Raw genomic sequence first — 55,340 nt, 5'->3', positions numbered from 1 at the left:
GGAGTCCACCGGCAACCCGAACGCGGTCAACGGCTGGGACATCAACGCCCAGAACGGCACCCCGTCCTGCGGCCTGCTGCAGGTCATCCAGCCGACGTTCAACGCGTACCACGTTCCCGGCACGTCGACGAACATCTACGACCCGGTCGCCAACATCACGGCCGCGGCCAACTACGCCGCCGACCGTTACGGCTCGATCGACAACGTCAACAGCGCGTACTGATCGACTCCGGGCGTCCTCGGACGACATACGCATACGCCGAAGGGCGGCACCCCGCGCGGGGTGCCGCCCTTCGGCGTTCCGTGCCGCTGCCCGCGCCTACTTGCGCATGACCTCCGGCTCGTGGCGGCGCAGCAGTCGCGCGACCGCGATGCCGCAGATGATGCCGAGGAGCAGCAGTACCGAGATGTTCATCCCCCACTGACCGGCCGTGTGCTCCCACAACGGGTCCAGGTCGGTCGGGTTCTTCGGGTCCCACGGCGCCATGAGGTGCGAGAGGTCGAGCGTCGCGCCCGCGCCGGCGATGGCCCAGCGGGACGGCATCAGCCAGGCGAACTGCTCCAGGCCGGGCGATCCGTACACCTGGAAGAGGATGCCGGTGAAGACGACCTGGACGATGGCGAACATGACCAGCAACGGCATGGTCTTCTCGGCGGTCTTCACCAGTGAGGAGATCACCAGGCCGAACATCATCGAGGTGAAGCCGAGCACGATGATCGTCAGGCAGAGCTCGACGGCCGGCGGCATGATCAGGCCCTCTGCGGGCAGCTCGCGAGTGGCGAAGCCGATGCCGCAGATGATGACGCCCTGGATGGCCGTGATCACGCCGAGGACGATCACCTTGGACATCAAATAGGCGGAGCGGGACAGACCGGTGGCCCGTTCCCGTTCGTAGATGACACGTTCCTTGATCAGTTCTCGTACGGAGTTGGCCGCACCGGAGAAGCACATGCCGACCGCGAGGATCAGCATGATCGTTCCAGCGGCGCTGTTGAACCGGGACGGCGGGTCCGGCGGGGCCAGGCCGAACTTGGCCGGGATGACCACGCTGACGATGCCGAGCACGGCGGGCAGGATCACCATCAGGCCCATGAAGCCCTTGTCGGACGCGATCACCGAGATGTAGCGGCGCATAAGCGTCCACAGCTGAGCCGTCCAGCCCTGCGGCTTCGGCGGACGCATCTGCTGCGGGGGCGGCATGTGTACGGACTGCGCGGCGACGGCGTCGATGTCCGCGGCGTACATCTGGTAGTGCTGCGAACCGCGCCAGCGGCCCGCCCAGTCGTAGTCGCGGTAGTTCTCGAACGCGGAGAAGACGTCGGCCCAGGTGGTGTAGCCGAAGAAGTTGAGCGCTTCCTCCGGCGGACCGAAGTAGGCGACGGAACCGCCCGGCGCCATGACGAGCAGCTTGTCGCAGATCGCCAGCTCGGCGACGGAGTGCGTGACGACGAGGACCGTACGGCCGTCGTCGGCCAGGCCGCGCAGCAGCTGCATGACATCGCGGTCCATGCCCGGGTCGAGGCCGGAGGTCGGCTCGTCCAGGAAGATCAGCGACGGCTTGGTGAGCAGTTCCAGGGCCACGGAGACACGCTTGCGCTGGCCACCGGAGAGCGAGGTGACCTTCTTGTCCTTGTGGATGTCGAGCTTGAGCTCGGCAAGGACTTCGAGGATCCGGGCCTGGCGCTCGGCCTCGGTGGTGTCCGCGGGGAAGCGCAGCTTGGCCGCGTATTTGAGGGCCTTGGTGACCGTGAGTTCCTTGTGCAGAATGTCGTCCTGCGGAACCAGACCTATACGCTGGCGCAGCTCGGCGAACTGCTTGTACAGGTTCCGGTTGTCGTAGAGGACATCGCCCTGGTTGGCGGGCCGGTAGCCGGTGAGCGCCTTGAGCAGGGTGGACTTGCCGGATCCTGACGGGCCGATGACCGCGACGAGCGACTTCTCCGGGACGCCGAAGGAGACGTCCTTGAGGATCTGCTTCCCGCCGTCGACCGTCACCGTGAGGTGGCGGGCGGAGAAGGAGACCTCACCGGTGTCGACGAACTCCTCGAGCCGGTCGCCGACCAGGCGGAAGGTCGAGTGACCGACGCCGACGATGTCGTTCGGTCCGATGAGCGCGGAGCCGGACTTGGAGAGCGGCTGGCCATTGACGTAGGTGCCGTTGTGGGATCCGAGGTCACGGATCTCGAAGCGGCCGTCGGGCGTCGCGTGGAACTCGGCGTGGTGGCGCGAGACCTGGAGGTCGGAGACGACCAGTTCGTTCTCGAGCGCACGACCGATGCGCATGACACGGCCGAGGGCCAGCTGGTGGAACGTGGTCGGGCTGCGGTCGCCGTACACCGGCGGCGCCCCCGCGACACCGCCGGGGCCGCCCGCGCCGGGCGTCCTCGCCATGCCCTGCTGATGCGGGACCTGGGGCTGTTGGGGCTGCGCGGGCTGCTGCTGCGGCTGGACCTGAGGGGCCTGCTGCCAGCCCTGCTGCGGCTGTTGCTGCTGCGGCGGAACGGGGGCCTGCCGGCCGGCGCCACCCTGCTGGGGCTGCTGGACAGGGGTCTGCTGCGCGCCCGCGCCCTGCCCGCTGTACACATCGGCGCCCGCTGCGGCGCCGATGCTCAGCCGCGGTCCGTCAGTGGCATTGCCCAGGTGCACGGCGGAGCCGGGACCGATTTCCAGTTGATGGATCCGTCGGCCCTGCACATAGGTGCCGTTGGTGCTGCCGTGGTCCTCGATGAACCAACTGTGGCCCCCCCAGCTGATCGTGGCATGCCGCCACGACACCCTGGCGTCGTCGATCGTCAGGTCGCCCTGCGGATCGCGCCCGAGGGTGTACGACCTGGACGGATCGAGCGTCCAGGTCCTGCCATTCAATTCCAGTACGAGTTCCGGCACTCCGCGCCCCACTAGTTGTCCCCCGAGTTACCCCCATCACAGGGAGTCTAGGGATGCTGAACATCGTGGGGAACTATTCCAGGAGCAGTCCCCGATACGAAAGTCGGGCAGGGTGAAGACCCTGCCGAGACCTGCGTCGTTGTGCCGTCGAACCGGGAGGAACGGGCCCGGGGAGTGGCAAGTCCCATGAGTGCGTACGAGTGCGTGCGGACCGTGAGCGAAGAGGCCGGCCCGATCCGCCCCGGCCCGCTCGGATCCGCCCTCGGTCGCCGGGCGTGCCCGAGCGCGTGCCGTCCGTCGCCGCGCCTGTGCTCCGGGCGGGGGTACGGGGACGACGCGCTGTCCGGTCCTCGGGACGGGCCTCCGGTGCGATGAGGCGGACCGATACGGTGGGAGCACCATGAGCGCATCTCAGCCACCTCAGTCTTCCCCGTCTCCTGAGCCCCCTGAGTCCCGTCAGGGCACGGACACACCCACCCTTCTCGTGAAGATCTTCGGGAAGGACCGCCCCGGGATCACCGCCGGGCTCTTCGACACCCTCGCCGCCTACTCGGTCGATGTCGTCGACATCGAGCAGGTCGTCACCCGTGGCCGCATCGTCCTGTGCGCGCTGGTCACCGCCCCGACCGCGGGCGGTACCACCGAGGGCGACCTGCGGGCGACCGTGCACAGCTGGGCCGATTCGCTGAAGCTGCAGGCCGAGATCATCTCCGGTACGGGTGACAACCGGCCGCGTGGCTACGGGCGTTCCCATGTGACGGTGCTCGGGCACCCGTTGACCGCGGAGTCGACCGCCGCCATAGCGGCCACGATCACCTCGACCGGCGGGAACATCGACCGGATCTTCCGGCTCGCCAAGTATCCGGTCACGGCAGTCGAGTTCGCGGTGTCCGGGACCGGGACCGAGGAGCTGCGGACGGCACTGGCGACGGAGTCCGCCGGGATCGGTGTCGATGTGGCGGTGGTGTCGGCCGGGCTGAGCCGCCGGGCGCAGCGGCTGGTCGTCATGGACGTCGACTCGACGCTCATCCAGGACGAGGTCATCGAGCTCTTCGCCGCCCATGCCGGCTGCGAGGACAAGGTCGCCGAGGTCACCGAGCAGGCGATGCGCGGCGAGCTCGATTTCGAGCAGTCGCTGCACGCACGGGTGGCGCTGCTGGCCGGGCTCGATGTGTCGGTGGTGGACAAGGTGCGCGCCGAGGTGCGGCTGACGCCGGGCGCCCGCACCCTGATCCGTACGCTGAAGCGGCTCGGCTACCAAGTGGGCGTGGTTTCGGGCGGTTTCACCCAGGTGACCGACGATCTGAAGGAACGGCTCGGGCTCGACTTCGCCTCCGCCAACACCTTGGAAGTGGTCGACGGAAAACTCACCGGACGGGTCGTCGGCGACATCGTCGACCGGGCCGGCAAGGCCCGGCTGCTGCGCAGTTTCGCCGCGCAGGCCGGGGTGCCGCTGGCACAGACCGTCGCGATCGGTGACGGTGCGAACGACCTCGACATGCTGAACACCGCCGGGCTCGGGGTGGCCTTCAACGCCAAGCCGGTGGTCCGCGAGGCCGCGCACACCGCGGTGAACGTACCGTTCCTGGACACGGTGCTGTACCTGCTCGGCATCACCCGCGAGGAGGTCGAGGCCGCCGACGGTCTCGTCGACTGACGCGTAGCCGCCTACGAGCAGGGCCCCGGTCGTTTCCGCACCGGGGCCCTGCTCGTACGACAGCGGAAATCCGTACGACGGCGGGGGCCGTACGGCAGCGGGATCAATCGTTGGGCGTCCAGTACTCGACCAGCTTGCCCACTCCGTGCTCCACGCCCTTCCAGGAGCCGGAGAACTCGACGACGGCGAAGGCGGCGGTCGGGAAGCCGCCGCGGTTCATCCGGGCCAGGGCGTCACCCTCGGCCGATTCCGAGAGGGCGTCGGCGACAGCGTGCATACCGGGGTTGTGGCCGATCACCAGAAGGTCGTGCACATCGTCGGGGGTCTCGTTGATCAGGGCGATCAGTTGGCCGGGAGACGCCTCGTACAGTCGCTCCTCGTACACGGTCCTGGGACGGTGCGGCATCTCGTGCACCGCCAGCTTCCACGTCTCGCGCGTCCTGACAGCGGTCGAGCAGAGGGCCAGATCGAGAACGATCCCGGAGTCGACGAGTTTGCGGCCTGCTACGGGGGCATCCTTGCGGCCGCGCTCCGCGAGCGGCCTCTCATGGTCGGAATCCTGCGACCATTCCGCCTTTGCATGCCTGAGAAGGACGATCCTGCGAGGTGTATCGACGCTCATACACCTCAGCTTCGCACGAAATGTGCCGCCCGGCGCAGGGTGTTGAAGGGCTCCTGCGGTGGGCGCGTGAGCCCTCAGCGGGTCATCAGGGTCATGATTCGCTCAAGCAACCGGCCGACCACGGGGTCGGTCGTCGCCGCGTGTGCCTCGCCGGATCCCACGATCAACAGCAGGAGCGCGGCGAACCCGATCGCGGGCAGCGCTACGGCCCACCACGGCAGCCGGACCTCGACGCTGCCCGTGGCCGGGTGGGTGTACGGGGTGTGCGTACGGGCCGACATGTCCGCCTCCGTGGGTCATCGGTTCTGATACTCAGAACCTACGGATGCGGGGGCGCCGGTCCCATCCGGTGACCCACCCACTCGACCCTGACCCTGGCCCCCTAGGGGATGGTGGTGCCAGCACCACCATCGGCCGTCGGGGGCCGCGCGGCTCAGGGGGATGCGACCGAGGCGATCACCGCGATGATCACGGTGACCAGCAGCATCGCCCCGAGCACGAGGAGAAGCTTCTTCTGACCGTTCTGGGGATTCGGGTCGAGCACAGGAGACATGGACTCAGTCTCGCATCTCAGCATTCGTCCTCGATCGTCCGGTCCCGCCCGGCCAGGATTCCGGCCACCATCTGCGGCACCATGAGGCCCGCCATCAGTGCGATCGGCAGCCCCCAGCCACCGCTGTGCTGGTGGAGCACGCCGACGAGCAGCGGGCCGGGGATCGAGATCAGATAGCCGGTGGACTGTGCGAACGCGGACAGCCGGACCACTCCGGCGCCGCTGCGCGACCGCATGCCGATCATGGTCAGGGCGAGCGGGAAGGCGCAGTTCGAGATGCCGAGGAGCAGCGCCCAGGCCCAGGCCCCGCCCGCCGGTGCGAGGTAGAGGCCCGCGTATCCGATGAGTCCGCAGCTGCCGAGGAGGACGACTATCGGGCCCTGGGTCCTCATCCGGGTGGCGACTCGAGGGATGACGAAGGCGAGCGGCACGCCCATCGCCATGGTCACGGCGAGCAGAACGCCCGCCGTACCGGCCGAGACCCCCGCGTCGCGGAAGATCTGCGGCATCCATCCCATGGTGATGTACGCGGCGGTGGCCTGCAGGCCGAAGAAGCAGGCGAGGCCCCACGCGGTACGGCTGCGGGTGATCCTGAGCGCCGGGACGTCCCTGTGGTGGGCGGCGGGCTGCCCGGGGGCGCCGCGCCGGTCCCGTACCAGCGGGATCCAGGGCAGGATCGCGGCGGCGGCGAGCACGGCCCAGATGCCGAGGCCCGCCTTCCAGCTGCCGCCAAGGGCATTGGTCATGGGCACGGTCACTGCGGCGGCGAGCGAGGTGCCGAGGGCCAGAGCCATCGAGTAGAGCCCGGTCATGGAGCCGACGCGGTCCGGGAACCAGCGCTTGACGATCACCGGCATCAGGACGTTGCTGACGGCGATGCCCATGAGGGCCAGCGCGCTCGCGGCGAGGAAGCCGGCCGTGCCGCCGACGAGGGGCCGGATCACCAGACCGGTCGTGATGGCGATCATGCCGGCGCAGACGACCGCGCCCGGGCCGAAGCGGCGGGCGAGGCGGGGCGCCATGACGCCGAAGATCGCGAAGCAGAGCGGCGGTACCGAGGTGAGGACACCGGCGGCGCCGGCGCTCATGTGCAGCCCGTCCTGCACCTCTTCGAGGAGGGCGCCGAGGCTGGTGATGGCGGGGCGGAGGTTGAGCGCGGTGAGGACGAGCCCGATGGTGACCAGCCGGAGCAGCCATGGGGAAGGCCCGGCGGCGGCCTGTGCCGTCTGCGGGGCCTGTGCGGCTTGCGGGGCCGGGGTTTTCGTGGGGACGTCCGCCGTGATGGCGGGGCTCAGGGTCCGGGTCCGGTGCTGGGTCTCGTCGGGCATGAGGCCCATCATAGAATCATGGGATGATTGATTGTCCAATCCTCCGGTAGCTCCTCTGAGACCATTCGCTGCAAGCAGAGCAACCCCCATCACCCCCCATCACCCCTCATCACCCCTCATCACCCCTCATCACCCCAGCAACCCGAGCAAGGAGCACCATGGCGCTGACGTCTCCGCGGCGTTCGGCACTCGCCGACCAGGTGATTGCCCAGCTGAGGAACCAGATCACCTCGGGCGAGTGGCCCGTGGGTTCACGGATTCCCACCGAGCCCGAGCTGGTGGAGCAGCTGGGGGTGGCCCGTAACACCGTCCGCGAGGCCGTGCGCGCGCTCGCACACAACGGCCTGCTCGACATCCGGCAGGGCTCGGGCACCTATGTCGTCGCCATCAGCGAACTGGCCGGAGTGATGCACCGCCGCTTCGCCTCCGCCGATCCGCGCCATGTCGCCGAGCTGCGCTCCACCCTGGAGTCGTCGGCGGCGCGGCTGGCCGCCGGCCGGCGCACCGAGCGGGATCTGAAGCAGCTGGACGCACTCATGGCGCGCCGGGAGGAGACCTGGGCCGCGGGCGACGCCGAGGCGTTCGTCGCGGCGGACGCGACACTGCATCTGGCCGTGGTCGCGGCCTCGCACAACGACGTGCTGACCGGCCTCTACGCCGACCTGGGCGATCTGCTGCGCGACTATCTCAGGGTCGATATCGGTCATGAGCTGCGGCCGGAGAACCACATGGACCACGGCCGGCTGGTCGAGGCGATCCGGGCCGGGGACGCGGAGACGGCGGCGGCCGAGGCCGCGAGTCATGCACTGAGCTGTCTGGTGGACCGGGTCTAGGCCGGACGGCGCTGGAGCGCGTCCTGCACCCGGTGCGTGATCCAGACGGAGCCGACTTCCTTCCAGCACCGGTCGTCGAGCCGCACGGTCTGTCCCGGTCCCACGTCGACCGGGGTGGCGTCCGTGTCTATGTCCCACCAGCGGCGGCATTCCGTGTGCAGCTGCACGCGGTCGGTGGCGGGGTACGGGTTGTGGCAGTAGGCGACGACCCGGGAGCCCCGGACCGACGTACGGCATTCGGATCCGGCGGGGTCGGGGGTCGGAGCGGCGGGCGCGGACGCCCCGGCTCCTGCCCGCCCCGCCATGGATATGCATACGGGGGCGAGAAGTGCGGCGACGGCTATGGAGGCCGCCAGCAGCGTCCAGGTTCGGCGACGTGTGGAGCGCACAGCGACCTCCTCCCCGCAGCCTGACCAAAAGTCCGGTTCCACCACATTCTGCGGTGGATCGACCATCTTTTCGACTCGAACGGGTCGGGGTCGGGCGCGGACGCACGACGGCCGCGTACCGCCTGATCGGAGGCGGTACGCGGCCGTGCCACAGTCTGTTGTGCGGGATCCTGCTTGTGCGGATCAGGCGCCCATCATGTGCACGCCACCGTCGACGTGGATGATCTCGCCCGTGGTCTTCGGGAAGAAGTCCGAGAGCAGGGCGACGACACCGCGGCCGGCCGGCTCCGGGTCCGACATGTTCCAGGCCAGCGGGGAGCGGCTGTTCCACACGTCCGCGAGCTCGGAGAAGCCCGGGATGGACTTCGCGGCCATGGAGCCGATCGGTCCGGCCGAGATCAGGTTGCAGCGGATGTCGTCCTTGCCCAGATCGCGGGCGAGGTAGCGGGAGGTGGCCTCCAGCGCGGCCTTGGCCGGGCCCATCCAGTCGTACTGCGGCCAGGCGTACTGCGCGTCGAAGGTGAGACCGACGATCGAGCCGCCCTCGCTCATCAGCGGCTTGCAGGCCATGGCGAGCGACTTCAGCGAGAACGCCGAGACGTGCATCGCGGTGGAGACGGACTCGAACGGGGTGTTCAGGAAGTTGCCGCCGAGCGCGTCCTGCGGCGCGAAGCCGATGGAGTGCACGACACCGTCGAGCGAACCGAGCTCGTCACGGACCAGACCGGCGAGACGGTCCAGGTGCTCGGCGTTGGTCACATCCAGCTCGATGACCTTGGCCGGCTTCGGCAGCTTCTTGGCGATGCGCTCCGTCAGCGTGGGCCGGGGGAAGGCGGTCAGGATGACTTCGGCACCCTGCTCCTGGGCCACCTTGGCGGTGTGGAAGGCGATGGACGACTCCATCAGCACACCGGTGATGAGGATGCGCTTGCCGTCGAGAATTCCGCTCATGGTGATCAGTGACCCATGCCCAATCCGCCGTCAACGGGAATGACGGCTCCAGTGATGTACGACGCGTCGTCGGAGGCGAGGAAGCGCACTGCGGCGGCGATCTCCTCGGGCTGCGCGTAGCGGCCGAGCGGCACCTGGGACACGATGCCCTTGCGCTGCTCCTCGGTGAGCACCTGGGTCATGTCGGTGTCGACGAAGCCGGGTGCGACGACGTTGAAGGTGATGTTCCGCGAGCCGAGTTCACGGGCCAGCGACCGGGCGAAGCCGACCAGACCCGCCTTGGAGGCGGCGTAGTTCGCCTGCCCTGCCGAGCCGAGGAGCCCGACGACGGAGGAGATGAGGACGACACGGCCCTTCTTGGCGCGCAGCATGCCGCGGTTGGCACGCTTGACGACCCGGAAGGTGCCGGTGAGGTTGGTGTCGAGTACGGACGTGAAGTCCTCCTCGGACATCCGCATCAGCAACTGGTCCTTGGTGATACCGGCGTTGGCGACCAGTACCTCGACGGGACCGTGCTTGTCCTCGATCTCCTTGTAGGCCTGCTCCACCTGTTCGGCGTCCGTGATGTCGCACCGAACGGCCAGAACGCCCGCCTCGGTGAGGATCTGGGGGGGCTCGCCCGAGCGGTACGTGATCGCGACCTTGTCGCCGTTTTCGGCGAAAGCGCGGGCGATGGCGAGGCCGATGCCCCGGTTTCCTCCGGTGACGAGAACCGAGCGGCTCAACGGATCACCCTTTCGATAGCGGTCTGGTACCTCGAAAACCTATCGGTACCACTCACCCCACGGGGAATCGGCCCCTGACAGCGCCTTCCGCCGGGCACTGTGGGGTTCCTACAGTTGGCACCCGGCCCGGCCTCATTCCGCCATTCCGGGCGCATGCGCGGAGAGGCCCTCTTCCCTCGCTGAGTCGAGCATGCGCTTGTCGTACGTGATCAGGGAGTCAAGAGCTCCGTCGATGACGAGCGCGCTCGCGACGTGAATGGCATCAAGGGATCTCAGGGCCCCCGAGACCCTGGTGGCCAGATCCCGGACCTCTTCCGTCAGCAGGATCTCGGTGACCATCCCGTCCAGATCCGACAGTGCGTTGGGGAATGATCCGGCCTTGTCGAGCTGCCGGACGGTCTCGACGATGCCGATGGTGCTGGTGGCCAAGGGCAGTCCGGGCCGGTCGGACAGGAATGTCCTGAGCTCGGCGGCACCCGGCCTGCCTGTGAGCAGAGTGATGAGCGCCGAGGAATCCATGTAGATCAACGGTCGTCCTCCTCGCGTTCGGCCAGGAGAAGCTCCAGCGGATCGGGGGCGCCTGGGGGGAGGTCGTAGCGCGGGAAGTGGTCGAGGTCCGAGGTGGTCGCGGCCTTGAGCCGGATCTTCCCCTGAGCCACCAGGTCCGCGTACCGGGATGTCGCCCCGGAGCCGGGCAGCAGTATGGCGATCACCTTGCCGTGCCGGGTGACCTGGACCGCCTCCCCCTTCTCCACGCGGGCGAAGACGGCGCTCGGGTTGTACGAGAACTCTCGGACGGAGATTGCGCTCATCGGGGCTCCCTTCGGCCACCACCGCAGAATGTACCTATATTTTTGAATCGTACCTACAACGGGGCGCATCGACACAGGTCCGGGCAACCACTGCAAGGCGATGCCCCTTGACTCAGCCCCCACCACTCCCGCCCCGCGAGGCTCATCCCACCGGGCATGGCACGCAACATCGGATCTGCTTGCCGATCGACGACCGGACCACGTGTCAGCCCGGCGCGAGCAGATCCAGCAACGCGAGGCCGCGACCGGCCTCGGCCTCCGCGTCATCCAGCGCGATACCGCGACGGCGCGGAACGGTGCGGGGTCCGGGTCATGGACATTGACCGCGACCCCGAAGGCCGCGGCGTACACCTCCACCACCACGGGCACGTGATCCCCGCAGGCCCGGACGGCGTTCCCGACGAGCTCCGACACGACGAGCTGCGCGGTGTCGGCCACGTCGCCCTGCACGCCGAGTTCGGCCAGGGCCTTGGCGGTGAGCTCACGTACAGAGACTTACCTTGAGGGCGAAGGAGCGTCGCCCTTCGCGAAGGCGTTCGAGCGGATTCGTGCCACGGCGCTGTCCACGGAGGATTCGGCCGCACGCATAGCTGAGATGGAAGAAGGCCACAGAAGGTGAACGCGCCCGAGGCGGAGCTGTTCGGACATGACCTTTCGATCGTGTCCTGGCGCAGGTCCTCCGCCAGTGGAGCCGAGAACAACTGCGTAGAGGTCGCCAACCTCCCCGGAGGAGCAACGGCGGTACGCGACTCGAAAGACCCTGCACGCACCCCCCTGCGGTTCACGGCCTCGGGGTGGGCCGCGTTCAGGGCGGGCGTGATCGACGGCGACCTGTGATCGGTTGCGGCACGCGGACGGCCGTCCGCCCGAGGATGCCGTCCGGGCGGGCGGCCGTTGCTGTGCGCGAGTATGTGTCTCATCCTCGCCCCGAGGAAGTCGAGCTGTACGTCGGCCGAGGCGGCTTGCCCGAGGGGCCATCCCGTAGGAGATAAAGCTCTGTCCGAGGAACCGTGATCGGATCCAGGACTCGGGTGGCCCACGCCGAACCGGTTGACGAGCCCGGCACGATCGTCCGGGAAACCTATAGCCGGTCGCCGTCGACGCACGGCATGGTTCACTGCGGAAACATGCCGAAAAAACGGAGTGCTACATGCCTCATGAGGTAGATCAGTCGTTCCTGGCCCTGCCCCTGCGGGCCCTCGCCGACGCGGCGCTGGCCCGTGCCCGTGCGCTGGGGGCCGCGCATGCCGACTTCCGGTTCGAGCGGGTGCGCAGCGCGTCCTGGCGGCTGCGGGACGCCCGGCCCGCCGGGACCTCGGACACCACCGATCTCGGGTACGCGGTGCGCGTCGTGCACGGTGGGGCGTGGGGGTTCGCGTCCGGCGTGGATCTGACGATGGACGCCGCGGCGAAGGTGGCCTCGCAGGCCGTCGCCATGGCGAAGCTGTCGGCGAAGGTGATCGCGGCGGCCGGCTCCGACGAGCGGGTCGAGCTGGCGGACGAGCCGGTGCACGGTGAGCGGACCTGGGTCTCGGCGTACGACATCAACCCCTTCGACGTACCGGACGAGGAGAAGGCGGGGCTGCTCGCCGAATGGAGCAGCCGGCTCCTGGGCGCCGAGGGCGTCGCGCATGTGGACGCCTCGCTGATGACCGTCCACGAGAACAAGTTCTACGCGGACACGGCGGGCACCGTCACCACCCAGCAGCGGGTGCGGCTGCATCCGCAGTTCACCGCGGTCGCCGTGGACGGGACCACCGGTGAGTTCGACTCCATGCGGACGATCGCCCCGCCGGTGGGCCGCGGCTGGGAGTACCTCACCGGGACCGGCTGGGACTGGGACGCCGAGCTGGAGCAGATCCCGGGGCTGCTCGCCGAGAAGATGCGGGCGCCGAGCGTCGAGGCGGGGACGTACGACCTGGTCGTCGACCCGTCCAATCTCTGGCTGACCATCCATGAGTCGATCGGCCACGCCACCGAGCTGGACCGGGCACTGGGGTACGAGGCGGCGTATGCCGGGACCTCGTTCGCCACCTTCGACCAGCTGGGAAAGCTGGCGTACGGCTCCCCCGTGATGAATGTGACGGGCGACCGCACCGCCGAGCACGGGCTCGCGACCATCGGGTACGACGACGAGGGTGTCGAGGCGCAGTCCTGGGACCTGATCAAGGACGGGACACTGGTCGGGTACCAGCTGGACCGGCGGATCGCGAAGCTGACGGGTCTGGGCCGTTCCAACGGCTGCGCGTACGCGGACTCGCCGGGCCATGTCCCCGTGCAGCGGATGGCGAACGTGTCGCTGCGGCCGGATCCGGGCGGGCTGTCCACGGAGGATCTGATCGGCGGGGTGGAGCGCGGGATCTATGTGGTCGGCGACCGGTCCTGGTCGATCGACATGCAGAGGTACAACTTTCAATTTACCGGGCAGCGGTTCTTCCGGATCGAGAACGGCAGGCTGGCCGGGCAGCTGCGCGATGTCGCGTACCAGGCCACGACGACGGACTTCTGGGGCTCGATGGAGAAGGTCGGCGGCCCGCAGACGTATGTCCTGGGCGGCGCCTTCAACTGCGGCAAGGCCCAGCCGGGCCAGGTCGCGGCCGTCTCGCACGGCTGCCCGTCCGCCCTCTTCCGGGGCGTGAACATCCTCAATACGACGCAGGAGGCCGGACGATGAGCGGTCACCACGGAACCGGCTGGGGGTCCGGCCCGCGGCGCAGCCGCAATCGGATGCAGTGTCCCCCGGGACAGCACAGTCTCAATACGACGCAGGAGGCCGGACGATGAGCCGCGTCAGCAAGCCGCACGAGATCGTCGAGCGAGCGCTCGAACTGTCCACCGCCGACGGCTGTGTCGTCATCGCCGACGAGGGGTCGTCCGCGAATCTGCGCTGGGCCGGCAATGCGCTCACCACGAACGGGGTGACGCGGGGGCGGACCCTGACCGTCATCGCGACGGTCGACGGTGCGCAGGGCACCGCGTCCGGGGTGGTGTCGCGGTCCGCCGTCACCGCCGACGACCTGGAACCGCTGGTGCGGGCCGCCGAGGCCGCCGCGCGCGGGGCCGGTCCGGCGGAGGACGCGCAGCCGCTGGTCGACGGGGCGCCCTCGTCGCCCGATTTCACGGACGCGCCGGCCGAGACGGGTTCCGACGTCTTCGCGGAGTTCGCCCCGGCGCTCGGCGACGCCTTCGCCCGTGCCCGCTCCGGTGGCCGTGAGCTGTACGGCTTCGCCCACCACCAGCTGACCTCGACGTACCTCGGTACGTCTACGGGGCTGCGGCTGCGCCACGACCAGCCCAACGGGACACTGGAGCTCAACGCCAAGTCCCCCGACCGGACCCGTTCGACCTGGGCGGGCCGCTCCACGCGCGACTTCAAGGATGTCGATCCGGCCGAGCTCGACGCGGAGCTGGCGCAGCGGCTGCGCTGGGCGGAGCGCCGTATCGAGCTGCCCGCCGGGCGGTACGAGACGCTGCTGCCGCCGACCGCCGTGGCCGATCTGCTGATCTACCAGCTGTGGTCGTCGACGGCACGGGACGCCGCGGAGGGCCGGACGGTGTTCTCCAAGCCGGGCGGCGGGACGAGGATCGGCGAGACCCTGTCCGAGCTGCCGCTGTCGCTGCGCAGCGACCCGCACGCGCCGGGCCTGGAGTCGGCGCCGTTCGTGATCGCCCATGCCTCCGGGGACGGCGCTTCCGTCTTCGACAACGGTCTGCCGCTGACGTCGACCGACTGGATCCGGGAGGGCAGGCTGGAGCATCTGACGACCACGCGGCACACGGCCGGGCTGACCGGGCTGCCGGTCGCGCCGGCGATCGACAACCTGGTGCTGGAGGGCGGCGGTGAGCAGTCCCTGGAGGAGATGGTGGCCGCGACGACCGGCCGCGGGCTGCTGCTGACCTGCATGTGGTACATCCGGGAGGTCGATCCGGCGACACTCCTGCTCACCGGGCTGACCCGCGACGGGGTGTATCTCGTCGAGGGCGGCGAGGTCGTCGGCGAGGTGAACAACTTCCGGTTCAACGAGTCGCCGGTGGATCTGCTGTCGCGGGCCACGGAAGCGGGCCGTACGGAGAAGACGCTGCCGCGCGAGTGGGGAGACTGGTTCACCCGGGCCGCCATGCCCGCGCTGCGGATCCCGGACTTCAACATGAGCTCGGTGAGCCCGGGCGTGTGACCCGCCTAGACTGACTGTTGCCTTTCGATACACGTAGCTGAGGAGACACGGAACCGTGACGGACATCGTCGACGAGCTGAAGTGGCGTGGGCTGTTCGCCCAGTCCACTGATGAGGACGCACTGCGCAAGGCTCTCGCGGACGGTCCCGTCACGTTCTATTGCGGCTACGACCCCACCGCGGCGAGTCTGCACGTCGGCCATCTGGTGCAGGTGCTCACCATGCGCCGGCTCCAGCAGGCCGGTCTGCGGCCGCTCGCCCTGGTGGGCGGGGCCACCGGTCAGATCGGTGACCCGCGGCCGACCGCCGAGCGCACGCTGAACGACCCGGAGACGGTCGCCAACTGGGTGTCGCGGCTGCGGTCCCAGATCGAGCCGTTCCTGTCCTTCGAGGGCGAGAACGCGGCGGTCATGGTCAACAACCTGGACTGGACCGCGGGCATGTCCGCGATCGAGTTCCTCCGGGACATCGGCAAGCACTTCCGCGTCAACAAGATGCTGACCAAGGACTCCATCGCCCGGCGGCTGGAGTCCGACGAGGGCATCAGCTACACCGAGTTCAGCTACCAGCTGCTCCAGAGCATGGACTACCTGGAGCTGTACCGGCGCTACGGCTGCACCCTCCAGCAGGGCGGCAGCGACCAGTGGGGCAATCTCACCGCGGGCCTCGACCTGATCCACCGCCTGGAGCCGGGCGCCGAGGTGCACGCGCTGGCGACCCCGCTGATGACGAAGGCGGACGGGACCAAGTTCGGCAAGTCCGAGAGCGGGGCCGTCTGGCTCGACCCGGCGATGACGACGCCGTACGCGTTCTACCAGTTCTGGCTGAACGTGGACGACCGGGACATCTCCCGGTACATGCGCATCCTCAGCTTCCAGAGCCCCGCGGAACTGGCGGAGCTGGAGAAGGTCACCGAGGAGCGTCCGCAGGCCCGGACGGCGCAGCGCGCGCTGGCCGAGGAGCTGACGACGCTGGTGCACGGCGCCGACCAGTGCGCTGCGGTCATCGCGGCGTCGAAGGCGCTCTTCGGCCAGGGTGAGCTCGGCGAGCTGGACGAGGCGACGCTGAGCACCGCACTGTCCGAGGTGCCGCACGCGCAGGTCACCGAGCTCGGCCCGCTGGTGGACCTCCTGGTGGAGGTCGGCCTGGCGCCGAGCAAGTCGGGCGCCCGCCGCACGGTGAAGGAGGGCGGTGCGTACGTGAACAATGTCAAGGTCACGGACGGCGAGAGCGCACCGGCCCGCGAGGAGCTGCTGCACGGGCGCTGGCTGGTGCTGCGCCGGGGCAAGAAGAACCTCGCCGCCGTCGAGGTCACCGGCTGAGCCCTGAACGTCGGCGCTGCGGCCGGACACGCGTGACGCGTGTCCGGCCGCAGTGCGTGTGGCCCGGTGGCCCGGGCCGTCTGCCGGCTCAGGCCTCGTCTTGGCGGGAGGCCGTCTGCCGGCTCAGGCCTTCTGTCTGGTGCCGCGGAGCGAGGCCCACAGCATGTCGCCGACACCTACGATGACCACGGCACCGATCAGCTGGAACAGATGGCGCGTCCAGTCGATGCCCTTGGTCTCGTTGACACCGATCCAGGTGGCGACGGCATTGCCGAGGACGCTGCCGATGATGCCGAAGATCGTCGTCAGCCAGAGTGGGATGTTCTGTTTTCCGGGCAGGATCGCCTTCGCGATCAGACCGAGCACCAGACCCACGATGATTGCCCACAACCAGCCCATGTCGCCTCCTCGTGCGACGCGATGTCGCGCATGTGCGCCCAGTCTCGGCCCGTGGGCCGTACGCCGCATGTCGGACGCGTCCGTATGCACGGCACGGCTGCCGATAGGCACGAATGCGGCGCGCCCCGGTCTCGAAGCCGTCGCACACCGGGCGTACGGTGGATGCGGTCCGGTCCGGGGAGCGTCCGGCGCGGGAATGAGGTCTCCCCGGCCGGCGAGGCGCTGGGGGAAGGGTGGTGGAGACGTGATGCGGAAGCAGAGCGGTGCCGAGGTCTTCCGGATCACGGGGGCCCGTCAGGGGCTCGCGGACGATGTGCGCGGCAGGCAGCGGCGCTATGTGATCTCGATGTCCGTGCGGACGGTTTCGGTGATCCTGGCCGCCGTGCTGTGGAACGTCGAGCGGTATGTCGCGATCGTGGCGCTGGCACTCGGCGCCCTGCTCCCGTACGTGGCGGTGGTCATCGCCAACGCGGGCCGGGAGAACACCCCTTCGCTTCCTTCGACCTTCGTCCCGGCGCCGATGCGTCCGGCGCTCGACGCGGCTCCCGTGGCCGAATCCGAGCAGTCCGGTCCGGAGGCCGACGGGGACCGGCGCGGCGGGGAATCGGCATGACCGAATCGGCATAAGCACAGTTGGGGCCGGACCGCACTCAAGGCTCAAGAAAACCTCAGATCAATCATGAAGTTACGGTGCACCGCACCCCGGTCTGCGTGACATACTTCGTAGGCGCTCCGCATCCCCCGTCGGAGCGACAGACCGACGCCGGGCAGCTCCCCCCGTGGCTGCTCGGCGTCGCTTTTTCGCCGGTTTTCTCCGGCAGGGGATGCGTCGGGCGGCCGGCCCGTGGGGCCGGCACAGGCGCTGACCTAGGGTTGAGTGCGTGAACTCCCCTGAATCCGCGGCCGAGAGCGCTGTCGCCGCACCCATCTGTTCCGCCAAGGGCTGCCGGGCCGACGCCGTATGGGTGCTCGCCTGGAACAACCCGAAGCTGCACACCCCGGAGCGCCGTAAGACCTGGCTGGCCTGCGAGGAACACCGGGAGCACCTCTCCTCGTTCCTGGGCGTCCGGGGCTTCCTCAAGGATGTCGTGACGCTGGCGGAGTGGGAGTCCGGCCGATCGGGGACGGAAGGAAGCCAGGGCCCGGGGCCGGACGGCCCCCCCGGGACCGAACGGCCTTAGGACCTGTCCGGCGGATCTTCGCGGGCCCGCGAAGATCCCCGGGCACCCTCCTAGCCGCCGATCGCCGACATCGGCCGCTCGGGCTGCAGGAAGGACGGGTCGTCCAGACCGGATCCGGCCTTCTTTCCCCACATCGCGAGCGTCCAGATCCTGGCGATCTCCTCGTCCGGCGCGTCCGAGCGCAGGGCGCCGCGCAGATCGGTCTCCTCGCGGGCGAACAGGCAGGTGCGCACCTGGCCGTCGGCGGTGAGCCTGGTTCGGTCGCAGGCCCGGCAGAAGGGGCGGGTGACGGAGGCGATGACACCGACACGGTGGGGTCCGCCGTCGACGAGCCAGCGCTCGGCGGGGGCGGAGCCGCGCTCGCCGTCGCCTTCATCGGTGAGGGTGAAGCGGGTGCGCAGCGACTGGAGTATGTCGCCTGCCGTGATCATGCCGTCGCGCTTCCAGCCGTGCTGCGCGTCGAGCGGCATCTGCTCGATGAAGCGGAGCTCGTAGTCGTGCTCGACGGCCCAGGCGAGCAGGTCGGGGGCCTCGTCGTCGTTGAGTCCCGGCATCAGGACGCTGTTGACCTTGACCGGGGTGAGACCGGCGTCGCGGGCGGCTTCCAGGCCGGCCAGCACGTCGTGGTGGCGGTCACGGCGGGTGAGTGTCCTGAAGACGTCGGGGCGCAGGGTGTCCAGCGAGACATTGACCCGGTCCAGACCGGCGGCCTTGAGCGCGGCCGCTGTGCGCTTCAGCCCGATGCCGTTGGTGGTGAGCGACATCTCGGGGCGCGGGCTCAGGGCCGCGCACCGCTCGACGATGGAGACGAGCCCGGGGCGCAGCAGCGGCTCACCGCCGGTGAAGCGGACCTCGGTGATGCCGAGCCGGGTGACGGCGATGCCGACCAGCCGGACGATCTCGTCGTCACTGAGCAGGTCGGGCTTGGCCAGCCATTGCAGGCCCTCTTCCGGCATGCAGTAGGTGCACCTCAGATTGCACCGGTCGGTCAGCGAGACACGCAGGTCGGTGGCGACCCGATCGTAGGTGTCGATGAGCATGTGGGCCCCCTCCCCCGATAACTTCCCGGCTGCGGCTCCGGCTCTTCCGGCTGACTCCTTTGAGACTACGCGAGACCTGTGACATCGAAGGGGGCCCGTTTGCCACGAGGAGCGGCGTGGCCGCGTCGTAGGACTCTACGACGCGGCCACGGAACCGGAGTGACGCGTGGAGCGGACTCCTCGGAGAACATTTCCTCTCTCAGTGCGCCCCGACGCCCGTGAGGGACTTGACCTCCAGCTCGGCGTACTTGCCCCTGTCCGGCTCCTCCTTCGAGAGGAGGGAGCCGATCCAGCCGAGCAGGAAGCCCAGCGGGATGGAGATCAGGCCCGGGTTCTCCAGCGGGAACCAGGCGAAGTCGACGCCCTTGAACATCGACGTCTTCGGGTTGCCCGAGACGACCGGCGAGAACAGCACCAGGAACACCGAGCTCGCCAGACCTCCGTAGATCGACCACAGCGCGCCCTGGGTGGTGAACCGCTTCCAGAAGAGGCTGTAGAGGATCGTCGGCAGATTGGCGGAGGCGGCGACGGCGAAGGCGAGCGCCACCAGCCCGGCGACGTTCATGTCGCGGGCGAAGGCGCCCAGGGCGATCGCGACCGCACCGATGAGGACGGTGGCCCATCGGGCGGCCCGCATCTCCTCCTTCTCGGTGGCCTTCCCCTTGCGGATGACGTTGGCGTAGATGTCGTGCGCGAAGGAGGACGAGGAGGCAAGGGTGAGCCCCGCGACGACGGCGAGGATGGTGGCGAAGGCGACGGCCGAGATCACGGCGAGCAGCACGGCGCCACCGGTGGAGCCGACCCCGCCGAGGTACTCGGCGAGCTGCGGGGCGGCCGCGTTGCCGGCCGGGTTCTTCGCCTTGATCTCGTCCGGGCCGATCAGGGCCGCGGCGCCGAAACCGAGCGCGATCGTCATCAGGTAGAAGGCGCCGATGATGCCGATGGCCCAGTTGACCGACTTACGGGCGGCCTTGGCGGTCGGCACCGTGTAGAAGCGGATCAGGATGTGCGGCAGGCCGGCGGTGCCGAGGACGAGGGCGATGCCCAGGGAGAGGAAGTCCAGCTTCGAGGTGCCGGTGGCGCCGTACTTGAGGCCGGGCTCCAGGAACGCTGCTCCGTGGCCGCTCTTCGAGGCGGCCGTGCCCAGCAGGTCGGAGATGTTGAAGTTGAACTTCAGCAGCACCAGGAAGGTCATCAGGAGGGCACCGGCGATCAGCAGCACGGCCTTGACCATCTGGACCCAGGTGGTGCCCTTCATGCCGCCGATGGTGACGTACACGATCATCAGCACGCCGACCAGCGCGACGATGAGGATCTTGCCCGCGTCGCTGGTGATGCCGAGGAGCAGGGAGACCAGGACGCCCGCGCCCGCCATCTGTGCCAGCAGGTAGAAGATCGAGACGATGATGGTGGAGACGCCGGAGGCGGTACGGACCGGGCGCTGCCGCATCCGGTAGGCGAGGACGTCGCCCATCGTGTAGCGGCCCGAGTTGCGCAGCGGTTCGGCGACCAGCAGCAGGGCCACCAGCCAGGCGACGAGGAAGCCGATGGAGTACAGGAAGCCGTCGTAGCCGAAGAGGGCGATGGCCCCGGCGATCCCGAGGAACGAGGCCGCCGACATGTAGTCGCCGGAGACGGCGAGTCCGTTCTGGAAGGCGGTGAACTGGCGGCCACCGGCGTAGAAGTCGGAGGCGCTCTTGGTCTGCCGTCCGGCCCAGACGGTGATGCCCAGGGTCGCGGCGACGAACACCGCGAAGAGCGTGATGATCAGCGGCCGGTGCTCGGTGGTCGAGGAGGCGGCCAGCTGGAGGGCGGGGTGCGACTGGTACGCGGCGCTCATGCGTCTGCCTCCATACGGGACTTGATGGCCTCGGCCTTCGGGTCGAGCTTCGCGGCTGCGTGGCGCGAGTAGAGCCAGGCGATGAGGAACGTGGTGACGAACTGGGCGAGGCCGAACACGAAGGCCACGTTGATGTTGCTGTACACCTTGGTGCCCATGAAGCCGCCCGCGTAGTTGGACAGCAGCACGTACAGCAGGTACCAGAGAACGAAGGCGATGGTCAGCGGGAAGGCGAACGAGCGGTACGCGTGGCGCAGTTCGCCGAACTCCGCGCTCTCCTGCGTCGCGATGAACGCCTCGGTCGTGGGCTCGGCAGGGCGGGTTTCCGTAATGCCCTCGGGCGTCGGTGCATCGGTAGCCACGGAATCTCCTCGCGACGCGGGTGCGGTGGTGGTGGGAACGGTGGATTTCACTGGGGATCCTCGTTGTCGGGGGGTGATGGTGCGCCTCCCCCTGACAACGGCACGGAGAGCGCGGCGAAGCGGTTCACCGCGGGTCCGCACTTCTCGAACTCGGCTCGTCACTTCTCGAACTCGGCTCTTCGCGGCCGTCCGGCCGAACAAGGTGCCCCAAACTCATTGATCAGCAGGGATGATCAGCGATAGCTTCACTCGTCATGTACGCGACTTGGCACACCCTGTGTCCGGTCGACCGGTACGGATGATGTGGAGACCCCATGGCTCATCTGGGATCCAGACGGACGCGCGCACTGACGCTGCCCGTCGGATTGGCACTCACGGCCTCGCTCGGCTTCCTGCCGACGGGTGCCGCCTCTGCCGCACCGGCGGACGCGCAGCCCACGGCGGCGGTGTCGACTGACGGCCCGAAGCTCTCTTACGTGGTCAACACGCGGGGCGGTCGCGGGACCGTCAAGCAGGTGAAGAAGGCGATAGCCGAGGCCGGCGGCACGGTGGTGGTCGCCTATGAGCAGATCGGTGTCATCGTCGCCCACTCGCAGAACCCGGACTTCGCGCAGTCGATCCGCCGGGTCAGAGGTGTCGATTCGGCAGGGGCCACCCGCACCAACCCCATCGTTCCGCAGGCCACCACGGACATCGGGGTCGAGCAGCCGCTCAGCGCCGAGCAGGCCCGTGACGCGGCGGCGGAGGCGACGGCGGAGCAGGATCCGATGGAGCCCCTGCAGTGGGATCTGCCCGCCATCAAGGCGGACCAGGCGCACCAGAAGACGCTGGGCAGCAGCAAGGTCACCGTCGCGGTCATCGACACGGGTGTCGACGACACCCACCCGGACCTGGCGCCGAACTTCAACCGCGGGGCCTCGGCGAGCTGCGTGTCCGGGGCGCCGGACACGACGGACGGCGCCTGGCGTCCGAAGACCGGTGAGAGCGACCACGGCACGCATGTGGCGGGCACCATCGCCGCCGCGAAGAACGGCGTCGGGGTGACGGGTGTCGCGCCGGGCGTGAAGGTCGCCGGCATCAAGGTCGCGAACCCGGACGGCTTCTTCTACACCGAGTCGATCGTCTGCGGCTTCGTCTGGGCCGCCGAGCACGGCGTCGATGTCACCAACAACAGCTACTACACCGACCCGTGGATGTTCAACTGCAAGAACGACCTGGACCAGGGCGCCCTGGTCGAGGCCGTCGCCCGCGCCACCCGGTACGCGGAGCACAAGGGCACGGTGAACGTCGCCTCGGCCGGCAACAGCAAGTTCGACCTGGCCTCCGGCGCGATCGATGACACGACCAGCCCGAACGACACCACGGCGGCCACCCGGACCATCGACCCGCGCGAGTGCCTCGACATCCCGGCGATGCTGCCGGGCGTCGTGACGGTCTCCGCGACCGGCGCCAAGGGGCTGAAGTCCTCGTACTCGAACTACGGGAACGGTGTCATCGACGTGGCGGCCCCGGGCGGCGACTCGACGGTGTACCAGACGCCCGCACCGCCCGCGACGAGCGGTCTGATCCTGTCCACGCTGCCGGGCGGCAAGTACGGCTACAAGGCCGGTACGTCGATGGCCTCCCCGCACGTCGCGGGTGTCGCGGCCCTGATCAAGTCGACGCACCCGCACGCCTCGGCGGCTGCCGTGAAGGCGCTCCTGACGGCCGAGGCCGACGCCACCGCGTGCGGCGCGCCGTACGACTTCAACGGTGACGGCAAGATCGACGCCGTCTGCGAGGGCGGCAAGAACCGCAACGGCTTCTACGGCGCCGGTGTGGTGAACGCGCTGAACGCGGTCCGCTGGTAGGTGACGTGACGGAGCGGGAGGGGCCCGGAGCCATCGGCCGGCCCCTCCCGCTGACTCTTTCCAGGTCGCTTCCCGACTGGTGGCACTCAGTGCCATAGTGCGGGAATGACTCATGTGCGAAAGTCCGGTACGGAGCAGGCCTGGGCGGCGCTCGGCGGTGATCCCGCGCTTCTTGCGCACATCGGGACGAGCGGTCCCGACGGGCTGCTGCCCGCCCGGCTGCCCGCCATGGAACTGGCCCGTTCCGCCGTCGCGGTCTGCTCACTGGCCGCCGCCGAACTGGCCGCCCGCCGCACTGCGCGCCCCGTGCCACAGGTCCTGGTCGACACCGGTGCGGTGGCCACGGCGTTCACGAGCGAGCGCCATCTGCGGATCGACGGGCGGGCACCGACCAACTTCGCCCCGCTGTCCCGGTTCTGGCGCACGGCGGACGGCTGGGTCCGTACGCATGCCAACTACCCGCACCACCGGGCCCGATTGCTCGCCACGCTGGGGCTGCCCGCGGACACCTCTGACGACACCGCCGTGGACGCCGTCGCCGCCTCGTTCGCCGGGCGCCGGGGACCGGAGATCGAGCAGACGGTGTACGCCGCGGGCGGCCTGGCCGTGGTCGCCCGTACACCCGAGGAGTGGGCGGCCGACCAGCGGGGTGCCACGGTCGCGGGCACGCCGCTGGTGGCCAGGGACCGTATCGACAGCGCGCCGGTCCGACGGACGGCGGCGCTCGCCGGTGAACCGCTGCTGCCCGCCGCCGGGTTGCGTGTGCTGGACCTCACCCGGGTCATCGCGGGGCCCGTCGCCACCCGTACGCTCGCGCTGCTCGGCGCGGACGTCCTGCGGATCGACGCCCCGCAGCTCCCGGAGAGCCAGGACGCGCACAGCGACACCGGTTTCGGGAAGCGGTCGGTCGATCTGGATCTCGGCAGCCGCTCCGGTACGGCCGCGTTCGACGAACTGCTGGCCGGCGCGGATGTGGTCGTCATCGGCTACCGGCCCGGTGCGGTCGAGCGGCTCGGCCTGACGCCGGAGTCCCTGGCCGCGCGCAGGCCCGGGCTGGTGATCGGGCGCCTGTCCGCCTGGGGGCACGGTCCATGGGCGCAGCGGCGCGGCTTCGACAGCCTGGTGCAGGTGGCCACCGGCATCGCCTCGGTCGAGGCCGCGGCAGGGCCCGAGAACCCGCCCGGTGCGATGCCCGCCCAGGCCCTCGACCACGGCACGGGCTATCTGCTGGCCGCCGCCGTGCTGCGCGCACTGACCGAGCAGCACGACGACGGCGGCTCCCGGCTGGTCACGCTCTCGCTCGCCCGTACCGCCGCCTGGCTGCTCGATGAACTGCCCGCCCGGCAGGAGCCCGAGACCGGGGCCGGGGGTTCGTACGACCCGGAGAAGTGGCTCACGGAGACGGACAGCCCGCTGGGCCGGCTGCGTCACGCCCTGCCGCCGGTCGCCTTCCACGGTTCCCCCGCCGACTGGTCGCGCCCGCCCGGCCCGCTGGGATCGGACGCGACCGGCTGGCTCACGGCTTGATGAGCACCTTCAGCGCCGTCCGGTCGTCCATCGCCTTGTAACCGGCGGGGACGTCGTCGAGGCCGATGGTCAGGTCGAAGACGGGCGACGGGTCGATCGTGCCGGACAGCACGTCGGGGAGCAGCTCCGGAATGTACGTGCGCACGGGGGCGACGCCGCCGCGCAGGGCGATGTTCCGGTCGAACATGACGCCGAGGTCCAGGCCGGTGCCGCTGCCGTGCGGCACGCCGACGTAGCCGATGGAGCCGCCGTCGCGGGTGATCCCGACGGCGGTGCGCATCGACTGCTCGGTGCCGACGGCCTCGATCACGGCGTGCGCGCCCTCGCCGCCGAGCAGTTCCCGTACGGCTTCGACGGCCGCTTCGCCGCGCTCGGCGACGACGTCCGTGGCGCCGAAGGTACGGGCGATGTCCGTACGCGCCTGGTGGCGGCCGAGCGCGATGATCCGCTCGGCGCCGAGCCGCTTGGCGGCCATGACGCCGCACAGTCCGACCGCTCCGTCACCGACGACCGCGACCGTGGTGCCGGGCTTCACGCCTGCGCCGACGGCGGCGTGGTGTCCGGTGCCGAGCACGTCGGACAGGGCCAGCAGCGCGGTGAGCAGGTGGTCGTCAAAGGCCGCGGCGGCGGGGAGCTTGACCAGAGTGCCGTCGGCGAACGGGACGCGCACGGCCTCGCCCTGCCCGCCGTCGGAGCCGACCGATCCCCAGAAGCCGCCCTGCGGGCAGGAGGTGGCCAGGCCCTCCGCACAGTACGCGCAGGTGCCGTCGGACCAGACGAAGGGCGCGACGACGAGGTCACCGACGGCGAAGCCGGCCACCTCGGAACCCGCCTCCTCGACGATCCCGAGGAACTCGTGCCCGATGCGCTGGCCGGGCTGCCGGGCGGACTCGCCGCGGTACGCCCACAGGTCGCTGCCGCAGATACAGGCCCGCAGGACCCGCAGCACCACATCGGTGGGCTGCTGGATCGACGGGTCCGGCACCTCCTGCACACGTATGTCGTGGGGGGCGTGGATGACGGTGGCGCGCATGCGTGGGGGGGTCCTTGCTGATCTCAGATACTGATACTCCGCTCACGGTACGCCCCAGGGGCGGCCCATTTCGCACCGGGTGCGAGCGCTCCGACGGTCAGCAGGAACTGCGCCGCGATGTAGGTGAGCATGACCCAGAAGTCGGGGGCGGGCAGCTGCGGCCAGTCGGCGATGCCGGTGGCGATGAGCGCGTCGGAGAGCAGGAACAGCGCCCCGCCGGCAGCCGCGTACCGGCCGAGGGTGCCGGCGCGGTACGCCATCGCCGTGAGCAGCAGGCTGTAGCCGGTCATCGGAATCCGCATGTCCGCCGGCAGCCCGCTCCAGAGCAGCGCGACGAAGGTGACCAGGACGGCGGCGTAGACGAACCCGACGGGCAGCGAGCTGCGGGCACGTCCGAAGAGCCACAGGTAGCAGACGTGACCTGCGGCGAAGGAGCCCATCCCGATGAGGAAGGCGGCATCGGCATCGAACAGCAGCAGCGTGTCGCCGCCCCAGCCGAACAGGAGCGCCGCGATGAGCAGCCCGGGGCCGCGCCGGGCCGCGGCGTACCCGGCCAGCAGCGGCATCAGCAGGGGCTTGGCGACGAGGTGGGCGACCGGGACATCCGCGAGCAGGCCGAACAGGTCGACGGCCGAGGCCACCAGGAAGGCGATGAGCAACGGGCGCACGAGACGTTCCCGCCGGTCCGTGACGGCAGCGGCGCTCATCCGGTGCGCTCCTGGGCGGGGAGGGCCGTACGGGCGGCCGTTGCGGTGGGCTGCCAGCCGGGCCCGCGGAAGATCCGCCCGGCCCGCTCGCTCCAGCTGCCCGCCACCCGCACATCGCGGGCGATGGCGGCGTACTCATGGGTGGCGACACGGAGCGGATTGAATGTGTCGATGTTCTTGGTGAGACCGAACACGGGCCGCTCCGTCTCGGCGGTGAAGGACCCGAAGAGCCGGTCCCACACGATCAGGATGCCGCCGAAGTTCCGGTCCAGGTAGCCGCCCTGCGAGGCGTGGTGCACCCGGTGGTGGGAGGGCGTGTTCAGTACGTACTCCAAGGGTCTGGGGAGCTTGTCGATGCGCTCCGTGTGCACCCAGAACTGGTAGACGAGGTTCGCCGACGAGCAGAAGGCGAGCGCGGCCGGATGGACTCCGCACGCGATCATCGGCAGGTAGAACGGCCAGACGGTCAGCGAGGTCCAGGGCTGGCGCAGCGCGGTGGAGAGGTTGAACTTCCGGCTGGAGTGGTGGACCACATGGCAGGCCCAGAGGATCCGGATGACGTGGTGGCCCCGGTGCGACCAGTAGTAGAAGAAGTCCTGCGCGAGCAGCATCAGCAGGACGGTCCACCACAGCACGGGGACGCGGAGCGGGGTCAGCTCGTAGACCGCGGTGTAGATCGCGACGATGGGCACTTTCCACAGCAGGTCGAAGACAAGGCTGCCGAGCCCCATGGTGATGCTGGTGACGGCGTCCTTCGCCTCGTACCCGGCGGCTTCGTCATCGGGATGGAAGTGGTGGAGGGCCATTTCGAGGACAGTGAGCAGGACGAAGGCCGGTATGGACCAGAGCACGACATCGGGCAGGTTCGGCGGCATGCAAGCACCGTAGAGCCGCAGGTCGGCCGGGCACCAGACGTTGTTACCAACAAGTATGCGAGACGCGGTGTCAGCAGTCTTTGGTGACTTCTGCCAATACGGGCGTCGTACGATCCCTGCACTGGAGCTTCCATGGGGGAGGAACTGCCGTGCAGGGTCTGGAAGTTGCGATGCTTCGGCTGGCCACTACGGTGATCGGCACGGTCACCAGGTCGCTGGTGGCGCCGAAGCCCGGCGCGGGTCTCGTCCCGGACCCGGTGCGCCCGCTCCCCCGCCCGGCGAAGCCGGACCGGCTGGCGCGGGTGCTCGGCGGCCGGCTGGCGGAGTCGTTCGCCGGGCTGCCGGAGCACGAGCGGCTGGCAGCCGTGGACGCGGTGCGGGACACCTTCGCGGCAGCGGGCGAGCTGACGGCGGACCGGCTGTTCGCCGTGGGCCTGGAGCCCCAGCGACTGCGCGCCGAGCTGTCGGCGCCCGCCGCGGGCCTCTCGGAACGTGCGGTCGAGCTGTACGAGGAGCTGCTCGGCCGGTGCTGCGCGCATGTCGTGGAGCAGCTGACCGCCCAGCCGTCGTTCGCGGCGCGGGCGGCGGTGGCGCAGGTCCGCGCGGCGGAGCGGACGCGGGAGCTGGTGGAGGACGTCCGGGCCCGGGTGGGCCCGCGCCCGGACGCGGCGGCGCTGGACTTCGAGCGGCGGTACGCGGAGTTCGTGGCCGCGGCGAACAGCCGGATGGGGTTGTTCGGACTGACGCTGGGACGGTCGGCGAGTGAGTGGCCGCTGGAGACGGCGTACATCAGTCTGGCGGTGAGTTCCCATGACACCGGTCCGCAATGGTGGGAGCTGTCCACGCCGGACCGGGTGACGGTCAAGGCCGAACAGGCTCTCCTGGAGACCAACCGGCTGCTTCTGCGCGGCCCGGCGGGTTCGGGCAAGAGCACCCTGGTGCAGTGGCTGGCGCTGAATGCCGCACGCCGCACGTTCGACAGCGAGCTGATGGACTGGAACCGCTGCGTACCGTTCGTCCTTCGGCTGCGCGCCTTCACGTCGTACGAGACCTTGCCCGCCCCGGACGACTTCCTGCGCACGACCGGGGTTCCGCTGCACGGCTCGGCGCCAGCGGGGTGGGCGGACCGGCTGCTGACCGAGGGGCGGGCGCTCGTCCTGGTCGACGGGGTGGACGAGGTCCCGATGCGGCTGCGCAACCGGACCGAGCGCTGGCTCAAGGACCTGATCGCGGCGTACCCCCAGGCCCGCTACGTGGTCACGACCCGCCCGTCCGCCGTCCCGGACGGGTGGCTGGGGCAGCAGGGCTTCGTCGCGCACTCGCTGCTGCCGATGGAACGGGACGACATCCGCGCGTTCATCGGGCACTGGCACGACGCGGCGAGGGCGGAGTGCCTGTCCGACGACGACCGGGCGCAGCTCGACTCGTACGAGCACTCGCTGCGGCGGGCGGTCGGAATGCGCCGGGATCTGGGCCGGCTGGCGACCAATCCGCTGATGTGCGCGCTGCTGTGCGCACTGAACCGGGACCGGCGGATGCAGCTGCCGCGCGCCCGCAAGGAGCTGTACGACGCGGCCCTGGACATGCTTCTCGTACGCCGGGACACCGAGCGCGAGATCGTGGGCGTCGAGGGCGTCGACCTGACCCGGGAGGAGCAGACGGCGCTGCTCCAGCGGTTGGCGTACTGGCTGATCCGTAACGGGCAGGTGGAGGCGGATCGCGAAGAGGCCGTCGCGATGGTGGCGGAGTGGCTGCGGGCGATGCCACAGGTGCGGGGCACGGCGGAGCAGGTGTTCGCGCATCTGCTGATCAGGAGCGGGCTGCTGCGCGAACCGGCGCCGGGCGCCGTGGACTTCGTGCACCGGACGTTCCTGGACTACCTGGGCGCGAAGGCGGCGGTGGAGGCGCGGGACTTCGGGGTGCTGGTGCGCAATGCGCACGATGACGGGTGGGACGACGTGGTGCAGATGGCGGTGGGGCATGCGCGGGTGGACGAACGGGCTGTGCTGCTGAGTAAGTTGCTGCATCGTTCCGAGGAGGAGCCGGAACACCGCCATCGTCTGGTGCTGCTGGCGGCGGCGAGCCTGGACCATGCGCCGGAGCTGCATCCCGGTGTGCGGTCCGAGGTCCAGGCGCGGACGGAGGAGCTGCTGCCGCCGCTGGATCTCGAGGACGCCGACGAGCTCGCCAAGGCGGGTGAGCTGGTGCTGGACCTGCTACCGAAGCCCGGCAATCTGAGCGAGGGGACTGCGGCCGCGATCGTACGGACGGCGGCACTGATCGGGGGAGATGCCGCGTTCGAGGTGATGGTCGGGTTCAGGGAGGACGAGCGACCGGAGGTCTCCCGTCAACTGGCCGAGGGCTGGGGCACGTTCGTGGCCGAGGAATACGCCCGGGAGGTGCTGTCCGCCAGTTCCTGGACCAGGTCATATCTGTACGTTCACAGGCCCGATCAGCTCAGCGCGCTGCCCCACACGCGTGGGGCCCGGCGGATTCACCTGAGCGGCGACCATTGCGATCTTGACCCCCTGCTCCTGCTGGATGCCCCGGAAGCACTCTTCCTGTACGACAACCATGCACTGACGGACCTCTCCGTCCTGGCCTCTGTGCCCTCGCTGACCGACGTGGGGCTCAGCCGCTGTTCACGGGTGCAGGACCTGAGCCCTCTGGCCGGCCCCGCACTGAGGAGCCTCCTGCTGTACGAGATCAACCCCGAGGTCTCCATCGAGCCGCTGCGCGACATGACGGGGCTCAAGGACTTCACGGCTCAGCAGCCTCTACTCATCGAGAGCGTGGGCGAACTGCCCATCGGCCCTCAGCTCGTCAACCTCGGGCTCTCCCGTCAGACCCGGTATCTGAGTCTCGACGGCATCGAGCGCTGGCCGCACCTGGACTCGCTCACGGTCGGGGGCCCGACCCAGCTCCTCCAGCTGGAACGGCACCCCACCCTCTGCATGCTCACGGGACTGGGAGTGCACGAGGTCGATCACTTCGACCCTCGGCTGATTCCCGCCCTCACCGGGCTGCAGCGGCTCTTCCTGTTCCGCTGCGGAACCGTCGGCGATCTGACTCCCCTGCGCGACCTGCCCGGCCTCACCTCGCTCCGGCTGAGCCACTGCGCCCAGGACGCTCCCCCGATCGATCTGAGCCCGCTTGCCGGAATCAAGCGCCTCACTGTCACGCTGCTGGACGGCACCCGGGCCACCGGCACCGAACTCTTCCCGCCCGAGCGCATCGTCCGCCGCCCCTAAACCCCCACCGCCCCCAGCAACTCCCCCGCCGCGTAGGTGACCGCCATCGCCACCGCTCCCCCGCCCATGTTCCGCAGCACCGCGGGCCCCGGCGCCGCGTCCCCCAGCCGTGCGCTCCACCAGCCCGTCAGCGCCAGCGCCGCCAGTACCGACAGCACGGTCACGAGGAGCCGCAGCGACGACGGGGGCAGCACGATCGCCAGCAGGGGCAGCAGGGCGCCCGCCGTGAACGCCAGGAAGCTCGCGCCCGCCGCATGCCACGGGTTCGTCAGCTCGTCCGGGTCGATGCCCAGCTCGACCTCCGCGTGGGCGCGCAGCGCATCGCGTTCGGTGAGCTGGAGGGCGGCCTCGCGGGCGACTTCCCGGCTCAGGCCCTTTCCCTCCAACAGGCCAGTGAGTTCCACGAGTTCGGCCTCCGGGGTCTCCGCCAGCTCGCGTTTCTCCGTGGCCAGCGCAGCCCGCTCCGAATCGCGCTGGGTGGAGACCGATACGTACTCGCCCGCCGCCATCGACATGGACCCGGCAAGCAGTCCGGCCAGGCCTGCCGTGAGCAGAGTGCCGCGGTCGCCGGTGGCGCCGGCCACGCCGACGACCAGGCCCGCGGTGGAGACCACACCGTCGTTGGCACCGAGGACCGCGGCACGCAGCCAGTTCAGCCGCGTGCCGAGCCCGTTGCCGTGCGCTTCGTCATGCGCCTGGGTATCCGTCACCCGGGGATGGTCTCACCCTGTCCGGTCACCAGACGCGTACCGACCCGCCCGGCGCGAAGGCTGGGCTGGTCGCGTCCGGCGGAACCTCTTCCAGCGGCTCGGCGATCTCCCCGACCGTCGGGCCGACCCCCGCCGCGACCCGGTCGAGCGCCGCCAGGTCGAACCCGTAGACGCGCGCGGCGTTGCCTCCGACCATGGCCGCGATCTCTTCGGGCGGCAGTCCCGCGTACGCGATCCGCAGGCCCTCCCGCGAGTACGGGGCAGTTCCCTCGTCGTGCGGGTAGTCGCTGCCCCACATGATCTTGTCGAGGCCGATCCGGTCGCGCAGCGGCACCTCGTGCGGCCGCATGAAGCTGGCGCCCACGTAGCAGTTGTCGCGCCAGACCTCACTGGGGCTGTTCCCCATCGAAGCAGCCAGTCCCGCACCGAATCTGGACTCGGCGGTGGATGCCCTGGCCGCCGCCGCGACCAGCCGTCCGTGGTAGTAGTCCAGCATCTCCACGACACCCGGGATCCAGCCGGAGCCCTGTTCGGTGAGGACCAGTTTCAGCCCGGGGTGGCGGCGGAACGCTCCGCCGAAGACCAGGTGCCACAGCGCCCGGTGCGAGAACCAGGTGGTCTCGACCATGAAGACGGCGCGGGCGGCCGGTTCGTCGCCGAGCGGCGGGGACGCCGAGCCGCCGTGGTGGTTCACCGGTACGTCCAGTTCCTCGCAGACCGCCCACAGCGGGTCGTACACCTGCGAGTACAGCTCAGGAATGCCGGAGCCGGGCGGTGCGCCGGGCAGCAGGATGCCGCCGGTGAGGCCCGCCTCCTTGGTTCGGCGGACCTCGCGGACCGCTTCGGCCGGGTCGTTGAGGAGGATCTGTGCCACGCCCGCGCGCCGGCCCGGCACCTGCGCGCAGAAGTCGGCGAGCCAGCGGTTGTGGGCGCGCAGGCCGGCCCAGCGCTGTTCGTACTCCGCCTGCGACGGCGCGGGCGCCATCAGGGAGGCGGAGGGGAAGAACGGCGGGATGGTGTTGGGGAAGACGACCTCCGCGACGATGCCGTCCGCCTCCAGCTCCGCGACGCGGCGTGCGGAGTTCCAGTTGCGGTCGGCGGTGTCGGCGAGGAGGTCCTCGTACGGATTGACGTATGTCGCCGCCCACGCGTCGAAGTCGTCGTGGTATTTCGCTTCCAGGTAGGGCCTGTAGTCGAGGAGATCGGCTCCGGCATGGCAGTCGGCGGAAATGACCGTGTAGCGGTCCATCACTGAACCCCAAGGACCGGGAAGTCGTGGTCGGTCAGCCAGTGCCGGCCGACCTCGCGCGAGCGCGCCCAGGACGCCTCGACCGCCATCTGGTCGGCGCTCTGGCCCAGATCCCCGGGTGTGGGGCCGATGCGCTCGGCGATCGGGGCGAGCTTCGCCGTGTCGAAGCCGAAGACCTCGGCCGCGGCAAGGCCCAGCATGCGGCGGGTCTCGGCCACCGGGATGTCGTGGAAGGTGTTGCGCAGCCAGTTCGCGGTGTTCGGCCAGGTGCCTTCGGGGTGCGGGAAGTCGCTGCCCCACAGGATGTTGTCGACGCCGATCTCGTACCGCTGGGCGAGCTCGCGGCGTTTGGTGTTGGTGGCGCAGATGAAGACCTGGCGGTCGAGGTACTCGTGCGGGGGGCGCTTCAGTTCGGCGAACGGGGAGAGCTTCTTTCCGCCGTGGGCGCCGAGATAGAGCCGGTCCATGAACCAGAGGAGGTTCGGCAGCCACCAGCAGCCGGACTCGGCAACGCCGAACCTCAGCCCGGGATGGCGTTCGAAGGCGCCCGACCAGAGGAGAAACCAGAGCGGGCGGGACGGCCACCAGGTGACCTCGGAGACGTAGATCCCCAGATGGTCGCCGTACTCGTGGCGCGGCGCCGCCCCGGAGTGCGTGACCACGGGCATGGCCGTCTCGGCGGCGGCCGCCCACACGGGGTCGTAACGACGGTCGTGGTAGGGGGCCTTGTCGACCCACATGGACGGGATCATCAGCGCCCCGAGACCCGACTCCTTGGCCCGGTGGATCTCGGCGACGACCCGTTCGACCTCGCCGGTGACGGGCAACAGGGCTACCCCGCAGTGGCGTTCGGGGTTCTGCGAGACGAAGTCGGCGAGCCACCGGTTGTGGGCCTGCGCGCCCGCCATGCCGAGATCCGGGTCCTGGTCGCCGGAGAGGCCGAGGCCGACGCCGAACGGGGCGGCGGTCCGGCTGTCGACGGCGTCCGCGTCCGGGAAGACGACCTCGGCCGCCACCCCGTCGCCGTCGAGCTCCTTGAGACGCTGTGCGGCGTCCCAACCGCCCCTCAGACCTTCCTCGTTGTCGTGGAACCACTTGTCAGCGAAGGCCTCGTTGCGTACACCGAGGCGGGTCATCTCCTCACGGCGGCGGTCGCGCCCGGCGAGGAAGTCGTCGAACTCCCGGTGGAAGCGGGCGTCGAGATAGGGCCGGTACTCCTCGGTGGGCAGCCCGGCGTGGCAGTCGGAGGAGATGATCAGGTACGGGTCGTCGGTCATCGCTCGCTCCTCAGTCGAGTACGAAGCTCTCCAGGTACGACGGGTTGGTCCGGTCGAGCATCGACTGCGACCTGGCGCGGATCTGCCGGTCGCTGTGCTCGCTGTCCGGCAGCATCCAGAAACGGTCGGCGCGTATCCCGTCCACGACGGTCCCCGCGACGTCCTCCACCGGGGTGAACTCCACCTCGTGGCCCGCCGCCCGCATGGCGGACTCCCACTGGTCGAGGTTGCGGTACGGGGTCCTGCGCGGGCGCTTCTTGGCGTACCGCTCCGGCCGGTTGCGGTGCGACTCCCACAGCCCGGTACGGAGCATGTGGGGGCCGGGGAAGAGCACCGAGGCGCCGACCGGCGCGTCATCCGCCTTCAGATGTGCGTACAGCGACTCGGTCATCGTGACGACGGCGGACTTGGTGACCGCGTACACGGAGGCGGTCGGCAGCGGGGCGATCCCGCCGTCGCCGGACGAGGTGTTGACGACATGGCCGGGGCCGCCGCCCGCGATCATGCGCGGCACGAACGCCTGGATGCCGTGGAAGACGCCCCACACATTGACCGCGAACGCCCACTTCCAGTCGTTCGGCTCGTGCTCCCACATCCGGCCCTCGGCCCCGGAGCCGACGCCGGCGTTGTTGCACAGCACATGGACGGCGCCGAAGGTGTCGTACGCGGCTTCGGCCAGGGCCTGTACGGATTCCCGCTCGCCGACGTCGACGGCCCTGGCCAGCACTTGCGCACCGTCCCGGCGCAATTCGCCCGCCGCCTTGTCGAGCGCGCCTTCCTCCACATCGGCGAGGACGACCTTCAGCCCCTCGGCGGCGAACCTGCGTGCCATCGCCAGGCCGATGCCGCTCGCGGCGCCGGTGACGACGGCGACCTGGCCCTCCTCCAGTCTCATCGGACGCTTCCTTCCGGCGGGCCGTCGTGGATCTGCTGCGGGTCGTCGTAACGCTGGTGGATGTACGGCAGCAGGGCCTCGGCGCTCACCCGCTCCACGGCCCTGCCCTGCTGGTCGCTGGTCTTCTCGCCGATGGTGAGGTCGACCAGCCGTCGTACGGGGAGGTCGGCGACCGGGTCGTACATCGACTCGCGCAGCACCACATCGCCCGAGATGCGTTCCAGTCTGCGGACCTTCTCGTGACGGGTGCAGTGGATCAGGACGGGGTCGGAGTCGAAGCCCTCGCCGTCCACCGCGGGCAGGAATTTGAAGTAGAAGTCGAGCTTGGCCGTCGGCCGGGGCAGCGGGAGCGGCCCGCTGACCGCGCCGCGCACCTCGACGAACGCGATGCCGTGCCGGGCGAGCGCGGCCCGGACGACGAGGCCGTCGCGTTCGACGGTCACCTCGCCGAGCTTCTTCGGTTCGCCGAACACCTCACGCCCGCCGGTCAGAGCCCGTTCATGGGTCATCGGCATGACGAGCGGATACCAGCCCTCGTGGCCGTCGTGGACGGCGGCGACGGCGACGGAGCCCGCACCGAGTGGGTAGCCGGGGAGTTCGACCGTACTGATGTTGGCCCGGACGAGCGGGCGCTCGGCAGGTTCGAGGGGCGGCGGGAGGACGGCCTCCACCGCGTCGGGGTCGCTCTCCCAGAGGGCCACCACACCGGTGGACCAGATGTCGGGGAGTGTGGAGCGGGCCGCGCGGGCCGCCGCGATCTCGGCCTCGGTGCGCGCGCCGTACCGTACACGTGCCATGCCGTACCACCCTTCTCGGTCGTCCGTGAATCGGTTCTCCGTGTCTCGGTGTCTCGGTTCTCCGTGCGGTTCTGTAACACAGTTACACCGACGTCGATGAAGGGTAAATAGGCATGCACGTAACGGAGTTCGAGAATCAAGGAGCGCTGTGGCGCGATCGTCACTGACCCGCGAACAGGTCCTGGACACGGCCGGCGCCCTGGTGAAGCGGCACGGCCCGCAGGCCCTCACCATGCGCGCGCTCGCCGCGGAACTGGGCACGGCGGTCACGTCGATCTACTGGCACGTCGGCAATCGTGAATCGCTGCTGGACGCCCTTGTCGAACGCACCGTGCAGGAGATGGGCACCCTCCGCCCGGCCGGCCGGACCCCGGCGGCCCGTATCGTCTCCGTCGCCCGCGGCCTGCACCGCGAACTGCGGGCCAGGCCACATCTGATCGCGATGGTCCACGAACGAGGGCTCACCGAGCGAATGTTCCTCCCCGCGCAACAGGCTCTCGTCCACGAGGTGCACGCCGCGGGACTGCGCGGGGCACGGGCGGCGGCAGCGGTGCGGGCAGTGCAGTTCCAGACCGTCGGCTTCCTGCTCGTCGAACGCAACCGGGAGCGGTCCCCCGTCCAGTCACCCGGCGAAGGAGATCTGTGGACCGCGTCCACCGCGGACGACGACCCGGCACTGGCCCGCGCACTGGCCCGGCCCGCCGACCCGGACCGGCTGTTCGCGGATTCCGTGCGGGCCCTGGTGGAGGGGCTGCTGGCCGGGTCCGCACAACAGGGGTCGCGCCGCGGAACCGGCATGCGGGGGCGGGAGACCGCCGAATAGGAGACTGTCAGTCGCGGCCCGTATTCTCTGTGACCATGCTCGACGACCGCCAGACCGCAGCACCGTGGCCGACCGCCTACCCGCAGGGGTACGCGGTCGTCGACGTGGAGACCACCGGCCTCGCACGGGACGACCGGATAGTGTCCGCTGCCGTCTACCGCCTGGACGCGCAGGGCAATGTCGAGGACCACTGGTACACCCTCGTCAACCCTGAGCGTGATCCCGGTCCTGTCTGGATCCACGGGCTGACCAGTGATGTCCTCGAAGGCGCTCCGCTCTTCCCGGAGGTCGCCGCCCAGCTCTCCGAGCGGCTCGCGAACCGCGTGCTCGTCGCGCACAACGCGGCTTTCGACTGGTCGATGCTGGCCCGGGAGTACGCACGGGCCTCGGTCACCGCCCCCGTCGAGCAGCGGCTGTGCACCATCGCGCTCTCCAAGGAGCTGCGGCTGCCGCTGCCCAACCACAAGCTGGAGTCGCTGGCCGCGCACTTCGGAGTCGTGCAGCAGCGCGCCCACCACGCCCTGGACGACGCCCGGGTGCTGGCCGAGGCGTTCCGGCCGAGTCTGCATGCGGCTGCGCGGGGCGGGGTGCGGCTGCCGTTGCTGGAGTGCCGGCCGCTGACCGAGTGGTCGGACTCCCCGGTCACACCGCGGGTCGGCTACCAGCCTTCGTACGGTCAGAACAGCTGGCGTCCCTCGCGCAAGCGTCCGGCGTGCCCGCATCCGAACCCCGGACGGTACGAGAAGGACAAACCTCTCATGCAGGGCATGCGGGTGGCGTTCTCGGGGGACACCTCCGTCGACCGCGAACTGCTGGAGGACCGGGCCGTGGAGGCCGGGCTGCATGTGGCGACCAGTGTGTCCCGGCTGACCAGCCTGCTCGTCACCAATGACCCGGACTCGGCGACGTCGAAGACGGTGAAGGCGAAGTCGTTCGGCACGCCGGTTCTGGACGAGAGCGCGTTCACCCATCTGTTGCGCGATGTGGCGCCGGCGTCGGCTCGGGCGACCGCGCCGTCATCGGAGTGAACCGGGGACGACTCGCCCGCCCGCCGCTCGCCCGCCGCCGCCCTTGCATCCCACCCTGTGGCGCATGGCACGTTGTGAGGTTTGTGGAAACGACTACGGCATGTCCTTCGAGGTGCACGCGCAGGGCGCGGTGCACGTCTTCGACTGCTTCTCCTGCGCCATTCACCGCATGGCGCCCATCTGCGAACACTGCAGGGTCCAGGTCATCGGCCAGGGGGTCGAGGTCGACGGGCACTGGTTCTGCGGCGGTCACTGCGCCCGCGCCGAGGGGAAGGTGGGCATCATCGACAAAGTCTGATCACCGGCCGCCGCGCCCCCTTCCCCCACCCCTGCGCGATGCACCCCATGACGCAGTTGTACCGTCATGGGGTGTACCGCTTCCTGTTGACCCGGCAGTGGCTGATCCTCGCCCTCCTCTCCCTCGTCCTGATTCCCACGATGGTCGAGCTGGGCTTCTGGCAGCTGCACCGGCATGAGCACAAGGTCGCGCAGAACTCTCTGATCTCCCGCAACCTCAAGGCGAAACCGGTTCCGGTCGCCTCGCTCACCTCTCCGGGTCACACGGTCCCGCGCTCCGACTACTGGCGTGCGGTGACGGCCACGGGTACGTACGACACCGCGCACCAGGTGGTCGTACGCCGCAGGACCTCCACCGACGGCCGGATCGGCGTCCATGTACTGATCCCGCTCGACCTCAAGGGCGGCGGCACGGTCCTGGTCAACCGCGGCTGGGTGCCCTCCGCCGAAAGCCAGCGCGCCTTCCCCGACGTACCGGCCGTGCCCAAGGGCGAAGTGACCGTCACCGGACGGCTCAAGGCCGACGAGACGACGAGCGCCAGCGGCATCAAGGACATCTCGGACCTGCCGGACCGCCAGGTGATGCTGATCAACAGCGCCCAGGAGGCCGAGCGGCTCTCCCGGCCGGTGCTCGGCGGCTACATCGAGCAGACCGCGCCCGAGCCCGTCGGCGGCTCCCCGGAGCTGATCGAGGCCCCGGACGACAGCTCGATCGGCCCGCACATGGCGTACGCCGTGCAGTGGTGGCTGTTCGCCGCCGGTGTCCCGGTCGGCTTCGTGGTCCTCGCCCGCAGGGAGAAGCGCGACCGGATGGAGGCCGCGGCCAAGGCCGCCGCCGGGGAGCAGGATGCCTCCGAGCCGAAGGAGCCGGAGCAGCCGGAACCCGCGACGGCCTGACACCGGCTCCGCCCGGGTGTCGGCGAGCTGTCCGTGGGCCGGCATCGGCTGTCCGTCGGAATGACCCCCGTCTCTCCTGGGACTGCTTAGCGAGCCCCAGGTTCGGGAACACGCCAGAACGTGACCCCATGCATCGAGGACTACGCCCTCATCGGCGATCTGCAGACAGCCGCCCTGGTCGGCAGGAACGGTTCTGTCGACTGGCTGTGCCTGCCCCGCTTCGATTCGGGCGCCTGCTTCGCGGCCCTGCTCGGCGACGAGGACAACGGCCACTGGCAGATCGCTCCGAAGGGCGCCGACACCTGCACCCGGCGCGGCTATGCGGGTGACTCCCTCGTCCTGGAGACGTTCTGGGAGACCCGTACCGGCACGGTCAAGGTCATCGACTTCATGCCGCAGCGCGACCAGGAACCCGATGTCATGCGGATCATCGAGGGCATCAGCGGCACCGTCGAGATGAGCTCTGTGATCCGGCTGCGCTTCGACTTCGGCTCGGTCGTGCCGTGGGTGCGCCGCTCGCAGGGGCACCGGGTGGCGGTCGCGGGGCCGGACTCGGCCTGGCTGCGCAGCGAGCCGCCGGTCAGAACGTGGGGCCAGCATTTCTCCACCTGTTCGTCGTTCACCGTCTCCGAGGGCGAACAGGTGGCGTTCGTGCTGACCTGGCACCCCTCGCACTCGCCGCGCCCCGATCTCGTCGACCCGTTCGAGGCGCTGAAGAGCACCCTGTCCGACTGGGCGGAGTGGTCCGCGCGGTGCAAGTACCGGGGCCCGTACCGGGAGGCGGTGATCCGCTCGCTGATCACGTTGAAGGCGCTCACCTTCGCCCCGACCGGCGGCATCGTGGCGGCTCCCACCACCTCGCTGCCCGAGGAGATCGGCGGCGTACGGAACTGGGACTACCGCTTCTGTTGGCTGCGGGACTCCACTCTCACCCTCGGCGCCCTCATCTCGGCCGGTTATCTGGAGGAGGCTGCCGCCTGGCGGGACTGGCTGCTGCGGGCCGTCGCCGGGGACCCGGCCGACCTGCAGATCATGTACGGCCTGGCGGGCGAGCGCAGGCTGCCCGAGGCGGAGCTGCCGTGGCTGAGCGGATACGAGAACTCCAGCCCGGTCCGGATCGGTAACGCCGCGGTCCGCCAGCGTCAGCTCGATGTGTACGGAGAGGTCATCGACTCGTTGCGGCTCGCGCGCGAGGCGGGCCTGGACGACAAGCCGCACGCCTGGAGTCTTCAGCTCAGCCTGCTCGGCTTCCTGGAGTCCACCTGGCGCGAGCCGGACGAGGGGCTGTGGGAGATCCGAGGCCAGCGCCGCCACTTCGTGCACTCCAAGGTGATGGCCTGGGTCGCCGCCGACCGTGCCGTACGCACCCTGGAGAAGAACCCCTCGCTGGCCGGCGACGCCGAGCGGTGGCGGGTGATGCGGGACGCCGTGCACCGGGAGGTGTGCGAGAAGGGGTTCGACCCGGTGCGGAACACCTTCACGCAGTCCTACGGCTCCCGGAATCTGGACGCCGCGACGCTGCTGATCGCCCGGACCGGGTTCCTGCCGCCGGACGATCCCCGGATGATCGGGACGGTCGACGCGGTCCGGGACGAGCTGGGCAGCGGCTGCCTGGTCCGCCGCTACAGCACGGACGGCAGCTCGATCGACGGACTGCCCGGCAGCGAAGGGGCCTTTCTGGCGTGCTCGTTCTGGCTGGCCGACGCCCTGCGCCTGACCGGGCGCGCCGAGGAGGCCAGAGAACTCTTCGAGCAACTCCTGGCGCTCCGCAACGATGTGGGGCTGCTCGCCGAGGAGTACGACATCGTCGGGCACCGGCAGCTCGGCAACTTCCCGCAGGCGTTCAGCCACATCGGACTGGTGGGCACCGCCATGGCGCTGGCCGGGGAGAACACGCTGGAGGGCGACACGGCAGGATAGGGCCCATGGATCTTGGACTGAAGGACCGTGTGTACATCGTCACCGGAGCGAGCCGGGGGCTGGGCAACGCCACGGCGCGGGCGCTGGCCGAGGACGGCGCGAGGGTGATCATCACCGGCCGGGACGAGAAGAGCGTCGAGGCGGCCGCCGCCGAACTGGGGCCGGACGCCGTCGGCCTCGTCGCGGACAACGCCGACCCCGCCTCCGCACAGCGTCTGGTGAACAGCGCGCACGAGCGTTTCGGCCGGCTCGACGGCATTCTCATCAGCGTCGGCGGACCGGCGCCCGGCTTCGTCGCCGACAACACCGACGAGCAGTGGCAGTCGGCCTTCGAGTCGGTGTTCCTGGGCGCGGTACGCCTTGCCAGGGCCGCGGCGGCCACGCTCGGCGAGGGCGGGGTCATCGGTTTCGTGCTCTCCGGCTCCGTGTACGAGCCGATCGCCGGGCTGACGATCTCCAACGGTCTGCGCCCCGGCCTGGCCGGTTTCGCCAAGTCCCTGGCCGATGAGCTCGGCCCCCGGGGTATCCGCGTGGTGGGGGTGCTGCCGGGCCGGATCAGCACGGACCGGATGCGTGAGCTGGATGCGCGCTCGGGCGATGCGGAAGCCTCTCGTACGACCAATGAGGCAGGTATTCCGCTGCGGCGCTACGGCACTCCGGAGGAGTTCGGCCGGACCGCGGCGTTCCTGCTCTCGCCCGCGGCGTCGTACCTGACGGGCGTCATGCTGCCGGTCGACGGCGGCTCCCGGCACGGCTTCTGAACCGGCCCGCTCTGCCCCGGACCGCCGGACGGGTTCGATTCCTCAGGCCCGTCCGGCGATCGGGGACACCACGGCAACGGCCGTCAACTCACCCTTTCCGCACGGTGCTTGACCGCCCTCAGCCGCACCTCGGCCGGGAGCTCCGCCAGTCCGGCCGAATCCCGCGCATGGGCCAGTGCCTCGTCGGTGAGGCGGCCGAGCGCCTCGTCCGGCGCCGCGTGCGGCTCCATCAGCAGGCGGATCCTGGCGCGCGGCGAACTGCGCCGGCCGGTCAGCACGACCTGGGCGCGGGCCACCCCGTCCAAGGTCCCCGCCTCATCGGCGAGCACCCCCTCCAGGGCCCGGCCCCGCAGCAGCGCACCCTCGCCGTCGCCGCTGTCCACCAGCACCTCGGCGAGCCGGGCGCGACGCAGCTGGGCCAGCAGCCACCACAGTGCGAGGACGACCACGACGGCCAGGAGCGCGATCACCGTCGGCCACCACCAGCCCTCGCCGCGCCAGCGGTCCCGGTCGGCCTCGCTGAGGAGCACGTCGCCCTTGCCGTACCAGGGCCACCAGGACGGTACGGAGAGACCGAGCCCGGCGGCGAGCACCGCACCGCCGCCGCAGATCAGCACCAGCCCGGCCAGGCCGAGCAGTACCCGGTTGACGGTCCTGAGCAACGGGCTCACCCCTTCTTCGCGGGACGGCGGACATGTACGGACAGGCTCGGCGGCCTGGCCAGACCCAGATCCTTGATGCCGGTCCCGAGCACGGTGTCCAGATCGGCCCGTACGTCGTCGAGTTCACGGAAGTGCGACACCGCACGCACCCCGACCTTGCCCCGGCCCATCCGGACCCGTACCGACCGCACACCCGACACCTCGATGGCGCGGTCCCGCAGGACCAGTGCGGCCGCGGGCCGGTCGAGGCCGGCCCGTACACCGGGGCGGTCGCGGCGCATCGGCAGCAGGCCGCGGAGTCCGGGGGTGACGGCGAGCACGAGCAGCCACAGGCCGATCGCCACGGCGGCCGCCGCGCCGGCCAGCACCCAGACGTCGTCCAGCGGCCGGACGGCGAGCTCGTCGGCCAGCGTGCGGCGCCACCGCATCGCCGGGTGGCCGGCCCTTACCGCCGCCACGTCGTAGAGCAGCAGACCGGTGCCGCCGAGGATCACCAGGGCGAGGATCGCCGCGGGGATGCGGCGCGCGGACCAGAAACGGCCCGCCCTGCCGCCGCTCTCCTGCTGTGCGGGCGCCGGGTCGTAGGCGGCGGACGAGGCGGACTGGTCGAGTTCGAGCGCGGTCCCCTGTTCGACGGGCCGGGTGGTGGGCAGCCGTTGCGTACGGTGTTCCGGTTCGTGGGGCTCGGTCATCGGATCCTCCCCTGTGCCGCGATGCTCGCTCCCATCGGATGCAGGCGCTCGACCTGTACGGCGACCTCGGGCACTTCCATCCCCGCCAACGCCTTTACCCGTGCGACGACATGCCGACGCACCCCGCCGCACTGGCGCCCGATGTCGGAGGGATATCCGAGCTCCAGGCTCACCCGGACCCGGGCGGTGTCGCGGTGCACCGTGACCGTGGCGCGCGGCGAGGCGCCTTCCTTCGGCGGCTCGTCGATCGCCTCCTTCGCCGCCTGTGCGGCGATCTTCGCGACCACCCGGTCGGCGATCCGGGTCTCCCCGCGCTCACCGGCGGCGACCCTGCCGCTCGCCCCCGACAACGCCGTCACCGCCGTCGGTCGCCGCGCTCGCGACTCCGGAAGAAGTCGCCGGGATCCAGGTCACCCTCCAGGAAGCGACCGACGACGAAGCCGATCGCCCCCAACGCGGCCACCAGCAGAAAGGCCCCGAATCCGCCGAAGTACCCGGCGAATCCGAGCGCCATGCCGGCCACCATGCCGGCCACAGCCATGTTCATCCTGCGCTCCTCAACTGCCTCGGCCAGGAGGCCTACTGGAGACGTGGCTCGGGCTCTTCCTCTTCCTCGTCGGGCAGCTTCACATCGCTGACCGCGATATTGACCTCGACGACTTCGAGGCCCGTCATCCGCTCGACCGCCGCGATGACGTTCTCCCGTACGTCACGGGCGACATCGATGATCGACACGCCGTAGTCGACGACGATCTCCAGATCGAGAGCGGTCTGTGATTCGCCGACCTCCGCCTTGACCCCTCGGGTGACGGACTTCCCGCCTCCGGGTACCCGTTCGCGCACCGCTCCGAACGTACGCGCGAAGCCACTGCCCATCGCATGGACACCGACCACGTCACGTGCCGCCATTCCCGCGATCTTCTCGACCACGCCGTCGGCGATGGTCGTACGGCCACGGGTCGCGGGGTCTCCCCCGCCACGCTTGGTGATCGGGGTCAATTCCTTGTCGGGGCTCTCGGGACGGTTCCGCTGTGGGGTGTCGGTCATCGCCACTCTTCCCTTCGGGGCAGGTTGGACCTCCTTGCCCACATTAAGTGCGCTTGCCCCGTCTCGCGCCGTGGATGCGGCAGGCTGGGGAAATGACGACGGCTGACAGCCCGCACAGGGCCGACGGATGGACGGCAGCGGTTCGGCAACGGCTCGGCCTGGGCCGGCTGCTTCCGCTGGGCGGCCCGTCGGACGGGGCCTGGATCTCGGAGCGGGCCGCGGCCTGGGTGCTGCGTGACGCGGTGGGCGGGCCGGGACCTGGACCGGTGCTCGGGGAGCTCAGGATCTCCGTGGCTGATCCCGATCGGGCCCCGGACGCGGAGGTGGAACCGCCGCCGAGTGCGCTGCCGCCGGGGCCGCTGCGGATCGAGGCGACCATGTCGGCGATGTCCGGCCGACCGCTGCCCGCCGCGGCCGCGGCGCTGCGCTCGGCGCTGCTGACGGCAGCCGGGCACCGGCTGGGCCTGGTGGTCGCCGAGGTGGATCTCCGAGTGACGGAGCTGCTGGACACACCACCCGAACGGCGGGCGCCCGCACCGGCCGAGGTGCGCTCGGCGAGGCCGGAGGGGGCGGCGGGGCTCGCTGCCGCGGGGGTTCCGGGTGTCGTGACGCTGACCCGGGTGCTGGGCGACGCGGTGCACGCGGGCCCGGACCGTGTACGGGTCGAACTGGCGACGGACTCCGGCCACCGGGCGCTCGATGTGGCACGTGCGGTACGGGGCGCGGTGGCGGATGCGGTGGAGGGGAGTCCCTCGGTCGCGGTGCTGGTCACGGCGGTGGTGGAGCGGGACTGACCACCGGACGGGGCTGACCGTCGGACGGGGCTGACCGTCGGACGGGCCAAAGGAGCGAGCCCGCCCGGCGATCGAGGGCACAGCTCTCAGTCGGTGATGCCCGCCAGGTCGCGCAGACGGCGGCCCTGCGCGGCGCGTTCGGCGACACGCTGCTCCTCGTAACCACGGGAGACGGCACCGCTCAGCAGCGCCTTGGTCTCCACGACCGCGTCGCGCGGGGCGGCCAGCAGCGCGCCGGCCAGATCGCGGGCGGCGGCGTCCAGTTCGTCGGCGGGGACGACGAGGTTCGCCAGGCCGGTGCGCTCGGCCTCCGCGGCGTGCACGAAGCGGCCCGTGGCGCAGATTTCGAGCGCGCGGGCGTATCCCACCAGGTTGACCAGGGGGTGCGTGCCGGTGAGGTCGGGGACCAGACCGAGGCTGGTCTCGCGCATGGCGAACTGCACGTCCTCGGCGACGATCCGCAGATCGCAGGCGAGAGCGAGCTGGAAGCCGGCACCGATCGCATGTCCCTGGACGGCCGCGATCGACACGATGTCGTTGCGGCGCCACCAGGTGAACGCCTCCTGGTACTCGGCGATGGTCGCGTCGAGCTCGGTCTCCGGGCCGCGCGCCATGTCGAGGAAGGACGGCTCACCGTCGAACCCCTCGGGGGTGAACGCCTGCCGGTCGAGGCCCGCGGAGAAGGACTTGCCCTCGCCGCGGAGCACAACGACCCGCACATTGCCGGGCAGTGCCCGTCCGGCCTCTGTCAACGCCCGCCACAGAGCGGGGGACTGAGCGTTGCGCTTGGCCGGATTGGCGAGGGTCACCGTGGCAACCGCGTCATCGACGGTGAGTCGTACGCCGTCCTTGTCGAGAACGGAGTCGAGCGAGGTCATGGGGCGCCTCCGGATCGGTTCAGTCAGCACTTCGAGCTAAGTGACTGAACAGTAACCACCCGGTCGATATCACGATCAACCGGGTGGCCACCGCCGAAACCGGTGAGCCCCGGGGCGAGCCGGACGACCTGCCCCGATCCGCCGAAGGCCGTCAGGCCGTGGCGGCCTTCTTGCCTCGTGTCGCTCCGCCGCGTCCACGCAGCGTGACTCCGGACTCACTGAGCATCCGGTGGACGAATCCGTAGGAGCGGCCGGTCTCTTCGGCCAACGCCCGGATGCTCGCACCGGAGTCGTACTTCTTCTTCAGGTCTGCCGCGAGCTTGTCGCGCGCGGCGCCGGTAACCCGGCTGCCCTTCTTCAGAGTCTCGGCCACCCGTGCCTCCTCATGGGAAGTGCGCTCTGGACTCTCATGATCACCCCTCGGAGGCTTCCTGGCCACCCATTCGGCAAGGTCCGTGCAACGGGATTCCCGCCCGGGGAACGGGCCTACACGACCGGAATCCCGTATTCCGGGGGGCTGTGGGGGCGTGTGAGGACAGACCCGGGATGAACCGCCAGGTCAGGGCCACACGGGGATTGCGGCCCCAAATGGGTGCGCCCGGCAGGTATCTGCCGGGCGCCGCGCCGAGGTACGAGACGTACTCACGCAGATGATGGATCACGCATAGGCCGAATGATCCAGACGAAGTGGATCAGACGGTGACGGGGCCGGAATCAGGCGAGCGCGACGAGGTCCTGGTAGTCCGCGCCCCACAGGTCCTCGACACCGTCCGGCAACAGGATGATGCGCTCCGGCTGAAGCGCCTCGACCGCTCCCTCGTCGTGCGTGACGAGGACCACGGCGCCCTTGTACGTACGCAGCGCGCCGAGGATCTCCTCGCGGCTAGCCGGGTCGAGGTTGTTCGTCGGCTCGTCCAGGAGCAGCACATTGGCGGAGGAGACCACCAGGGTCGCCAGCGCGAGACGGGTCTTCTCACCGCCGGAGAGGACGCCGGCGGGCTTGTCGACGTCGTCGCCGGAGAAGAGGAACGAGCCCAGCGTCTTGCGGACGTCGACGAGATCGAGGTCCGGCGCCGCGGAGCGCATGTTCTCCAGGACGGAGCGCTCCGGGTCGAGGGTCTCGTGCTCCTGGGCGTAGTAGCCGAGCTTGAGTCCGTGGCCCTCGATGACCTGGCCGGTGTCGGGCTTCTCGGCACCGCCGAGGAGCCGGAGCAGCGTGGTCTTGCCCGCACCGTTGAGGCCGAGGATGACGACCCGGGAGCCCTTGTCGATGGCAAGATCCACATCGGTGAAGATTTCGAGCGAGCCGTAGGACTTGGAGAGCCCCTCCGCCATCAAGGGCGTCTTGCCGCACGGCGAGGGCTCGGGGAAGCGCAGCTTGGCGACCTTGTCGGAGACCCGGACGGCCTCCAGGCCGGAGAGCAGCCGCTCGGCGCGCTTGGCCATGTTCTGCGCGGCGACGGTCTTGGTGGCCTTGGCGCGCATCTTGTCGGCCTGCGAGTTGAGGGCCGCGGCCTTCTTCTCGGCGTTCTGCCGCTCGCGCTTGCGGCGCTTCTCGTCGGCCTCGCGCTGCTGCTGGTAGAGCTTCCAGCCCATGTTGTAGATGTCGATCTGCGAGCGGTTGGCGTCGAGGTAGAAGACCTTGTTGACGACCGTCTCGACGAGCTCGACATCGTGGGAGATCACGATGAAGCCGCCGCGGTAGGTCTTGAGGTAGTCGCGCAGCCAGACGATCGAGTCGGCGTCGAGGTGGTTCGTCGGCTCGTCGAGCAGCAGGATGTCGGCGTCCGAGAACAGGATGCGGGCCAGCTCGACGCGGCGGCGCTGACCGCCGGAGAGTGTGTGGAGCGGCTGCCCGAGCACCCGGTCGGGCAGGCTGAGCGCGGCGGCGATGGTGGCGGCCTCGGCCTCGGCGGCGTATCCGCCCTTGGTGAGGAACTCCGTCTCCAGGCGCTCGTACTTCTTCATCGCCTTCTCACGGGTGGCGCCCTTGCCGTTCGCCATCCGCTCCTCGTTCTCGCGCATCTTGCGCAGGATCTCGTCGAGACCGCGGGCGGAGAGGATGCGGTCGCGGGCGAGTACGTCGAGGTCGCCGGTGCGCGGGTCCTGCGGGAGGTAGCCCACCTCACCGGATCGGGCGATGGTGCCGCCGGCGGGGTTGCCCTCGCCTGCGAGGCACTTGGTGAGGGTGGTCTTGCCCGCTCCGTTGCGGCCGACGAGGCCGATGCGGTCACCCTTGGCGATACGGAAGGAGGCGGACTCGATGAGGATGCGGGCGCCGGCGCGCAGCTCGATGCCGGAAGCGGTGATCACGGTAAAACTCCAGGGCGGTGTGGACGGCGGACGGGACGATGACAGAGCTCGACTCGACGCCGTTACTCATGCACAAGGAGATTTGCCATACGGGTCATTCTACTGGCGGTGTGCAACTGCTTTTCCGCGTGCGCTCACCGCACTTGCCGAAAACTCGCTCAACGCTGCCGCTCCACTCCACCGCGCGACCAAAAAAGGGCATTGCGGTGTGAACTACCTAATACTCGGCGGAGGTGGTGAGGCCACCACGGCCGGAGCAGAGGGTGGTGCCCATGCAGTTCGACGACGACGCCGATCTGGACACGTCCGAGGTCCAGGATGTGCGTGGCAGCCGCATCCCCGGCGGCAAGGCCACCGTGGGCGGTGGCATCGCCGGTCTCATCGCACTGATCCTGGGGCTGCTCTTCGGCGTCGGCCCCGATCAGCTCGGCCTGTCGTCCGGTGGCTCGGGCACGACGGCGACCGCGTCCTCGGCGGCACAGGTGCAGCAGTCCTGCCGGACCGGACAGGACGCGAACACCAGGGAGGACTGCCGGATCGTCGCGGTGGTCAACAGCGTGCAGGACTACTGGGGGCAGGAGTTCCGGCGGCGTGGCGGGACGTACACGGACGCCCGGACGGTCCTGTTCACCGACCGGGTCGGCACCCCGTGCGGCTCCGCGACCTCGGCGGTCGGGCCGTTCTACTGCCCGGGTGACCGGCAGGTCTATCTGGACCTGGGTTTCTTCGACGAGCTGCGGACGAAGTTCGGCTCCAGCGGCGGCCCGTTCGCCCAGGCGTACGTCGTCGCCCATGAGTACGGGCACCATGTGCAGGGCCTCATGGGGACGCTGAGCCGCTCGCAGGACAGGCAGACCGGTGCGAACAGCAACGCGGTCAAGGTGGAGCTGCAGGCGGACTGTTACGCCGGGGTCTGGGCGCATCACGCGACAACCACGCCCGACGAATCGACCGGGCGACCGCTGATCACCTCGTTGACACAGGCGGACGTCCGGGACGGACTCGACGCGGCGGCAGCTGTCGGCGACGACCGGATCCAGGAGAGGTTCCAGGGCCGGGTCACGCCCGAGTCCTGGACGCACGGCTCGGCCGCGCAGCGGCGGCAGTGGTTCACCACCGGCTTCCGCAGCGGAGACATGGCCGATTGCAACACCTTCCGCTGAGCCGGACCGTCGGCAGCCGGGCCGTCCGAGCCGGGCCTCTTGAGCCGAGCCGAGCCGTTGTCAGCGGCCGGTGGAAGACTGAGATGCAGATCACAGAAGCAGGTCACGGGAGTACGAGAAGGGGTGAGCGCGATGGCAGGCGCACCGGCCGGCGTTCCGACGATCTATCCGACGATTCTGTACGACGACGCGAAGGCTGCGATCAGGACGCTGACGGAGGGCCTCGGCTTCACCGAGGAGGCGGTGTACGAGGGCGAGAGCGGCACGGTGCTGCATGCGGAGCTGTCCTGCGGCAACGGCAGGGTGATGCTGGGCTCCAAGGGCCGCGAGGGTGTCTTCGCCAAGGCGATGCAGGGAGCGGGCCCGGCCGGTGTCTACGTCGTGGTGGACGAGGTCGATGAACACCACGCCCGGGCCGTGGAGTACGGGGTGGAGATCCTGATGCCGCCCACGGACCAGGACTACGGCTCCCGCGACTTCATTGCGCGGGACGCGGAGGGCAATGTGTGGAGCTTCGGGACGTACGCACCGGGGTCGGCGGACTGACGGGCGGTCGGCCGGACGGGCTCGGGGCCGAGCCCGTCCGACGCGGACTCACGTGCGCTACGCGCCGCCCGTGTGCACCTGGAACGCGGCCCGGCGCACCGCTTTGGCCAGCGCGGGGTCCGGGTGCGCGGCGGCCAGGGCCACCAGGACCTGCACGGTCCGCGGGTGGCCGACTGCCCTTACCTCGTCCAGCAGCGCCGGCACCGTGCCCTGGACGGCCGAGTCGAGATGGCGGACCAGCAGCCCGGTCTCGCCGTGGTCCGCGACGGCCGCCGCGGTGTCGACCCAGAGCCAGGTGGCTTCCTCGCGGCTGAGGACGTCCTGGGCGTCCTCGGGGTCCGTTCCGCCGTACTCGGCCAGCCACAGCAGCGCATAGGGGCGCAGCGAGGGGTCGCCCACGACGGAGCGCACCTCGGGCTCGGCGGGTGCGCCGACGACCCGGAGCGCCTCGAAGGCGAGTCCGCGCAGCAGCGCGTCCTCCCCGCGGGCGACGCCGAGGAGTTCGGCAACGGCACTGCCGACGGGGCGGGCGGCGAGCCAGGCCCGGTATTCGGCGCGGGCCGGACCGGGAGTGAGCCGGGCGCAGCCCAGCAGCATGTCCGCGGCGGACTGCTCGATGTTCCCGGCCGGACTCTGGGCCGCGACGCAGATCTGTTCCAGCTTGACCCAGACCGCCCAGTTGCCGAGCGGGGTGAGGGTGGCATGTCCGGCGCCGAGGGTGAGCGCGCCTACGGCGGCCAGTCCCTCAAGGGCCCAGTCGAGAAGGAGGGCGACCAGGGCTGCGGGGTGTCCCGCGGGGGCGGACTCGGCCGGTGCGGGCGGCGCCTGCGGCCCGTACGGCACCTCGCAGCGCTCCTCGTGGAGTTCCGCGACACGCTGACCGAGAAGGTCCAGGAGGGCGGGCACGGTGACCGGGCCCGCCGAGAGCTGGAGGAGGGAGAGCACCTGCGGCACGGCCTCGACGGCCTCCGCGACCGCGGTGGACTCGATGCCCTCGGGCGCGGGGTGGACGAGCGACCAGGCGTCGAAGAGCGCCACCCAGCCGCGGAGCACGGCGGAGTCGTCGCGGTCCCAGGCGCGCAGCCGCCAGCCGGGGCGTGCGGTGTCGCCGTGCAGTTCGACCAGACCGGCGAGCCGGGCCCGGTCCCAGCCGGAGCGCACCTGGGCCGGGGACAACTCCAGGGCTGTCACGGCCCGTTCGAGGGCCTGGGCGGCCAGGGGCGGCGCGCCGGGGATCGCGCCGTCGGCTGCCCAGCGGGCGATCCGTACGGCGTCGGCGAGGGCCGTCCTGGCCTGGCGGGCCAGTTCCGCCCTGGGTGGGGTGCCCTCCGGGGGGCGGGGAGCCGGCCTGGTGCGCCGGGTGGTCACGGCCTTGCGAGCGGTGGCAAGGGGTCGCGGGCGGACAAGTCGCAGCCTGGAGTCGCGCGGGGTACGGGACGTCACGGGGAGCAGTCTTGCCCCTGACGGGCCGAAAGCCCAAACGGAACCCGAATTCGCGGTGGAAGGGGGTGGCGGGCGGGGTCCGGCACCAATCGGCCGATCCCCCGCATCAGGTCACATCAGGGGCGTGAGGAAGCGGCGCAGGGCCTCTTCGTAGTGGACCGGGTCGGCATTCCACATCGCCGCATGCGGAGCCTGCGGTACGGCGCGCAGGGCAACCAGGTCCGCACGGCGGGCGGCGAGATCGCGAGACGGCTGCCAGGGGGCCAGGGTGTCGTCCGGTCCGTGGAAGATCAAGGTCGGGACATGCAGCGCCTTTGCGAGGGAGCCGTCCAGGAGCCGGGCGCCGCGCAGCCCGGTCTGCCCCTGGGCTGCGCGGACGGCGAGCGGCAGCAGTGCGGTCGGGACACCGCGGGCGACGGCCAGTGCGCGCAGCGTGGTGACCCAGTCCAGGACCGGGGAGTCGAGGACGAGACCGCAGATCCGGTTGCGGAGCGCGGAGTTGACGGCCGCGTGCAGCGCCATCGAGGCGCCGGTGGACCAGCCGTGCAGGACGACCTTCTCGGCTCCGTACCGCACGGCGAAGCGGACCGCCGCGTCAAGGTCGCGCCATTCGGACTCGCCGAGGTGGGTGAGGCCGTCCGGGGAACGCGGGGCTCCGGCGTCGCCGCGGTAGGCCAGGTCGAGCACGGGCAGGCGCAGATCGTGCAGGAACTCCATGACGTTCATGGGGTGTTCCCTGGTGGTGCCGAGACCGTGCACGGCGATGACCCAGGTGTCACGGGGGCCGGGCAGGAACCAGGCGGGCAGGGGGCCGAGTTCGCCGGGGATCTCGACTTCCCTGTGATCGATTCCGAGGGCCGACGAGGGGTCGCCGCTGTGCAGCTGCGGGGTGATGCGGACCTTGGCGCCGGTTTCCAGGCTGCCGCGGTTGACTCGTTCCAGTCTGCGGACGACGGTGTCGGGGGCGTGGTGGGCGTGTTCGATCACCGGGCCGACGACGGCGTGGACGTCGTCGCCCTCCAGTCCGTACGTACCGGGTCGCAGCGCGGCGAAGGAGCGGGTCAGGGTGACCTGCCCGGCCGCCGTGGCGTGCACGGTGATCCCGCGGTCGGTGGGGAGTGGTCGTCCGGGCGGCGCTCCGAGGGCGGCGTCGCTGGCGTACCGGCCGGCCGCGACCGCTGCCGCACCGACGCCGAGGATCGTGGTGACGGCTGCTGCCGTGACTGTTGCCGGGCGCACCGCTTCAGTGTCGTGGGGTGCGCCGCACCCTGCCAGCGGACGGGGGCCGTCCGGTGCCCCGGCAGGGGGGCAGGACGGATGGGACGGGACAGCGGGGGCGGACAGGGGGCGGGTCAGCCCGGTTGCCCGTATCCCTTCAGTGCCTCCTGCACGTCGCACAACTGGGCCGGGGAGAGCAGGGTCGGGGTGTGCCCGGGGACGGAGCTCGCAGTGAGCCAGAGCCGGCAGAGCCATTCCAGCTGGGCGGTCCTGTCGAACGCCTCGTCAAGGGTCGCTCCGTAGGTCACGGTTCCGTGGTTCCGGAGCAGGCACCCCGTACGGCCCTGCAGAGCGGCGAGCATGTTCTCGGCCAGCTCCTCGGTCCCGTAGCGCGCATAGGCCGCGACCCGGACGGGGCCCCCGAGCATGGCGGCGGCGTAGTGGACCGGAGGGACCTCGGGGACCAGGGTGGAGACGGCCGTGGCGTGCACCGCATGGGTGTGCACGACGGCGGCCGCGTCGCTGTTCCGGTAGACCGCGAGATGGAGCGGGAGTTCGCTGGTCGGGGCCAGTTCGCCGAGGACACGGTTGCCTTCCAGATCGACACCGACGGCGTCCTCGGGGCGGAGCCGGTCGTACGGCACGCCGCTCGGGGTGACCAGGACTGTCCCGCCGACCCGTACCGACACATTTCCCGAGGTCCCGACGACAAGGCCGTCCGCCGCCGTCCTGCGGGCGGTGGTGACGACACCGTCCCAGGCACGTTCGATCGCGTCCCGTTGCTGATCGCTCATGCGGAGATCCTGTCAGCCCTGGAGGCGAACGGGCATGCGATCTGCGGGACAAGTCACAAAACGGAGAAGTTTACAAAAGGGGTGACGGGGGGCGAATCGGGTCCGAATCAGCCCTGCGCCCGGCCCGCACCACCCCGCGAGGGACAAACGGAACGACCCGACTCCAGTTGGAGTCACCACAGCGCCCTGCCCAGTTCACCTTCTGTTCATCCAGGTTGCCTACGGTCCACGTGCCAATGACGTCGAACGATTGCCTGGGTAAATGGAACACATCACGCTGCTACTCGCGATTGTGATCGTGACAGCTCTAGTGTTCGATTTCACGAACGGTTTCCACGACACCGCCAACGCGATGGCGACCACCATCTCGACGGGTGCACTCAGACCGAAGACAGCGGTGGCCATGTCCGCCGTTCTCAACCTCGTCGGTGCGTTCCTGTCGGTCGAGGTCGCCAAGACGATCTCCGGCGGGATCATCAACGAGGACGGGCTGCGGACAGAAGTCATCTTCGCGGCACTCGTCGGCGCCATCCTGTGGAATCTGCTGACCTGGCTGGTCGGACTGCCGTCCAGCTCCTCGCACGCCCTGTTCGGCGGTCTGATCGGCGCAGCCGTGATGTCGGCGGGCTGGTCGTCGGTCAACGGCGGCACCGTCGTCACCAAGGTGCTGCTCCCCGCGGTCGCCGCCCCGATCGTCGCCGGTCTGGCCGCACTGCTGGCCACCAGGCTGACGTACCGGATCGGCGGGAAGATCCGCAACGACGCCCAGGAGAAGGCCACTGCCAAGGGCTACCGCGCCGGGCAGATCGCCTCGGCCGGACTGGTCTCCCTCGCCCACGGCACCAACGACGCGCAGAAGACCATGGGCATCATCACCCTGGCCCTGGTCACCGGTGGCGTCCTGCACCCCGGCTCCAACCCGCCGGTCTGGGTCATCGTCTGTGCCGGTACGGCCATCGCACTGGGCACCTACCTGGGCGGCTGGCGCATCATCCGCACGATGGGCAGCGGCCTCACCGATCTCAAGCCGCCGCAGGGCTTCGCCGCCCAGACCAGTGCGGCCACGGTCATCCTGGCCTCCTCGCACCTCGGTTTCTCGCTCTCCACCACCCAGTCCTGCTCCGGCGCCGTGATGGGCGCGGGTCTCGGCCGCCGGGGCGGCGTGGTCCGCTGGTCCACCGCCACCCGGATGTTCGTCGCCTGGGGTCTGACCCTGCCGGCCGCGGGCCTGGTCGGCGCGGGCGCGGAGCTCCTCACCAAGCAGGGCACCTGGGGTGTCGTGGTCGTCGCGGCGCTGCTGGTCGTGGGCTCCGGGGCGATCTGGCTGGTGTCGCGTCGCAAGCCGGTCGGCCACGGCGATGTCGCGCCGACGGGCGTCGCCGCCGAGTCCCCGGGCGTCGTCACCACGGCCATCGCCGCCGTCAGCCCGCCGCTCACCGCGGCCCAGGCAGCGGCCCAGGACCTCAAGACCACCATTCCGGCCCCGGCCGGAACCACCCAGGACCCGGCGCGACCCGCCACCGTCTAGGCCAGCCGCCTAGGCGGGCCGTCTAAGGATTCAGCATGAACATCGACTGGGCAGCCCTCGGCTCCGTCTTCGGCGTCTCCCTCGTCGTCACCGTCGCGCTGGTGGGTTTCTTCACCCTGGGCATCGTCGGTCTCTCCAAGCAGCCCGAACCGGCGGCGCAGGGCGGCTCCGGCGGCTCGCTGCTGCTGGCCCGCGCCGGCGCGTACGTCTGCTTCGCGCTGTGCGCTGCGGCAGTCGCGTACGGGATCTATCTGATCGTCGCCTGAGCCTCCTCCGCACACTCCCCGACGGGCCGGACACACCTCGTGTGTCCGGCCCGTCGTGGTGTGCCGGGCCCGATGTGGGGCTCAGCACACTGCGCCGTCGCAGGTCAACGGCAAGTTGACGGGCCTTCGCGGAGCGTGGTGGACTGCCGGAGCCAATTACGGCGACAGCAGAGGAAGCCGGTGCGAATCCGGCGCGGTCCCGCCACTGTCACCGGGGAGCAGTCCCCCAACACCGGAAGTCACGGCACGCGCGAGCGGGTTGGAAGGCCGGGGGAACTGCGGATCCGGGAGCCAGGAGACTCTCGTCGCCGGTCACGTCGAACCAGGGCGCGGACCCTGAGTGAGGACATATCGCCATGCCTGGCTGCCGTGCGTCCGTTGCTGTGGCGCTCTCGACGAGAGCCGCCTGTACGAAGGTCCTTCGAGGCGTAACGGCCGGTTGAGCCGTGCGTGCCGACCGCATCTTCGCGTACGGCGCCACGGCCGGTCTGATCGGCGATCTGCTGCTCGGTGACCCCCGCAGGGGACATCCGGTCGCCGCCTTCGGGCGGGCCGCAGCGGGCGTCGAGCGCCGTCTGTGGCGCGACCACCGCGGGTGGGGCGCGCTGCACATGCTCGTCTGCGCCGGAGGCGCCGCAGGTGGTGCCGCGCTGATCACCCGTGCCGTACGCGGCCACCCCGCCACCTCCGTCGCACTGACCGCGGCCGCCACCTGGTCCGTCGTCGGCGGTACGTCCCTGGGGCGTGAGGCCCGGGCGATCGGCGGCGCCCTGGCCGCCGGTGACATCGAGTCGGCCCGCGAGCGTCTGCCGCATCTGTGCGGGCGCGACCCGTACTCCCTCGACGGACCGCAGATCGCCCGCGCCGTGGTGGAGTCCGTGGCCGAGAACACCTCGGACGCCGTGGTCGGCGCCCTGGTGTGGGGTGCGCTGGCCGGTGTGCCCGGGCTCGTCGGCTTCCGGGCCGCCAACACCCTCGACGCCATGGTCGGCCACAAGTCGCCCCGCCACCGGCGCTACGGCTG

58 protein-coding genes and 1 riboswitch (2 of these 59 only partly in view) are annotated in these 55,340 nt (G+C 70.3%); of the genes, 25 read left to right on the top strand and 33 right to left on the bottom strand.

Annotation, left to right across the window (positions count from 1 at the left end; genetic code table 11):
- Positions 1-223: the 3' portion of a transglycosylase SLT domain-containing protein gene (locus IEZ15_RS15475; RefSeq protein WP_189277304.1), read on the top strand. Its footprint begins 563 nt before the window's first position; 223 of the gene's 786 nt are visible here — the last part of the coding sequence; its start codon lies off the left edge, out of view; it ends in the stop codon at positions 221-223.
- A 96-nt stretch (positions 224-319) separates the two neighbouring features.
- Here IEZ15_RS15475 and IEZ15_RS15470 read toward each other — a convergent pair whose 3' ends face one another.
- Positions 320-2,899 (bottom strand): ABC transporter ATP-binding protein/permease, encoded by a 2,580-nt coding sequence (locus tag IEZ15_RS15470; protein ID WP_189277302.1) that lies wholly within the window; start codon positions 2,897-2,899, stop codon positions 320-322.
- 388 nt (positions 2,900-3,287) lie between these two features.
- Here IEZ15_RS15470 and serB point away from each other — a divergent pair, with 388 nt between their 5' ends.
- The gene (gene serB, locus IEZ15_RS15465; RefSeq protein WP_114243806.1) at positions 3,288-4,544 is read left to right on the top strand and encodes a phosphoserine phosphatase SerB; all 1,257 of its coding nucleotides are present in this window, start codon (positions 3,288-3,290) and stop codon (positions 4,542-4,544) included.
- A gap of 103 nt (positions 4,545-4,647) precedes the next feature.
- On the opposite strand, the gene IEZ15_RS15460 is transcribed toward serB, so the two are convergent.
- The 4 genes from IEZ15_RS15460 to IEZ15_RS15450 all read right to left on the bottom strand — a co-directional run bounded on the left by IEZ15_RS15460 (position 4,648) and on the right by IEZ15_RS15450 (position 7,047).
- Complete coding sequence (locus tag IEZ15_RS15460) at positions 4,648-5,166, bottom strand: SixA phosphatase family protein (protein ID WP_114243807.1); 519 nt, start codon at positions 5,164-5,166, stop codon at positions 4,648-4,650.
- 74 nt (positions 5,167-5,240) lie between these two features.
- Positions 5,241-5,447: a hypothetical protein gene (locus IEZ15_RS15455; RefSeq protein WP_189277300.1), complete on the bottom strand. Its 207-nt coding sequence runs from the start codon at positions 5,445-5,447 to the stop codon at positions 5,241-5,243.
- Positions 5,448-5,599: 152 nt separating this feature from the next.
- Entirely contained in the window at positions 5,600-5,710 is a 111-nt protein-coding gene (locus IEZ15_RS46400; RefSeq protein WP_266365722.1) for an SGM_5486 family transporter-associated protein, read from the bottom strand.
- Between the two features lie 26 nt (positions 5,711-5,736).
- Positions 5,737-7,047, bottom strand: coding sequence for a CynX/NimT family MFS transporter (locus IEZ15_RS15450; RefSeq protein ID WP_189277298.1), 1,311 nt, complete (start codon positions 7,045-7,047; stop codon positions 5,737-5,739).
- Between the two features lie 158 nt (positions 7,048-7,205).
- Here IEZ15_RS15450 and IEZ15_RS15445 point away from each other — a divergent pair, with 158 nt between their 5' ends.
- The gene (locus IEZ15_RS15445; protein ID WP_114243809.1) at positions 7,206-7,880 is read left to right on the top strand and encodes a FadR/GntR family transcriptional regulator; all 675 of its coding nucleotides are present in this window, start codon (positions 7,206-7,208) and stop codon (positions 7,878-7,880) included.
- On the opposite strand, the gene IEZ15_RS15440 is transcribed toward IEZ15_RS15445, so the two are convergent.
- The 5 genes from IEZ15_RS15440 to IEZ15_RS15420 form a co-directional block, all read right to left on the bottom strand.
- On the bottom strand, positions 7,877-8,269 hold the full coding sequence (locus IEZ15_RS15440) for a hypothetical protein (protein ID WP_114243810.1): 393 nt from the start codon (positions 8,267-8,269) through the stop codon (positions 7,877-7,879). The genes IEZ15_RS15445 and IEZ15_RS15440 overlap by 4 nt on opposite strands.
- Before the next feature lie 183 nt (positions 8,270-8,452).
- Positions 8,453-9,220 (bottom strand): enoyl-ACP reductase FabI, encoded by a 768-nt coding sequence (gene fabI, locus IEZ15_RS15435; protein WP_114243811.1) that lies wholly within the window; start codon positions 9,218-9,220, stop codon positions 8,453-8,455.
- A gap of 5 nt (positions 9,221-9,225) precedes the next feature.
- Positions 9,226-9,945, bottom strand: a complete 720-nt coding sequence (gene fabG, locus IEZ15_RS15430; RefSeq protein ID WP_114243812.1) for a 3-oxoacyl-[acyl-carrier-protein] reductase — start codon at positions 9,943-9,945, stop codon at positions 9,226-9,228.
- A gap of 132 nt (positions 9,946-10,077) precedes the next feature.
- A complete protein-coding gene (locus IEZ15_RS15425; protein ID WP_229845900.1) occupies positions 10,078-10,464 on the bottom strand; it encodes a type II toxin-antitoxin system VapC family toxin in 387 nt (128 codons plus the stop codon).
- Positions 10,465-10,469: 5 nt separating this feature from the next.
- On the bottom strand, positions 10,470-10,757 hold the full coding sequence (locus IEZ15_RS15420) for a type II toxin-antitoxin system Phd/YefM family antitoxin (RefSeq protein WP_189277294.1): 288 nt from the start codon (positions 10,755-10,757) through the stop codon (positions 10,470-10,472).
- Positions 10,758-11,069: 312 nt separating this feature from the next.
- On the opposite strand from IEZ15_RS15420, the gene IEZ15_RS15415 reads away from it, so the two are divergent.
- From IEZ15_RS15415 to tyrS, 5 genes are all read left to right on the top strand, one after another.
- Entirely contained in the window at positions 11,070-11,261 is a 192-nt protein-coding gene (locus IEZ15_RS15415; protein ID WP_189277292.1) for a hypothetical protein, read from the top strand.
- 111 nt (positions 11,262-11,372) lie between these two features.
- Positions 11,373-11,594, top strand: coding sequence for a DUF397 domain-containing protein (locus IEZ15_RS15410; RefSeq protein WP_189277290.1), 222 nt, complete (start codon positions 11,373-11,375; stop codon positions 11,592-11,594).
- Positions 11,595-11,907: 313 nt separating this feature from the next.
- A complete protein-coding gene (locus IEZ15_RS15405) occupies positions 11,908-13,431 on the top strand; it encodes a TldD/PmbA family protein (RefSeq protein ID WP_189277288.1) in 1,524 nt (507 codons plus the stop codon).
- Between the two features lie 106 nt (positions 13,432-13,537).
- On the top strand, positions 13,538-14,932 hold the full coding sequence (locus tag IEZ15_RS15400; protein ID WP_189277287.1) for a metallopeptidase TldD-related protein: 1,395 nt from the start codon (positions 13,538-13,540) through the stop codon (positions 14,930-14,932).
- A gap of 55 nt (positions 14,933-14,987) precedes the next feature.
- Positions 14,988-16,253, top strand: a complete 1,266-nt coding sequence (tyrS, locus tag IEZ15_RS15395) for a tyrosine--tRNA ligase (RefSeq protein ID WP_189277285.1) — start codon at positions 14,988-14,990, stop codon at positions 16,251-16,253.
- 123 nt (positions 16,254-16,376) lie between these two features.
- Here the strand turns inward: tyrS and IEZ15_RS15390 are convergent, their stop codons facing one another.
- Positions 16,377-16,652: a GlsB/YeaQ/YmgE family stress response membrane protein gene (locus IEZ15_RS15390; protein ID WP_189277283.1), complete on the bottom strand. Its 276-nt coding sequence runs from the start codon at positions 16,650-16,652 to the stop codon at positions 16,377-16,379.
- A 244-nt stretch (positions 16,653-16,896) separates the two neighbouring features.
- On the opposite strand from IEZ15_RS15390, the gene IEZ15_RS15385 reads away from it, so the two are divergent.
- Positions 16,897-17,265: a DUF3099 domain-containing protein gene (locus tag IEZ15_RS15385; RefSeq protein ID WP_373302569.1), complete on the top strand. Its 369-nt coding sequence runs from the start codon at positions 16,897-16,899 to the stop codon at positions 17,263-17,265.
- 268 nt (positions 17,266-17,533) lie between these two features.
- Complete coding sequence (locus IEZ15_RS15380) at positions 17,534-17,833, top strand: hypothetical protein (RefSeq protein ID WP_114243821.1); 300 nt, start codon at positions 17,534-17,536, stop codon at positions 17,831-17,833.
- 50 nt (positions 17,834-17,883) lie between these two features.
- On the opposite strand, the gene moaA is transcribed toward IEZ15_RS15380, so the two are convergent.
- From moaA to IEZ15_RS15365, 3 genes are all read right to left on the bottom strand, one after another.
- Positions 17,884-18,873 (bottom strand): GTP 3',8-cyclase MoaA, encoded by a 990-nt coding sequence (gene moaA / locus IEZ15_RS15375; protein ID WP_189277279.1) that lies wholly within the window; start codon positions 18,871-18,873, stop codon positions 17,884-17,886.
- Positions 18,874-19,072: 199 nt separating this feature from the next.
- Positions 19,073-20,713: a monocarboxylic acid transporter gene (locus IEZ15_RS15370; protein WP_114243823.1), complete on the bottom strand. Its 1,641-nt coding sequence runs from the start codon at positions 20,711-20,713 to the stop codon at positions 19,073-19,075.
- Entirely contained in the window at positions 20,710-21,075 is a 366-nt protein-coding gene (locus tag IEZ15_RS15365) for a DUF485 domain-containing protein (RefSeq protein WP_114243824.1), read from the bottom strand. Before IEZ15_RS15365 ends, IEZ15_RS15370 begins: the two co-directional genes overlap by 4 nt.
- Before the next feature lie 314 nt (positions 21,076-21,389).
- Here IEZ15_RS15365 and IEZ15_RS15360 point away from each other — a divergent pair, with 314 nt between their 5' ends.
- Positions 21,390-22,925: a S8 family peptidase gene (locus tag IEZ15_RS15360; protein WP_189277277.1), complete on the top strand. Its 1,536-nt coding sequence runs from the start codon at positions 21,390-21,392 to the stop codon at positions 22,923-22,925.
- 105 nt (positions 22,926-23,030) lie between these two features.
- Positions 23,031-24,452, top strand: coding sequence for a CoA transferase (locus IEZ15_RS15355; RefSeq protein ID WP_189277276.1), 1,422 nt, complete (start codon positions 23,031-23,033; stop codon positions 24,450-24,452).
- Here IEZ15_RS15355 and IEZ15_RS15350 read toward each other — a convergent pair.
- Genes IEZ15_RS15350 through IEZ15_RS15340 form a run of 3 tightly spaced genes read right to left on the bottom strand, consistent with a single transcriptional unit; the run spans position 24,442 to position 27,067 of the window.
- Positions 24,442-25,485: a zinc-dependent alcohol dehydrogenase family protein gene (locus IEZ15_RS15350; RefSeq protein ID WP_114243827.1), complete on the bottom strand. Its 1,044-nt coding sequence runs from the start codon at positions 25,483-25,485 to the stop codon at positions 24,442-24,444. The genes IEZ15_RS15355 and IEZ15_RS15350 overlap by 11 nt on opposite strands.
- Before the next feature lie 23 nt (positions 25,486-25,508).
- On the bottom strand, positions 25,509-26,192 hold the full coding sequence (locus IEZ15_RS15345; protein ID WP_189277273.1) for a lysoplasmalogenase: 684 nt from the start codon (positions 26,190-26,192) through the stop codon (positions 25,509-25,511).
- Positions 26,189-27,067 (bottom strand): sterol desaturase family protein, encoded by an 879-nt coding sequence (locus IEZ15_RS15340; RefSeq protein ID WP_114243829.1) that lies wholly within the window; start codon positions 27,065-27,067, stop codon positions 26,189-26,191. Before IEZ15_RS15340 ends, IEZ15_RS15345 begins: the two co-directional genes overlap by 4 nt.
- Positions 27,068-27,216: 149 nt before the next feature.
- On the opposite strand from IEZ15_RS15340, the gene IEZ15_RS15335 reads away from it, so the two are divergent.
- Entirely contained in the window at positions 27,217-30,318 is a 3,102-nt protein-coding gene (locus IEZ15_RS15335) for an NACHT domain-containing protein (RefSeq protein ID WP_229845896.1), read from the top strand.
- Here the strand turns inward: IEZ15_RS15335 and IEZ15_RS15330 are convergent.
- The 5 genes from IEZ15_RS15330 to IEZ15_RS15310 are packed head-to-tail and all read right to left on the bottom strand — an operon-like array spanning position 30,315 to position 35,246.
- The gene (locus IEZ15_RS15330; RefSeq protein ID WP_189277270.1) at positions 30,315-31,028 is read right to left on the bottom strand and encodes a VIT1/CCC1 transporter family protein; all 714 of its coding nucleotides are present in this window, start codon (positions 31,026-31,028) and stop codon (positions 30,315-30,317) included. The genes IEZ15_RS15335 and IEZ15_RS15330 overlap by 4 nt on opposite strands.
- A gap of 25 nt (positions 31,029-31,053) precedes the next feature.
- Positions 31,054-32,277, bottom strand: a complete 1,224-nt coding sequence (locus tag IEZ15_RS15325; RefSeq protein ID WP_189277268.1) for an amidohydrolase family protein — start codon at positions 32,275-32,277, stop codon at positions 31,054-31,056.
- Positions 32,277-33,554, bottom strand: coding sequence for an amidohydrolase family protein (locus tag IEZ15_RS15320; protein ID WP_114243832.1), 1,278 nt, complete (start codon positions 33,552-33,554; stop codon positions 32,277-32,279). Before IEZ15_RS15320 ends, IEZ15_RS15325 begins: the two co-directional genes overlap by 1 nt.
- A 10-nt stretch (positions 33,555-33,564) precedes the next feature.
- Entirely contained in the window at positions 33,565-34,449 is an 885-nt protein-coding gene (locus IEZ15_RS15315) for an SDR family NAD(P)-dependent oxidoreductase (RefSeq protein ID WP_189277266.1), read from the bottom strand.
- Positions 34,446-35,246, bottom strand: a complete 801-nt coding sequence (locus IEZ15_RS15310) for an acetoacetate decarboxylase family protein (protein WP_114243834.1) — start codon at positions 35,244-35,246, stop codon at positions 34,446-34,448. Before IEZ15_RS15310 ends, IEZ15_RS15315 begins: the two co-directional genes overlap by 4 nt.
- A gap of 148 nt (positions 35,247-35,394) precedes the next feature.
- On the opposite strand from IEZ15_RS15310, the gene IEZ15_RS15305 reads away from it, so the two are divergent.
- From IEZ15_RS15305 to IEZ15_RS15280, 6 genes are all read left to right on the top strand, one after another.
- Positions 35,395-36,069 (top strand): TetR/AcrR family transcriptional regulator, encoded by a 675-nt coding sequence (locus IEZ15_RS15305; protein WP_114243835.1) that lies wholly within the window; start codon positions 35,395-35,397, stop codon positions 36,067-36,069.
- A 29-nt stretch (positions 36,070-36,098) separates the two neighbouring features.
- The gene (locus IEZ15_RS15300) at positions 36,099-37,097 is read left to right on the top strand and encodes a DEDDh family exonuclease (RefSeq protein ID WP_189277264.1); all 999 of its coding nucleotides are present in this window, start codon (positions 36,099-36,101) and stop codon (positions 37,095-37,097) included.
- 64 nt (positions 37,098-37,161) lie between these two features.
- Complete coding sequence (locus IEZ15_RS15295; protein WP_078852816.1) at positions 37,162-37,395, top strand: metallothionein; 234 nt, start codon at positions 37,162-37,164, stop codon at positions 37,393-37,395.
- Between the two features lie 71 nt (positions 37,396-37,466).
- A complete protein-coding gene (locus tag IEZ15_RS15290; protein WP_114243837.1) occupies positions 37,467-38,291 on the top strand; it encodes an SURF1 family cytochrome oxidase biogenesis protein in 825 nt (274 codons plus the stop codon).
- A gap of 120 nt (positions 38,292-38,411) precedes the next feature.
- Complete coding sequence (locus IEZ15_RS15285; RefSeq protein ID WP_189277263.1) at positions 38,412-40,211, top strand: glycoside hydrolase family 15 protein; 1,800 nt, start codon at positions 38,412-38,414, stop codon at positions 40,209-40,211.
- Between the two features lie 5 nt (positions 40,212-40,216).
- A complete protein-coding gene (locus IEZ15_RS15280) occupies positions 40,217-40,972 on the top strand; it encodes an SDR family oxidoreductase (RefSeq protein ID WP_189277261.1) in 756 nt (251 codons plus the stop codon).
- 83 nt (positions 40,973-41,055) lie between these two features.
- Here IEZ15_RS15280 and amaP read toward each other — a convergent pair whose 3' ends face one another.
- From amaP to IEZ15_RS15255, 5 genes are read right to left on the bottom strand one after another with little or no spacing between them, the layout of a single operon-like run.
- Positions 41,056-41,634, bottom strand: coding sequence for an alkaline shock response membrane anchor protein AmaP (gene amaP / locus IEZ15_RS15275; protein WP_373302568.1), 579 nt, complete (start codon positions 41,632-41,634; stop codon positions 41,056-41,058).
- A 5-nt stretch (positions 41,635-41,639) separates the two neighbouring features.
- A complete protein-coding gene (locus tag IEZ15_RS15270; protein WP_189277259.1) occupies positions 41,640-42,326 on the bottom strand; it encodes a DUF6286 domain-containing protein in 687 nt (228 codons plus the stop codon).
- Positions 42,323-42,685 carry an Asp23/Gls24 family envelope stress response protein gene (locus IEZ15_RS15265; protein ID WP_373302567.1) on the bottom strand — a complete coding sequence of 121 codons (363 nt, stop codon included), beginning with the start codon at positions 42,683-42,685 and terminating at the stop codon, positions 42,323-42,325. The genes IEZ15_RS15270 and IEZ15_RS15265 overlap by 4 nt, the downstream gene beginning before the upstream one ends.
- The gene (locus IEZ15_RS15260; protein WP_114243843.1) at positions 42,682-42,873 is read right to left on the bottom strand and encodes a hypothetical protein; all 192 of its coding nucleotides are present in this window, start codon (positions 42,871-42,873) and stop codon (positions 42,682-42,684) included. Before IEZ15_RS15260 ends, IEZ15_RS15265 begins: the two co-directional genes overlap by 4 nt.
- Before the next feature lie 32 nt (positions 42,874-42,905).
- Positions 42,906-43,373 (bottom strand): Asp23/Gls24 family envelope stress response protein, encoded by a 468-nt coding sequence (locus tag IEZ15_RS15255; RefSeq protein WP_114243844.1) that lies wholly within the window; start codon positions 43,371-43,373, stop codon positions 42,906-42,908.
- 92 nt (positions 43,374-43,465) lie between these two features.
- Between IEZ15_RS15255 and IEZ15_RS15250 the strand changes: the two genes are divergently transcribed.
- A complete protein-coding gene (locus tag IEZ15_RS15250) occupies positions 43,466-44,167 on the top strand; it encodes a hypothetical protein (protein WP_189277257.1) in 702 nt (233 codons plus the stop codon).
- Positions 44,168-44,253: 86 nt separating this feature from the next.
- Here the strand turns inward: IEZ15_RS15250 and IEZ15_RS15245 are convergent, their stop codons facing one another.
- The 3 genes from IEZ15_RS15245 to IEZ15_RS15235 all read right to left on the bottom strand — a co-directional run bounded on the left by IEZ15_RS15245 (position 44,254) and on the right by IEZ15_RS15235 (position 47,358).
- Positions 44,254-45,045, bottom strand: coding sequence for an enoyl-CoA hydratase/isomerase family protein (locus tag IEZ15_RS15245; protein ID WP_114243846.1), 792 nt, complete (start codon positions 45,043-45,045; stop codon positions 44,254-44,256).
- A 151-nt stretch (positions 45,046-45,196) separates the two neighbouring features.
- A complete protein-coding gene (locus tag IEZ15_RS15240; protein WP_018518904.1) occupies positions 45,197-45,418 on the bottom strand; it encodes a helix-turn-helix domain-containing protein in 222 nt (73 codons plus the stop codon).
- A gap of 341 nt (positions 45,419-45,759) precedes the next feature.
- Positions 45,760-47,358, bottom strand: coding sequence for an ABC-F family ATP-binding cassette domain-containing protein (locus tag IEZ15_RS15235; RefSeq protein ID WP_189277255.1), 1,599 nt, complete (start codon positions 47,356-47,358; stop codon positions 45,760-45,762).
- Between the two features lie 272 nt (positions 47,359-47,630).
- On the opposite strand from IEZ15_RS15235, the gene ypfJ reads away from it, so the two are divergent.
- Positions 47,631-48,521, top strand: coding sequence for a KPN_02809 family neutral zinc metallopeptidase (ypfJ, locus tag IEZ15_RS15230; protein ID WP_189277253.1), 891 nt, complete (start codon positions 47,631-47,633; stop codon positions 48,519-48,521).
- Between the two features lie 132 nt (positions 48,522-48,653).
- Positions 48,654-49,067, top strand: a complete 414-nt coding sequence (locus IEZ15_RS15225; protein WP_114243849.1) for a VOC family protein — start codon at positions 48,654-48,656, stop codon at positions 49,065-49,067.
- Positions 49,068-49,124: 57 nt separating this feature from the next.
- Here IEZ15_RS15225 and IEZ15_RS15220 read toward each other — a convergent pair whose 3' ends face one another.
- From IEZ15_RS15220 to IEZ15_RS15210, 3 genes are all read right to left on the bottom strand, one after another.
- Positions 49,125-50,435 carry a hypothetical protein gene (locus IEZ15_RS15220; protein WP_189277337.1) on the bottom strand — a complete coding sequence of 437 codons (1,311 nt, stop codon included), beginning with the start codon at positions 50,433-50,435 and terminating at the stop codon, positions 49,125-49,127.
- A 186-nt stretch (positions 50,436-50,621) separates the two neighbouring features.
- Positions 50,622-51,749: an alpha/beta hydrolase gene (locus IEZ15_RS15215; RefSeq protein WP_189277252.1), complete on the bottom strand. Its 1,128-nt coding sequence runs from the start codon at positions 51,747-51,749 to the stop codon at positions 50,622-50,624.
- Between the two features lie 113 nt (positions 51,750-51,862).
- Positions 51,863-52,522 (bottom strand): class II aldolase/adducin family protein, encoded by a 660-nt coding sequence (locus IEZ15_RS15210; protein ID WP_189277250.1) that lies wholly within the window; start codon positions 52,520-52,522, stop codon positions 51,863-51,865.
- A 262-nt stretch (positions 52,523-52,784) separates the two neighbouring features.
- Here IEZ15_RS15210 and IEZ15_RS15205 point away from each other — a divergent pair, with 262 nt between their 5' ends.
- From IEZ15_RS15205 to IEZ15_RS15195, 3 genes are all read left to right on the top strand, one after another.
- Positions 52,785-54,050 carry an inorganic phosphate transporter gene (locus IEZ15_RS15205; RefSeq protein WP_189277248.1) on the top strand — a complete coding sequence of 422 codons (1,266 nt, stop codon included), beginning with the start codon at positions 52,785-52,787 and terminating at the stop codon, positions 54,048-54,050.
- Positions 54,051-54,085: 35 nt separating this feature from the next.
- On the top strand, positions 54,086-54,316 hold the full coding sequence (locus IEZ15_RS15200) for a hypothetical protein (RefSeq protein WP_114243854.1): 231 nt from the start codon (positions 54,086-54,088) through the stop codon (positions 54,314-54,316).
- Positions 54,317-54,486: 170 nt separating this feature from the next.
- Positions 54,487-54,618: riboswitch (cobalamin riboswitch) on the top strand.
- A 144-nt stretch (positions 54,619-54,762) separates the two neighbouring features.
- Positions 54,763-55,340 carry the 5' portion of a cobalamin biosynthesis protein gene (locus tag IEZ15_RS15195; RefSeq protein WP_229845895.1) on the top strand. Its footprint extends 436 nt past the window's final position, so the window shows 578 of its 1,014 coding nt (coding positions 1-578); it begins with the start codon at positions 54,763-54,765; the stop codon falls past the right edge of the window.

The organism is Streptomyces atratus (assembly GCF_014648655.1).
GTDB lineage: Bacteria > Actinomycetota > Actinomycetes > Streptomycetales > Streptomycetaceae > Streptomyces > Streptomyces atratus.
This window is presented reverse-complemented; position numbering and strand designations above follow the sequence as displayed.

Bases quoted from the DNA above. Each gene is read 5' to 3' on its own strand.
- IEZ15_RS15225 (WP_114243849.1), top strand. From the start codon at position 48,654: ATGGCAGGCGCACCGGCCGGCGTTCCGACGATCTATCCGACGATTCTG.
- IEZ15_RS15250 (WP_189277257.1), top strand. From the start codon at position 43,466: ATGACGACGGCTGACAGCCCGCACAGGGCCGACGGATGGACGGCAGCG.
- IEZ15_RS15200 (WP_114243854.1), top strand. From the start codon at position 54,086: ATGAACATCGACTGGGCAGCCCTCGGCTCCGTCTTCGGCGTCTCCCTC.
- IEZ15_RS15400 (WP_189277287.1), top strand. From the start codon at position 13,538: ATGAGCCGCGTCAGCAAGCCGCACGAGATCGTCGAGCGAGCGCTCGAA.
- IEZ15_RS15205 (WP_189277248.1), top strand. From the start codon at position 52,785: ATGGAACACATCACGCTGCTACTCGCGATTGTGATCGTGACAGCTCTA.
- IEZ15_RS15415 (WP_189277292.1), top strand. From the start codon at position 11,070: ATGGACATTGACCGCGACCCCGAAGGCCGCGGCGTACACCTCCACCAC.
- IEZ15_RS15455 (WP_189277300.1), bottom strand. From the start codon at position 5,447: ATGTCGGCCCGTACGCACACCCCGTACACCCACCCGGCCACGGGCAGC.
- fabI (WP_114243811.1), bottom strand. From the start codon at position 9,220: ATGAGCGGAATTCTCGACGGCAAGCGCATCCTCATCACCGGTGTGCTG.
- IEZ15_RS15270 (WP_189277259.1), bottom strand. From the start codon at position 42,326: ATGACCGAGCCCCACGAACCGGAACACCGTACGCAACGGCTGCCCACC.
- IEZ15_RS15310 (WP_114243834.1), bottom strand. From the start codon at position 35,246: ATGGCACGTGTACGGTACGGCGCGCGCACCGAGGCCGAGATCGCGGCG.
- IEZ15_RS15445 (WP_114243809.1), top strand. From the start codon at position 7,206: ATGGCGCTGACGTCTCCGCGGCGTTCGGCACTCGCCGACCAGGTGATT.
- ypfJ (WP_189277253.1), top strand. From the start codon at position 47,631: ATGCAGTTCGACGACGACGCCGATCTGGACACGTCCGAGGTCCAGGAT.
- IEZ15_RS15425 (WP_229845900.1), bottom strand. From the start codon at position 10,464: ATGGATTCCTCGGCGCTCATCACTCTGCTCACAGGCAGGCCGGGTGCC.
- IEZ15_RS15325 (WP_189277268.1), bottom strand. From the start codon at position 32,277: ATGGACCGCTACACGGTCATTTCCGCCGACTGCCATGCCGGAGCCGAT.
- IEZ15_RS15450 (WP_189277298.1), bottom strand. From the start codon at position 7,047: ATGCCCGACGAGACCCAGCACCGGACCCGGACCCTGAGCCCCGCCATC.
- IEZ15_RS15295 (WP_078852816.1), top strand. From the start codon at position 37,162: ATGGCACGTTGTGAGGTTTGTGGAAACGACTACGGCATGTCCTTCGAG.
- IEZ15_RS15405 (WP_189277288.1), top strand. From the start codon at position 11,908: ATGCCTCATGAGGTAGATCAGTCGTTCCTGGCCCTGCCCCTGCGGGCC.
- IEZ15_RS15460 (WP_114243807.1), bottom strand. From the start codon at position 5,166: ATGAGCGTCGATACACCTCGCAGGATCGTCCTTCTCAGGCATGCAAAG.
- serB (WP_114243806.1), top strand. From the start codon at position 3,288: ATGAGCGCATCTCAGCCACCTCAGTCTTCCCCGTCTCCTGAGCCCCCT.
- IEZ15_RS15370 (WP_114243823.1), bottom strand. From the start codon at position 20,713: ATGAGCGCCGCGTACCAGTCGCACCCCGCCCTCCAGCTGGCCGCCTCC.
- IEZ15_RS15340 (WP_114243829.1), bottom strand. From the start codon at position 27,067: ATGCCGCCGAACCTGCCCGATGTCGTGCTCTGGTCCATACCGGCCTTC.
- moaA (WP_189277279.1), bottom strand. From the start codon at position 18,873: ATGCTCATCGACACCTACGATCGGGTCGCCACCGACCTGCGTGTCTCG.
- IEZ15_RS15420 (WP_189277294.1), bottom strand. From the start codon at position 10,757: ATGAGCGCAATCTCCGTCCGAGAGTTCTCGTACAACCCGAGCGCCGTC.
- IEZ15_RS15280 (WP_189277261.1), top strand. From the start codon at position 40,217: ATGGATCTTGGACTGAAGGACCGTGTGTACATCGTCACCGGAGCGAGC.
- IEZ15_RS15320 (WP_114243832.1), bottom strand. From the start codon at position 33,554: ATGACCGACGACCCGTACCTGATCATCTCCTCCGACTGCCACGCCGGG.
- IEZ15_RS15315 (WP_189277266.1), bottom strand. From the start codon at position 34,449: ATGAGACTGGAGGAGGGCCAGGTCGCCGTCGTCACCGGCGCCGCGAGC.
- IEZ15_RS15350 (WP_114243827.1), bottom strand. From the start codon at position 25,485: ATGCGCGCCACCGTCATCCACGCCCCCCACGACATACGTGTGCAGGAG.
- IEZ15_RS15360 (WP_189277277.1), top strand. From the start codon at position 21,390: ATGGCTCATCTGGGATCCAGACGGACGCGCGCACTGACGCTGCCCGTC.
- IEZ15_RS15255 (WP_114243844.1), bottom strand. From the start codon at position 43,373: ATGACCGACACCCCACAGCGGAACCGTCCCGAGAGCCCCGACAAGGAA.
- IEZ15_RS15345 (WP_189277273.1), bottom strand. From the start codon at position 26,192: ATGAGCGCCGCTGCCGTCACGGACCGGCGGGAACGTCTCGTGCGCCCG.
- IEZ15_RS15245 (WP_114243846.1), bottom strand. From the start codon at position 45,045: ATGACCTCGCTCGACTCCGTTCTCGACAAGGACGGCGTACGACTCACC.
- IEZ15_RS15355 (WP_189277276.1), top strand. From the start codon at position 23,031: ATGACTCATGTGCGAAAGTCCGGTACGGAGCAGGCCTGGGCGGCGCTC.
- IEZ15_RS15260 (WP_114243843.1), bottom strand. From the start codon at position 42,873: ATGAACATGGCTGTGGCCGGCATGGTGGCCGGCATGGCGCTCGGATTC.
- IEZ15_RS15390 (WP_189277283.1), bottom strand. From the start codon at position 16,652: ATGGGCTGGTTGTGGGCAATCATCGTGGGTCTGGTGCTCGGTCTGATC.
- IEZ15_RS15210 (WP_189277250.1), bottom strand. From the start codon at position 52,522: ATGAGCGATCAGCAACGGGACGCGATCGAACGTGCCTGGGACGGTGTC.